This window comes from Bacillus sp. RO1 (assembly GCF_012524115.1).
Taxonomy (GTDB): domain Bacteria; phylum Bacillota; class Bacilli; order Bacillales; family Bacillaceae_I; genus Sutcliffiella_A.
Genome location: NZ_JAAZWB010000045.1, coordinates 1 through 45,409, shown reverse-complemented (window position 1 = coordinate 45,409; position 45,409 = coordinate 1). Strand labels below are relative to the sequence as shown.

Here is a 45,409-nt window from a genome sequence, read left to right as displayed (position 1 = left end):
ATCGCCCACTAGAGGCTGGGACAAAAGTGTTTTAGTCTAAATAAAACTCGAACTAATTTAAAATCTTAAAGTAGTTCGGGACTTTTTTCGTTTAAAAGAGACATTAATTTTTTGGGTTACACCAGCTGTTGATTGGAACAAAAGGCGAAGACACAGAGGTGAGACAGCGGTAGCTTGAGACCCCGTAGCGGAGCGAGGAGGCTCAAGTACCGCCCCTAGGAAAGCGAAGTCATTTGTGGAGATCAACAGCGGTATTTAGAGCCAATACCTATGACACCTAAATTGTTCGTCTTTTATTAGGTTTTTTTAGTTTTGTCCCAGCCTCATTTTTGTTTGTTTAGGAAATTATAAAATAATGGAATGCTGAATTTGTTGGGATGAAGACCTCAGTGACGGGAAAAAAGGAGGAGAGTTGTCCTCATCGTCGTGATGAAGACCTCAGTGGCAAGAAAAAAGGAGGAGAGAGGTCCTGATCGCCGTTATGAAGACCTCAGTGACGATAAAAAAGGAGGAGAGTTGTCCTCATCGTCGTGATGAAGACCTCAGTGACAAGAAAAAAGGAGAAGAGGTGTCCTCATCGCCTATATCAAGACCTTGGTGAAATAAGTTTATAAGATTTCATTGAAATGTCATAGATGAAGCGGAAAGGTAAGGTCCGGCCAAGGCCACTATTTCAAAGCTATGCGAAAAGCGAGAAACTTCCCAAAAGATTAAGATCTCATCTGGGACGTGGTTTTAGGTCGGGTTAAGCTAACCAATTACATCATATGTATTTCTTCATATAGTCGGTATCAATCTTATTCTTTAGCTTCCAAGAAAGCTTGTTGTGAGCGGTAAAGTGTCCGTATTGTAGTAAAGCTTCTTTATTACCTGTTGATAGTAACGAAAGAAAATGACGTTGAGGAGTGAATGTAGAACACTCTTCTCCATTTAAATAGCTTGTGATGTTATTCCAAAGTAACTCTGCTTGTCTCACTGCATATACTCCGTTTTTAGGAAGGTCAGGAAAAGCTTCTAGTGTTATACAATCACCTGCGCCAAAAATAAACGGCAGCCCTTTAGCTTGAAGTGTTTTTTCAATCAAGAGAAAGCCATTTCCATCACAAGGAAGCGAACTTCTCTTAAAGATGTCTGGTGAACTTGGTCCTGTCAACCACAGAACTCGGGAGTGAGGGAGGCTTCTACCGTTTTTGGTGATAACATGACTCCCATCCATATTCGCTACACTATCATTCTCGATTACAGTAAGTTCTTTTTGCAGAGTAATTTTTCTTATTAATTTGGAGGCTTTCCCCGAGGAAGAGGGCAACAGCTTCGAGGAAGTAATCAGCGCGACATTACTAGGATAGCGATTCTTTTTCCTCCAAGCAGTAATTGCCAAGGCGATTTCCACCCCTGAAGATCCGCCCCCAACCACTACTGGAAATTCAACTTCCCGGTATTCCTTCATTTTGTTTGCAAAAAGATAATTGGGTTTAATTTGGACCAGATAATCCTTAAAAGAGGATGGTCCCTCTACGAATGAGCCAGTATCAAATGAAACAACACTGAAAGGAATACTGGCCCCAGTCTTTGTTAAAATTGTTTTATCAGAAACAGAAACCTCGGTGACTTTATCTTCTATGAATGTTACGCCTGCTTTTTCAGACATGGCTTTTATATCGATTCTTATTTCATCTATGGAGTACAATCCCTCGGTATAGCCTGAGAACATTCCTGAGTAGTATTGATACCGGTCAGGGGAGATTAAATAAATATTCTGATCGGGAAGAGGCTTCTTCCTTTTATCCAATAAACACTTTAAATGGGCGTGACCTCCACCAACTAATACGATACTCAAAAACTATTCACACCTTCATTTACATATTTAGATACATTTTAACTTAGGATAGTTATAATAGCCAAAAATAAGCAAGGCACCCCGATGATGAGGTGCCTCTAGCCATACATATAAAATTATGTTGCTACATAAAAACGAAAACTTATCTTCCGCCTAGGGACTGCTCAGCCATTTGAACTAGACGCTTAGTGATTTCTCCACCAACAGATCCGTTAGCGCGAGCAGTTGTGTCTGCACCAAGATTTACACCAAATTCAGTTGCGATTTCGTACTTCATTTGGTCGATAGCTGCTTGAGCTCCAGGTGCTACTAATTGATTTGACGAATTGTTTCTGCTTGCCATGATGTGATTCATCTCCTCGTAATATAGTTTTGGCTGGACCAACTGGGGTTGCACCAGTAAGTGCAGAGGTCTCTGCTGCCGTCTAGGCTTGGTCCATTGGTTGATAAGTTGTTACTTGTATTATAGGAATTTCATAATATCTTTATCCATTTATTTTTAGGTAATTTATGGATTTTTTCTATTTCAGTATTAAGGCATATTTGAAGGTAAGATGTAAAAATTAATGAAAAGCAGAAGATGCAAGGAACTGGAGGAGCTTTTATGGAGATATGTCCGCTATGTAATGGGTTGGAAGATTATCAAGGGAACTGCGCGTCGTGCGGCAGCATGGTTGTTGATATGGGGAAGGTGACGGACTATTTGGATGATTATAGTGCGTATATGGAAATAAATCTGTTGAAGATGGTTGATGGAGATATAAATAGTTTGGAAAATCATGTTTGCTTACATTTGTTCCATTGTCCTGTGTGTCAAAAAGAGCAAGTTAATTCTATACAAGAATAAAAAAACAGGTCGGTTAAGACCTGTTTTTCGAAAAAGTATTATTTAGAACGTACACGAGATTCTGTTTCAATGTCGAAGAAGTGGCATTTGTTCATGTCTAATGCAAGTTGAAGCTTTTGTTGAGGCTTCACGTCTGTACGGGAATCAACACGTGCTACGAAATCTTGGCCATTAATTTGAGAATAAAGCATAGATTCGGCACCAAGAAGCTCAGATACTTCAATTACAGCATTGATTGTCGTTCCAACAGATGATTCGATGAATACCGGCTCATCGTGAATATCTTCTGGACGAATTCCAAGGATGATTTCTTTTCCTACATACCCTTGGTCGCGTAGTACTTTCATTTTTCCTTCTGGAACAGCAATTTTCTGTTCGCCGATTAGGAATGCTCCATCTTCAAGTTTACCATTGAAGAAGTTCATGGCAGGAGATCCAATGAATCCGCCTACGAATACGTTTTCTGGGTTCTCGTAAACTTCTTTAGGTGAACCAACTTGTTGAATGATTCCATCTTTCATTACAACAAGGCGTGTTGCCATTGTCATCGCTTCTGTTTGGTCATGTGTTACATAGATTGTTGTCGTTTGAAGGCGTTGGTGAAGCTTAGAGATTTCTGCGCGCATCGCTACACGTAGTTTTGCATCAAGGTTGGATAATGGCTCATCCATTAAGAATACTTTTGCATCACGGACGATTGCACGACCTAATGCTACACGCTGACGCTGACCACCTGATAGTGCTTTTGGTTTACGGTCAAGGTATTGTTCCAAGCCAAGGATTGCTGCTGCTTCTTTTACGCGGCGGTCAATCTCTTCTTTAGGGAACTTACGTAATTTTAATCCGAATGCCATGTTGTCATATACATTCATGTGTGGATATAGGGCATAGTTTTGGAATACCATTGCGATGTCGCGGTCTTTTGGTGCAACGTCGTTCATTCTTTTACCGTCGATTACGAAGTCACCTTTTGAGATTTCCTCAAGACCAGCGATCATACGTAGAGTTGTGGATTTACCGCAACCTGATGGACCTACGAATACGATAAATTCTTTGTCTTTGATGTGAAGGTTGAAGTCTTTAACTGCTGTTACGTCACCTTCATATACTTTGTATATATGATCTAATTGTAATTCTGCCATGTTTGTTTCCTCCTATGAAATCGTTTTCTTAATCTGTTATTAGTTTACCGAAAACGCATACATTTCGTAAATGTACAAGGTGCACAAAAAAAAGCAACGTCTTTGTGCAACGTTACTTAGGTCTTCTAAAAACGGTTGATTTACGTTCCAGGCGCTTCGCTTGCCTGCAGGTGGTCCGTGAGCTTCCTCACTTAGTAGGAAGCCACTGAAAAAGTCTCTGATTTATGGTGTTGTTTAGACAACGCTGTTGATTTCCGCAAATGGCTTCGCTTTCCTAGGGGCGGTGCTTGAGCCTCCTCGGCTTCGCCTGTGGGGTCTCAAGCTACCGCTATCTCCCTAAGGAGTCTTCGCCTTTTGCTCCAATCCACAGCTAGAAATCACTAATTACTTGATATTTCAGTTTTTCAGTGGCCGCAGGAGTCTTCGCGCTTTCGACTTCAATCAACTAGGGTTTTCATCACATCACGTTACTTTCCATGATTATGATTGCTAGGTAGGCGGCCATGGCTCCCTGGAAGTTTTTGATGTCTATGCCAGTCCGTTCTATGAATTTATCGATTCGGTATTGAAGGCTGTTACGGTGCATGAACAGTTTCTTGGCTGTTAGTGATACATTCATATTATTTTCTATATAGACTTTTACGCTTTGTAAAAGTTCCTTTTCATCATCTAGCATCGTGCCAAACATCTTTTTAATATAAGAGATTTGTTGGGCATCTATGTTTTCTGTCAGCATAAAAGGGAGGGAGTGTTGAAATGTATGTATGTTTGCCTGCTTCCTTGCTTTTACGGATCGTTTAAAGCAGTTTTGCTCCCAGTGATATAAGTCTGCCAAATTATCCTCTAAATCGGTGTATGTACCTATATACAACTTTACATTTGTATAGAAGTCAGAAGCAGTGATATCAATAATGTCATGGAGAGGAACGGTTTCCTCTTCCTTTACTTCAGGCAGAAAATCCACAATCACGCCGGAAGTGAAGTTCTTCCATACAATCTCCATGTCGCTATAAAAAAATGCAACTAGAGCTTCTCTCCATTCTACCTTGTTCACTAGTGGTTCGGAAAATTCAAAATGGATGAAGCGGAAAGATCTAGGGTAAGTATATGGTGTCTTTTGGGGAGCACGGCCAAATAATAATTCATGCCACCACTGTTCCTTTTCACTCATGGATAGTTGATGTTCTTCTACCTTTTGCAAAAATGTTTCTAACAACAAAATATCTTTTGTAGTCAATGCTTCTTTTTCTATACCGTAATAATCATTTGCAGACGAAGTGAACCAAAGATAATGTGAAAAGCTGTGTGGAGAGGATGTCTGGATAATAGCATCCTTAAATATTTTTTTTAATTGGTTGTACATATTTAATCCCTTTCCTTCTAAGCTATTCCTTCTATTATATCGAAGAGAACACGGTATACAAAGGATAAAAAACTCCTCCGGAAAGGGAAGAGTTTTGTCGTTATTCTTTAGGTGGTTCTTCTTTTTCTAGCTCACGTGCTTCTTCTATGTTTGTGTATTGGTCCCGTTCAAAGACAGTTCCACCAGCTAACCCTTCATTGATATACCTGTCAATATCCATGAAATATTCATCTCTGCCTTCATATTGTGGGCCTTTATCGGACTTTTTCTTATCTGTCATAAAAAATCCCTCCTTTTTAGTTAGTTTATCTAAAGGAGGGAAAATGATTCTTCAATCATAAACGTGAAATAGCATCAGTTCATGAATCTGAGCTTCCACGGCTTGTTTTTCTTCTTCGGAAAAGGTTTGTGATTCTGGCCATTCTATGGAACCGTTTTTGTGATAGACGGCTTTTACGGAGTGACCTTTATAAAAAAAGGAAAGATGCCAGCCTGGTAGTTGATTGTTTTGATAGAAAGGTTTTAACTGAAAGTGTGAAATCATGCCTTTTCCTCCTCATGGTGTAATGGCGACTTGTAACACTATTCGACATTATGTGAAGGATTCCTGCATGGAAAAGCCAGATCGGTCATAGAATACCTTGGTAATATTTTCTGTGGCCCGTTGTTTTATCGGAGGCTCATCAAAATCCATCGGCTTGGCATTCAATTCAAAGATGAAATGATCTCCTTCAGGTGTAATTCCAATGTCTGCCGAGAATTCCCCAATATCGTCATAAAAAGAAGAGAGCTGTTTTCCACATTGATAAATAAGTTGTTCGATTGTTTCATGGTCTGTTTTAATTGGTAGCTCTTCCGTTGCCACAATTACTCCACCTGAAGGGACGTGGGTGGTTACCTGCTGTTTTTTCGCCATTCGAACTCCTACCCCAGTAATTGCAAAACGGTTGCCACTTGAGTGGGCCAATACGCGGTAATCGAATTTCTTGCCTTTCATCGGCAAAGTAGTGATTGCTTCCTGAATAATGTAAGAATTTAAAGGTTCTTCTTTTTCAAAATAACGAGCAAGTTTATTTATAGATGGAAAAAGGACGGTAGTGGTGGATGTTGACTTCATCAAGTATGTGTTTCCATTTCTGCTTATAAGAAAAACTCCTTTTCCTCTCTTGCTTTTTCTTTTTTTTATATATACCTCTGGGTAGGTCGAGAGATACTCTGTTAATGTTTCTTCAGATAGGAGGTCCGTTTTGGGTAAGTGATGTGTCAACATTTCGTTATCTCTCAACTGTAAATATAACTCCCATTTATCAAAAAACTGAGGATTGAAAACGGGAATATGATAAAGAGAGGTAAGCTTCTCTGTTTGCTCTAAGAAAAGTTTTTCGTCCTCATATCGTGACAAGCGATTATACAAAAGATCAGGAAGTGGAGTTTGGATTTTTACCCATTGGTCCTGAGTTGGCAGATAACAAAAACCATCAATTCCATCTTCTGTAAGTTGTTGTGGGGTAACGACTACAGATAATCCACCGGATTGTTGAAGGGTTCGTTGTATTCTTTTGAAAAGACCGATATTCCCTATAAAACCGTCCTGTTTTGGACTTGCCAAAATACCGATAAGCGGACCGGCTTTCATGTCCTTCAGGAGGAATGGGAAGCTAATATACTTGGAGGTATGATCCATTTTATAAGGGATTGAAAAGTACTTTCCCATTGTCACTTTATTCTTTGCGTCAAAGCGCTGGTACCAAGTCTGGGAGGTAATCTCATAAAATAATTCAATCATGAAAAAACACCTTCCGGATTTTTTATTGTATGTTCAGTCAAATACACCGCATATTCAATGGACAGCTTGCGAGTTAAAATATCTTCGTTTCTCATCTTTGGATGATAGAAAATGGAACGACCGGGTTTAGAGTTTGCCTCAAACATCCAAAGCTTGTGATCTTTATCAAGACCGAAATCAAAACCAATTTCCCCGATAAATCCAGGCATATGTGTATCAATAGCATTGCTTATTAAAAGGGAGGCTTGAGACAATTTATCGATTACTGTTGCTTGTTCATCTTTATCTGTGAATATTTCAGATAACGTTTTAATCACTCCGCCGCTGTTGGCGTGGGTGGTAATGCTCCCTTTGCCGCTTAGCTTGGCAGCCATGGCACTTACAACCCAATTTCCCTGCTCATCCTTATTGGTATGAACACGAAAATCAACGAAGGAATCTTCCACTTTTAATAGTGGTATGCCTTGTTGAATGAGATAACAGGACAAGTCCTTGTTTTTTAAGCAATGGGCCAATAAGGCTTCAAGGGAAGAGGAACGCTGCAGCTTATTAACAAAATCCTCATTTTTATAGCGAGCATAATAGGTTTCTTCTTCACGGTTATAAATAATTTTGTAAACGCCAAGGCCAAGACTGCCATTTGTGGGTTTCAGATAAATGAAAGGATATTTAGATAGTAATTTTTCCATTTTCGCAATGGACACGTTATTATGTGTTTCTGGTAGATAAGGAACAATATTTTCTTCAATCATAAGCTTTTGATGAATATCCCATTTGTTGAAAAAACCGGGGTTAAACCATGGAATTGCATAATCCCTTTGCATCTTTTCTCTTGTATGTGCAAGAAGCCTATGTTTCTCTGTCCGCCTGTTAGGAAGACGATCGTAAACTACGTGAGGAAAAGGGAGTGTCCTTTTTCTCCAACCCTGCTCTGTAAACATAAAGCCTTCCATGGTACCTTCTTCCCAATCAATATGATTAGCACCGAATAGAAACATATAAGCACCAACTTTTCTCTCCGTTGACAGCAGTTTGGAGAAAAATAATGACCGTTCACCTATTGGCCTAATCATGGAGCTAGTAAACCCTGCTGTGAAAATTCCAATTAGAGGGCCAAGATGCAGGGTGCCTTCATGAACAAATACATGGATGTTCCCTTCATAAGGGACAAGCAACTTTTTAAACATTGCTTCAGAAAGATAGAGAGAATGCCCGCCATGTGAACTCGCATCACAGGCATACTGATGTGTGCCAAAAGCGATGGATTCTACTTGGACATTGCTTATCTCTTCCGGAACAAGAATTTGGTGTTCTTTTAAGTCGACTCTGCATTTAACAGGTATGAGTGCTTTCATCATCATCAACTCCCGTATGCTCACCTTTTAATAGACGATAAGTACAAACAGTACTTGCTCGGGGCTTCATAGATTTCTGTCTGTACAGAAGGAGAAGCCATTGTTACTATCTTATGACCGGGCTTCGAATTAATATCTAAAATCCATAAATTATAGTCAGGATCGATCCCAATGTCTATCCCCAATTCGAAAAGTGGGGAGATTATCTGGTCAATCGCAAAAGGAAGATGTTCTACAATGACCTGTAGCTTCTTTTCTAATTCTTCTCTTATCGAACGTCGCAAGCCCTGAGTAATGACAGTGAATGGAAGCATTTCCCCGCCACCAGCAAGATTGGATGTAATATGATTCTTTGGGCCTGTCCGGATACAACGCACTCTTTCCGTCCAGTTACCTTCTTCATTTTTTTGTAGAAATATCCTTAAATCAAATGGAACATCCTTTTTATTTTGCAAAGGTAGAAATGGTTGAAAGATATACTCTGTATCCTTCATGCGACTATGCAGCCACTTTTTTAGATGATGATCAGTCCTAAATATATAGAGTGATTCTCCTGGCTGAACCACTTCTTTTACAAAATAATGACCTTCTATTTGTTCCACCTTAATTAATCCTCTTCCTTGGGAACCGTTGATGGGTTTAATCAACCAATTGCTATTTTTGCGAAAATGAGATAAGAAAAATGTGACGCTTGTGAGTTTCTTTGTTAGAGGAAAGAAGGCTTGAATTTCCTTTATGGTTGATAACTTGTTATAGACTTCCCATTTATTGGGGAGTCCGTATCCTAAGAAATGTACATTATCCTGCATCTTCAATGAGTCTGTTCCTGGCTTAAAGAGTTGCGCTTTCTTGGTTCCGTAATAACAGCGGTCATAAATAAAGGAAGGAATGGGAATTGTGGAGTCCTTCCATTCCTTCGTGTTTGAAGTGTATATAAGGCCTGATACGTGAGAGGTGCTTTCTGTTAATTGAGTTGGTGAAATGATGCATATCTTGACACCATTTTTCGCAGCATGTTCTGCTATTTTTGTAAGGTAAAAAGTCGGTTGTGAAAATGAGAGGACACCTAGAGTAATCATGTTATCTCTCCTTTAAGTGTTCGTGTATAAGATATAAACAGTAGATAATAGCAGCTTTAGCAGAAGGGCGGATGCTCCTTGGGTTAACAGGTTGATCTAAATTCTTAGATGGTTTTGTATTTACTTCAATGATCCAAGGGTGCCCAGAAGTATCAATAGCAAGGTCAATACCCAATTCTCCAAAAATTCCATCTGAGCCAGCTCCAATTTCGTTTGCCACTTCAAGTGCCAATTCCTTTAGGAGTTTTCGAATTTGCGGAAGTTCTTTCGTGTCAAATTTCGTTCGAAGTACATGTTGAACAGAAAGCATTTCTCCTCCCTGGGCAAGATTCGAAACAAAAGAGCCGCTCTTTGAAGCTCTTGCAGTGGATGAGGTTACTTGCCAGCGGTTCTCCCCACTACGATGGCACAGATAGCGGAAATCAACGGGCCTCCCATCTAAATGAAGAAGGTCTACCCCTTGCTGAAGGATGTATTGTCTTTTCTTGATCTCAGGAGAAAGTCGCTTGTACAAATCAGTTATACTGCCATAATTTTGGGATACTTGTTGTTGAAGGGAAGAGTAATCCAGTGTGTACCCATCTTGAGTTTTGCACACTTTAAATATCTGTTTTCCTTGACTGCCATTGATTGGTTTCAAAAAAAGTGTAGAATGAATGTCTAACCAAGACTCCAGTCGTTTGGCAGAAAATAGTGCTGTCTCTGGCAAATAAGGAGTCAAATGGTCTGCATGGACAAGCTGTTCATGTACTGTCCACTTATTTAGGAAGTGATCATTAAAGTAAGGTATCTCCCATTCTTGCAATTGATTAGTAAATTCACGAAACATTTCACTCTTCTCGTTCGTACGTTTATGGAGACGGTTGTGCACGACTTGAGGATATGGAAGCAGAGCTTTGTTCCAGCTGTTGTTTTCCAAGTAGTATCCTTCGATATGTCTTTCTTTGTATTGATTGTGAAGCGTGAATACATAGAAGATAACACCGATATCCTCCGAATAGTTGGCAAGCTCCATGCAATACTCTTCAATAGACTTAAGGTCGATACATTCTTCGTCCTTCATTCCGATTTCAGTGAGGAGAGCGATAACAGGGCCGATATGAAGTGTGTTCGATTCAATGTTATATGTGATGAGGTAAGAGCGTTCATCATCAAAAAGTAACAAAGATTTCTGAATGCTTCGGTCCATTCTCAACACGTTTTCTTCTATATTGATAGTTACGATATTACATGTAGTTGTATTCCGGCTACATTGAACCGTACATAAAGATATATGTTCAGGAAGCTTTAATTTTTTTGCTAAAGCTTCACTTACTTGTATAATTGGTACAGGTGCATTATTTTCAATAGGTATTACCCTTGCTGCTAAAAAATTCATGTTTTTCCCTCATTTTTTGTCTAAGGTTAGGCTGTTTAGGAGAAACAGGGGTATTTGCCCCACAATCTATAATATTGAAACGTAGATAAATCGGTGATTAGAAAGAGGTTGACGATAGATGGATATCTTGTTTGTTATTGTAATGATGATGGTGATTGGGGCCTTGATAGGAGGGGTTACCAATTCCCTTGCGATTCGAATGCTGTTCAGACCCTATAACCCAATCTATATATTTAAAAAACGGGTCCCATTTACACCTGGATTGATACCCAAAAGAAGATCAGAGCTTGCAGACCAACTAGGAAAATTGGTAATGGAACATCTTTTGACTGCAGAAAGCATGAAGAGAAGATTAATGAACAGTTCTTTCCAGGAAAAATCTGAGCAATGGATAAAAGAAGAATTGGACCGATACCTCGATAAAGGGGTAAGCGTCCAAGAAGTATTAAGGAAGTTTGGGATAGAGGACGCAGAAACCCTTTTTCAAGAAAATTTACAACAAATAGTGGAAAGTAAATATGAAGAAGTAATGACCCCATTGCGTTCAAAACCTATTCAACAGGTGTTGCCTGTAAACTTGTTGCACTCTGTTGAGAGTAATATCCCCGCAGTTTCAGAATTCATCTTGAACAAAGCAATCTACCATTTTGAAAGTGTAGAAGGGAAAAGGCAGTTGTCGAAAATGATCAACGACTTTATCGCAACAAGAGGAAAATTGGGAAGTGTCGTGCAAATGTTTATGGGCAATTATCCTTTGGTAGATAAAGTGCAACCGGAAATCATTAAATTCCTCAAACATGACGGTACGAAAGATGTACTCATAAATGTCTTGTACCGTGAATGGAATAAACTCAAGGAGATGGAAGTGCAGGATTTGGAAAATAAAATTTCCAGAGAAGCAATTCTTTCCTCTCTTCATACAGTAGTAGAACGCACAGTGAACGTCCCAAAATGGATGAACAAAACAGTGAAGGAAGCGATAGAACCTATTTATCCATGGATGATGGATAAATTAATACCTTCCGCTTTCTCTACAGGCAGCGAACTTTTACTGGAGAAATTAGAAGAACTGCTTATAAGATTGAAACTCGAGGAAGTCGTACGAGATCAAGTCGAATCCTTCTCCCTTCAAGAAGTAGAAGAAATGGTTCTCTCCGTATCCCGACGAGAATTAAAACTAATCACCTACCTCGGAGCTCTATTGGGAGGCCTTATCGGACTACTACAAGGTCTACTTGTGCTGATTCTTTAAGAGAGAGTTTCCCCTGTAGATTGACGTGTAAGGTATGAGAATCCGCAACGAAGTGGGACCACTGAAAAACTGATAACCTAAAGTGCTTAATAATTCCTAGCTGGTTATGGAGCAAAAGGCGAAGACTCCTGAGGGAGATAGCTCTAGGTTGAGACCACGCAGCCGTAGCCGAGGAGGCTCACGTCAGCCCTAGGAAAGCGAAGCCATTTGCGGAAATTAACAGCGGTGTATAAAAGACATATTAAATGAAAAACTTTTTCCGTTTTCCGTGGCCTTCAACGAAGTAACACCTTCCCGCGGAAAGCGAATATCTGAAACGGAAATCTACAGGAGTTTAAAAAACTCTTCCGCCTTTTGGTTTGAATGACTCTGGCATGTTTGTTATACTGGTCACTAGCATGCCTGAAAGATGGGCAAAAAAGGAAGGAATGACGTACAAATGGCAAACAACGTATACGATGTAGCGTACAACCTAGAAACAGCAGTAAAAGAAAGTGACGAGTTCAAAAACCTTCAAACTTTATATAAAGAGGTATTCGCAGACGAAACAACGAAAAGAATGTTTGAGAACTTCCGCAACATTCAACTCGAACTTCAACAAAAACAAATGAGCGGCCAAGAAATTACACAAGAAGAAGTAGAGCAAGCACAAAAAACAGTTGCAGTAGTGCAACAAAACGAAGCAATCGCGAAACTTATGGAAGCGGAGCAACGCATGAGCATGATGGTAAGCGAATTAAATAAAATCATCATGAAGCCGCTAGAAGAATTATATAGCAACGTAGATTCTGCTAACTAATTGTTGAAAAATAGCTAGGATTAAAACGCACTGAAACTAGTGCGTTTTTTTCTTGCCCGCAAACTCCTAAAGTTCTATTTCTCCTAATTTCCTCATACTCATATCAATAAGTACAAACATCTTAGATAAGGAGGTCTCTCCATGATATACCGCCTGCTCGCCATCAATATAGATGGAACGCTATTGAAATCAAATGGAAGATTGGCTAAGGAAACGAAAGAAGCGATAGAGTATGTGAAAAACAAGGGAGTATACGTAACACTTGTGACCGGCCGAAACTTCGCTTTTGCCAAGAAAGTGGCTAAATCTCTGAAACTTGATACATTTTTAGTGACACATGGAGGCTCATTTATTGCCTCTAAACTGGAGCAACCTCTTCATGTAAAGCGACTGTCTGAGGATAAGACATTCAATCTTGTTCAAGTACTGGAAAATTATGATTGTACAGTTAGGATTTTGCATGAAAGATATTCAATTGGAAACAGGTTGCGTGGTGCTAATAACTTGATGGCTAGAGCAGTACTTGGTTCTAGTGATCCATTAATCTACCCAATGCAATTTGTAGAATCCTTAGGGGATACATTGATTGATAATCCAATTGCACCACCGAAAATAGAGGTTTATTTTACAGAACCAGAAGAAAGAGAAAGAGTGTTAACAACTTTGAAGTCTGCGTTTGAGGAAATTGAAATTCTTGTTCATGCTGACGGGAAAGTGGATATTTTACCTGACGGTGGAACGAAGATGGATGGATTGTTAACTCTTGGTGAAGTATTGAAAATTCCTCCGCAGGAAATGGTGGTCATTGGGGATACGATGGAAGACCTTCCTATCATTGAAGTCGCAGGACTGGGTGTAGCAATGGGGAATGCCCCAAAAGAAGTGAAGCTTGCTGCTGACTGGATTACTCGGACCAATGATGAAAACGGTGTAGCCTATATGATTAAAGAACATTTCCGTAAACAGCAACGCATCGCGTTTTTAAATAAAATGAAAATATAGTTGGAGAAGGGCAGACTCTAAAAGTAGGGTTTGTCTTTTTTGTTGTTTAGGAGATTATAAAATAATCGAATTGTGGAATAGTCTTCATGCTAATCCTTCATCGCCGTGATGATGAAGACCTCGGTGACGAGGAAAAGGAGGAGAGAAGTCCTCATCGCCGTGATGAAGACCTCGGTGGCGAGGAAAAAGGAGGAGAGAAGTCTTCATCGCCGTGATGAAGACCACGGTGGCGAGGAAAAAGGAGGAGAGAAGTCTTCATCGCCGTGATGAAGACCTCGGTGACGAGGAAAAAGGAGGAGAGAAGTCCTCATCGCCGTGATGAAGACCTCAGTGGCAAGGAAAAAGGAGGGGAGGAGTCTTCATGGTCATGATGAAGACCTCTGTGACGAGAGAAGTCTTCATCGCCGCGATGAAGACCTCCGTGGCGAGGAAAAAGGAGGAGAGAAGTCTTCATCGCCGTGATGAAGACCTCGGTGACGAGGAAAAAGGAGGAGAGAAGTCTTCATGGTCGTAATGAAGACCACTGTGACAAGAAAAAAGGAGGAGAGAAGTCCTCATCGCCGTGATGAAGACCTCCGTGGCGAGGAAAAAGGAGGAGGGAAGTCCTCATCGCCGTGATGAAGACCTCGGTGAGGAGGAAAAAGGAGGAGAGAAGTCTTCATCGCCGTGATGAAGACCTCGGTGACGAGGAAAAAGGAGGAGAGAAGTCTTCATCGCGGTGATGAAGACCTCGGTGACGAGGAAAAAGGAGGAGAGAAGAGCTCATCGCCGTGATGAAGACCTCGGTGACGAGGAAAAAGGAGGAGAGAAGTCTTCATCGCGGTGATGAAGACCTCGGTGACAAGGAAAAAGGAGGAGAGAAGAGCTCATCGCCGTGATGAAGACCTCCGTGGCGAGAAAGGAGGAGAGAAGTCTTCAGCGCCGGTATAAAGAACTTGATGACAGGGGAAGCATCTCGGACAATGATTTAATTTTTGCAGTTATCAGAGGGTGAGTGCTTTATTGTTTTATCATCTCTTCTTCTTTTCCAATGGTATTATCTTGATATGCATCCGCTTCATCCGTTACACTAAGGGAAGTGAAAAATCTTGCTGTAAACAAAGCAAGTGTGAAAGGTGATTAACTTGAAGATTGCTATAAAAGGATTACATGATGATAGATATCAGCGTCCGTTATCATTGATTGCGGATTTATTTTTTGAAGAAACAGAAGTGGTGCTTGGGGAAGATGCCTTCTCTGATCTAAAGGTAACATTCCAGGTTGAAGAAAAAAACACCACGTTTATTGTCAGTGGACAACTCGGCGAACTTACTTGCTCTCATGAGAAAGAATTGGGCGAATCAGACGAAAAAGAAAGCTTTCGCCGTAAAAAACAAGCAGTGTCCTATGTTTATTTGACTCTCTTACAAGAGCATACGGGTATCATTCAGAAGTGGGGGATTTTAACGGGAATTCGACCAACGAAACTTCTACACTCGAAGCTTCAAAAGGGAGAACCAAAAGAAAAAGTACATCAACAGCTGCGAGAAGATTATTTAATTACAGACGAAAAGATTGAATTAATGCAGCAGATTGTTGATCGCCAGCTAGATGTTGTACCAGATTTACATGATTTGGGCAATGAGGTCAGCATTTACATCGGAATTCCGTTCTGCCCTACTAAATGTGCGTACTGTACATTCCCTGCTTATGCAATCAATGGAAAACAGGGAAAAGTGGACTCCTTCCTTGGCGGTCTCCACCATGAAATCGATGCTATAGGTACCTGGTTGAAGGAAAAAGGAATTAGTATCACCACAGTTTATTATGGTGGGGGTACACCGACAAGTATCACGGCAGAAGAGATGGACATGCTTTATGAGCAGATGTATGCTTCGTTCCCTGACATGGAAAAAGTTCGTGAAGTAACAGTGGAGGCCGGACGTCCAGATACGATTACGCCGGAGAAGCTTGAAGTATTGAAAAAGTGGAATATCGATCGCATTAGTATCAATCCTCAGTCTTATACTCAGGAAACATTGAAAGCAATCGGCCGTCATCATACCGTGGAGGAAACCATTGATAAATTTCACCTTGCACGTGAGATGGGTATGAATAATATTAATATGGACCTAATCATCGGCCTGCCTGGAGAAGGAGTGGGAGAGTTCGCACATACTCTAGAAGAAACGGAAAAGCTGATGCCTGAATCATTGACGGTCCATACATTGTCTTTCAAACGAGCTTCAGAAATGACACAAAATAAGAACCGCTACAAAGTGGCAGATCGTTATGAAATCGGGAAGATGATGGATATGGCTACAGATTGGACGACAACACACAACTATGTGCCTTATTACCTGTATCGCCAGAAAAATATTTTGGGGAATTTGGAGAATGTAGGATATGCATTGCCAGGACAAGATAGCATTTATAACATCATGATTATGGAAGAGAAACAGACGATTATCGGATTAGGGTGTGGGGCATCTAGTAAGTTTGTTCACCCTGAAACAGGGAAAATAACGCGCTTTGCCAATCCGAAAGATCCTAAGTCTTATAATGATGGATTTGAACATTATACAGATGAAAAAATTAGGATTTTGGAAGAGCTCTTTTCATCTAGAAGCTAATAACAAAGCGGGGATTAAGATCCTCGCTTTTTATATTTTTGGGTTTATGAGTGAATAATCATTCATTTTTAAGCGCTTTCATATTATACTAGTTATATAACTTATAGGAGGGAACAGATGATGAAGGTTGAAACTGGTGAAGTTCTGACTTATTCCAGAACATTCACTGTCGAGGAAATACTTCAATTTGGAGAAGTTTCAGGAGACCAAGGAAGACATCATGTGGAAAAGGATGAGCATGGTCGCTTAATGGTACATGGCCTATTGACTGCAAGTATCGGTACCAAAATCGGGGGAGACATGAATTATATCGCAAGAGAAATGAACATGGAATTCCTCCGTCCCGTCTTTACAGGCGACACTATCACCTGTGAAGCGTCCCTCACCAATGTCCAACAACAAGAAGGCTACAAACAAGTCAACGTAACATCCATCTACACCAACCAAAATGGCAAACAAGTCCTCATAGGCAACAGTAAAGGGATTATTCGAGATTGAGAGAGAAATTCCTGCGGGGGTATGACCCCCGCACAGAACTTTAATTTTTCAGAAAATTCATACTAAATAAAAAAGGGTGTGCTTTTATGAGTACGGTTAATGTATTGGATCAAGGTTCGGTTGTGGTTTTAGAGCTTAATAGACCAGAAGCGTTAAATGCAATGAATGTGGAGATGCTAGGGGAATTAGAACGAGTTTTGGAGGAGGTATCGAAAAATGAGAAGGTCAAAGTCCTGATTGTTAGAGGAAGTGGGAATGCGTTCAGTGCAGGTGGAGATATAAAAATGATGCTCCAGGACAATGTTGGAGGTGACTTTAATCAGGTGATGGATACGATTGGCTCCATTGTCACCAAGCTTTACACGATGCCGAAAGTGACCATCAGTGCTATTCATGGTGCAGCTGCAGGGCTTGGTCTGAGTTTTGCCCTTGCCAGCGACTTTGTGGTTGCTCACACGTCCACAAAACTTGCTATGAATTTCATCAAGATTGGCTTAATCCCGGATGGTGGTGGTCACTTCTTCATGGAAAAGCGTCTTGGAGAAGCGAAAGCTAAACAGATGATTTGGGAAGGTAGAACCATTTCCGCTGAAGAAGCTCATGGATTAGGTCTGGTAGATAGCTTGGGAGGTGATCAGATGGAAGAGGAAATTTCCAAAAGGGTTGCAGCCCTTCTTCAGGCACCATTACAAGCGATGCTAGAAACGAAGATGATTTACGCGAAGCAATCCTTACCACGTCTAGAACAAATTCTAGAATTGGAAAAGAATGCACAGCGTAGAATGAGACAATCAGAAGACCATAAGGAAGGAATCAAAGCTTTTGTGGAAAAGAGAAAACCACAATTCTCCGGAAAGTGAACCGGAATAGCTGCTCCAATAATGGGGTAGCTTTTTTTCTTTTGTCTCACTTGTCCCTTTCTCTGAACTAAGCCTACAGTCGTATTGTCAAATAATACTCCGGTGCATTACCAACAAAAAGCACACCACTTATACTAAGTTCATAAAAGAAAAACGGAGTGGTTTGCGTGCAAATAATGGAAGCAGGAAAAGTACCAAGAACAGGGCTAGGAATCATGATTATTATTTTGCTAGTCTATTATATAGGTGAGTTCATGGTAATTGTAGAAAATAAGGGATTGGAGAGCTTACTATTAGAGTATGGTTCCATGGCTCAAATTCTTTTTTTCTTCCTGTGCTTAGCTCAACCAATTATTTTGCCGCTCCCCGAAGCATTGACCATTCCTGCCGGTAGTATGGCATTTGGAGCATCTGCTTCGTTCTATCTTGGTTTTTCTGGAACATTGACAGGAATAATTATTATGTTCTTTATTGCAAGATCTGGCGGAATGAAAGTGGCTTCAAAACTGGTAAAAGAAAAACATCTAAAAAGCTATCAAGAATATGTAAGCGAAAATGAGACGGTAATTTTGGTACTTCTATTCATTATTCCTGTTCTTCCTGATGAAATCATTTGCGTGGGGGCGGGAATAGGAGCTGTCTCGTTTAAAAAGTTTCTCGTAATAGCGTCCTTGTCCAAATTTTTGACTACTTTTGTGCTGGCGTACTCTGTTTCCTTGGCAAAATATCTGGACTTAACTTCTACACAGCTTATATTCTCGTGCTCGGCTATTATGGGGATTGTTTTTTTTACTACTGTTGCTTTTAATCGATATTGGAACAAAAAACGCATGGAGATGTGATGCTTATGTCTCCATGCGTTTATCCGTTATCGGTGAAACAAGACTAGTTTGCCGCTTGCGTTCGTGCAACGGTGTGTCGTGTCGAGAAAGTTCAATTCTTCTAATCTCTTCTCTCCTAATGTTTTTGCTTCTTTTTCTGTTGCTGCTTCAAAACTCTCATCCAGTAATGTTTCCCCGCTTTTACTAAAAACTGTTAACGTATATTTCCCCATGTTTGTCCCCTCCGTGTCTATAAAATGAATATCCATTCATTGTTTTTATTTTACTAAAAGTTTCTTGAAATGTAAAAGTTCTATGAAACTATTTCCTTTATCAACCGTATAGGTTAGTGTAAAACTTAGGAGGGATAACGTCATGGCATTACAGATAGATGGTGTAACCAAAAGGTTTGGCAAGCATGTGGCAGTCAATAATTTGACCCTGGAAATACCGGAAAGTGAAATGTTTGGGTTCTTAGGTGCCAATGGAGCAGGGAAAACAACCACTTTTCGAATGGTGCTTGGATTATTGGAGCCTACTGAAGGTAAGGTTTCTTGGGCGGGAAAACCCATTACTTATAGAGAAAGTCACCTTGTAGGGTATTTGCCCGAAGAAAGAGGGCTTTATCCGAAATTAACCGTAAAGGATCAGATGATTTATTTGGGCAGATTGCGAGGAATGGAGAAAGCGGAAATTTTGAAGCAGTTGGACTATTGGTTGGAGCGCTTCAAGGTACCCCAGTATCTTAATAAAAAAGTTGAAGAGCTATCCAAAGGAAATCAACAAAAAATCCAGTTTATTGCGTCCACGATTCATAACCCGAAATTGCTCATCCTAGATGAACCTTTCAGTGGCTTGGATCCCCTAAATGTGGAACTATTAAAAGAAGCGGTAGTCGACCTGAAAAAGCAAGGGACATCTATCGTCTTTTCTAGCCACCGGATGGAGCATGTCGAAGAGCTTTGTGAGCATTTATGTATTATGCATCACGGGCAACCAGTTGTGCATGGGTCACTAAGGGACATTAAACGGTCATTTGGGAAAAAGAATGTAGTCATTCATGCTGATTTTGATTTGGGGTATCTATCCAAAATAGCTGGAGTTACCAAAACAAAGCAGACAGCAGAAGGCATGATTCTTCAAGTGGAAGATGAAGATGTATCCCAGACTTTACTGCAACAAATTACAGGTAAAGGCTATATCCGTAAGTTTATCTTGGAAGAGCCGTCCTTGAATGATATTTTCATAGAAAAGGTAGGTGCTTCTTACCATGAATAAGTTTTTGATTATCTTAATGCACACCTATATAAGCAAATTAAAATCTAAATCCTTTATTATCTCCACTTTGGTGACAACACTACTTATTATCGGTGTTACTAACATTCAGTCCATTATTGATATTTTTGATAAAGAGGAAGATAAAGTTGTAGCTGTAATTGATGAAGAAGGCGCTATCGCACCATTGTTAGAGCAGCAACTTGCAACGAATCCCGAGAGCACCTTGAGCCTTGAAATGGTATCAGATGAGGCTGGTGCTGAAAGTAAAGTGACTGAAGGGGAGTATGACGGGCTCCTTGTTCTTTCAACGGACCAAAACGGCCTACCATCAGGGGTGTACAAAGCAGCTTCTATCACTGATTCTGAGACGATGGCACAAGTGGAGGCATTGCTTCAGCAAGTGAAAAATGAGCTGGCAACAAGTCAACTTGGATTATCACAAGAACAAATTGCTCAACTTTACACGCCCATTAATTTTGATGTTGTAGCTCTAGAAGAATCCGCCAAATCTGCAGAAGAGTTAAATCAGGCACGTGGCTTAGTATATGTTTTACTGTTTGTGATCTATTTTTCAGTTATTCTATATGCTAGCATGATTGCAACTGAAGTCGCAGTAGAGAAATCCTCCCGCGTTATGGAAATACTAATTTCTTCCGCCTCCCCAATTATGCATATGTTCGGTAAAATTCTTGGAATTGCGCTATTAAGTTTAACGCAACTGGCATTCTGGATCATTGTTGGGTATTCTTCTTTAAGTAGAAACCTTGAAGGGATGACAGAAGCAGGGGGAGTATTTGAATTTTTCGGTGTAGGCGATCTGCCAGTAGCAACGTTTGTGTACGCCATCGTCTTCTTCTTGCTAGGCTACTTCCTATATGCAACATTTGCAGCATTCTTGGGGTCGCTTGTTAGCAGAATTGAAGAAATCCAGCAAATGATTATGCCCATGACATTATTGATAGTGGCAGGCTTTATGATTTCCATGTTCGGTCTAGGAGATCCGGATAATTCTTTCATCCAAGTAACTTCATTTATCCCATTCTTTACACCTATGATTATGTTTTTACGAGTAGGGATGTTAAATGTTCCTATTTGGGAAATCAGTCTTGCCATTGGCCTTTTAGTAACTACGATTGTACTACTGGCTGTGTTTGGAGCAAAAGTGTACCGTGGAGGAGTTTTAATGTACGGTAAATCCTCTTCATTGAAAGATATTAAGAAAGCATTGCAACTTACAAAAGAAAAATAACCTTTTAACATGTGGGACCTTACATCAAAGTCCCGCATGTTTTTTTATTTGTATACATCAACCGAACGTGCATTCGTATTTCATTCATGATAAAATAAGGAAAAGACGTTTAGAGAAGAGGTTAAATCTAGAATGAAAAAAATTCGTTTCCTGCATGCTGCAGATTTACACTTGGACAGTCCATTCAAGGGACTTAGCCATCTTCCCCAACAAATATTCGATCAGATTAGAAAAAGCACCTTCCAATCATTAACAACGCTCATAAACGCTGCTATCCATCACCATGTGGATTTTGTTTTATTAGCCGGAGATCTCTTTGATCTGGAACAAAGAAGCTTAATCGCCCAGGCGACACTTAGAAAAGAATTCTTGCGGTTAAAAGAAGTTGGAATTCAAGTTTATATTATTCATGGGAATCATGACTACCTTTCAGAAGAACACGCACTTTTTAAATACCCGGATAATGTACATATTTTTTCTGGAGAAGTAGAACGAAAGACATATATAAAAGACGATGAAGAGTTAGCGTGCATATACGGATTCAGTTATAAACAAAGGCATTTGACGGAGAATATGACAAGTTACTACGAGAAAGAAGACCAAACGATACCTTTTCACATCGGAATGCTGCATGGGAATCTTTCTGGAAGGGAAGAGCATGATCCTTATGCCCCGTACACATTACCTGATCTTCTTGATAAAGAGTTTCATTACTGGGCGCTTGGTCATATACATAAACGTGAAATACTGCATCATCATCCACCAATCGTCTATCCGGGAAATATCCAAGGTCGCCATAAAAAGGAACAGGGCGACAAAGGCTGCTATCTGGTTGACCTCTTGGACGACGGTATTCCTGAGCTAACATATATAGAAACATCCGCTATACAATGGGAGGATCTCGAGATTCCCATCAACGAACTACATACGGTGGACCAACTAATGGAGAAAACAAAACAAGCTATGGATGCCATTAGGGTGGAAGGGAAGGGGAAATTACTCCGACTAACATATACAGGGAATGGTACCCTACATGATTTTCTCCAACAAGAAAGTCATCAGGAAGAACTTCAACTTCTTTTAAATGAGGGAGAAGGAAATAATTTTTCATTTGTATACATCTATACATTGCGTGTGCGAACAGCTTTATCTTATTCAAAAGAGGACTTGCAGGATAAACCATTCTACAAGGATTTTTACACTATTGTAGACCAAGTCGACATGAAAGAAGCCTTAGCTCCTTTGTTACGTCATTCTGAAGCAAGTCGCTATTTAGAAACTTGGGATGAAGATGAAGTGCAAGCGATAGTGAAAGAAGCGGAACAATGGCTAATCAGTAAATTCTTAGAAAGTGAGAAGAGGTGATCAGGTTGAAAATTACGGGCCTACATATCTACGGATTTGGAAAACTGGAGAACGTGGTAATGGAAAATCTATCACCAAACATTCAAGTAATATACGGAGAAAATGAAGCAGGAAAATCTACCGTGATGGCCTTTATACAAGCCATTCTTTTTGGTTTCCCTGCAAAAAATCAACAAGACTTGCGCTATGTTCCTAAAAAAGGCTTTAAATATGGTGGGAAGTTGGTTATTGAAACGAATGACAAGAGAAAAATAACTATTGAACGAGTTGCTGGGAGATCCTCTGGTGATGTCACGGTTCAAGATGAGCAGGGCAACCCCTGTAATCTGAATGATGTGCTTGGCGACCTTGATAAAACGATGTACAAGGGCATCTTCTCCTTTAATATTATGGACATTCAAAATTTACAGCTGATAGATTCTGAGCAACTTGGCGGTTATTTGTTTTCTTCAGGTCTAATGGGAAGTGAACAGCTGCATAAATTATCTCGAGAGTTAGCAAAAGATCAAGAAGAGCGCTTCAAACCAAACGGCAGAAAACCAGTAATCAATCAGTTGTTAACTTCCTTAAAAGAAGAAGAAGGAATTGTTCATCAATGGAAAGAAAAAATGGGCCAGTATGACCGGTTGCAAAAGGATATGAATCAATATGATATAGCCTTAAAGGAATCTCATATAAATAAGGCCGATATAGAGCAAAAGATAAAAGAAACAGAAGCAATGCTCACTATTCAACCTTTAGTAAATAGAATGGAGATCCTTGAATTACAATTAGCGGAAGTAGGAAACGTAGAGTCATTTCCTCGTGACGGTTTGGCAAGATTGGAAAAATGGCAGACAGAAGTAGTTTTCTACCAATCAAAACTTGAAAAAATGAAAAAAGAATTAGAAGAGAAAGAGAGAGAAATAGAACAGATATGGGTAAATGAAGAAGTTCTTGAGAAAGAGGAAACGGTAAAAAGTCTAGTAACTTTAGTGCCGACCTATCAACAGGCGAAAGATCAATTGTCTCTGCTAGAAACAGAAATAGCGCAGTTAGAAAAGCGAGTGGAAGGATGGAAACAGGATCTTGAATGGACTGAGAAAACAGATTATGAATTAGAAGCAATACCTACAAGCTTAGCATCTAAGGGGTCTTTGCGGGAACTTTTAAAGACTCATCATGAGATTCACATTCAAAAGCAACGGTTGGATGAACAGTTTCAATTAGCAAAAGAGGAACTTGAGGCGCAAGAAGAACGGGTGAAAGACCTCGAACAAGAACAACTTCCAAACCACGAAGTCTTAAAAATGAAGGAAATGGTTGAACTAGAAGACAAGGACACTTTGCATAAAGAAATCCACCTCACAGAGCAACTCCTAAACCAATTAAAAAAGCAGCTTGATGTTCAAAAAAGGAATGATTATAACGAAGATAGAAAAGGTAAGCAAATCGCATTTGTAAGTATAATTTTAGGTATTGTCGGTGCCATTTACTTCTTTATGCAAGACCAGCTTATCCCTTCACTGTTTTGCTTGGTCCTCTTCTCCTTGCTTTCTATTACATTAAGGAGTAATACAAAAAATAAAGCTAATCAAAATGAGCTGATTAGAGAAAAGGATGAGCTGCATAATAAGCTGGATTTGTTAAGAGGAAAGCTTTTATCCAATGATACACAAGGAAAATTGGAAGTGTATCAGAAAGCCTTGGCAAAGAACGAACAAGTAATGCAGCTTCTGCAAAAGGAGAGGCTTCTCCTTTCCCAGTGCGAACGGACATATAATAGAATCATTCATCAATTTGAAGAGTGGGAAGGAAAGAATTATTCCTTGCAGGAACAATGGCATAAATGGACCTCTTCCCTTTCACTTGTACAAATTTCACCTACCTTTATGGAGGAGGCCTACGACAAAGTAGTACAATTGAAAGGTGCGATTTCAGATAAAAAAGAGCTAGTGGAAAAGCAACGCCACTATCAACTAGTAGTGGATAAGTTTCAGAAGGAGTTAAATACCCTGTTGGATGAAAACAATGAAACTAATTCAAGATTAACGACTGAAGAAGTGTTCACACAATTACGTGTTAATTTGGAAGAAAACGTTGAAAAACAGAAAACGAAACAACAGATTCAGGAGCAAATTGACGTCTTAACAGAAGAAATAGAAGGATTATCCCAACATATATATGAGGCTAGTAAGCAGATTCAACATCTTTACGAACAAGCAAAAGTTAAGGATGAGGAAGCATTCCGCCATAAAAACCAACAGAATGTCGAAAAAATAGAGCTTGAGAAAGAATTAGCACTCCTTAAGAGTCAGTTGGTACAAATGGAGAATTCCTTTCAACTGCGCCTTACGGATAGTAAACCAATGGATATATGGAAAGCAGAGAAGGCTGAGCTAGAAGAAACCTTAAAGACTATTAAAGAAAAACAGAGTCAGCTTGTTGAGAATAGAACGGCAACAAAGGAAACTATCCGCCTTTTAGAAGAATCTGGTACTTACTCTGAAGCTGTACAACAATTTGAATTATCTAAAAGTAAGTTGCAGGAGCATGCGAGAAAGTGGGCAATCCATGCTACTGCATCCCATCTTTTAGGGAAAACGATGGATTTTTACCGTACAGTCAAGCTACCAAAAGTACTTCAATATGCTTCTGATAACTTCCGCTTCCTCACAAAAGGGAACTATCTAAGCATACTTGATGCGCAAAATGAACGAACGCTTAAGGTGCAACATGCAGACGGGACGAAATTTGAACCAAAAGAATTAAGTCAGGCAACGGTGGAGCAGCTATATATATCCTTACGTGTCGCTGTTGCCCAGGTATGGAGTGAAGAACAAAAACTTCCATTCTTAATGGATGACAGTTTTGTCAATTTTGATGAACAAAGAACAAATCTAGCAATTAAGTTGATAAATAGACTTGCACTCCAAGGTTATCAATTCTTTTTCTTCACTTGTCATCACCATATTAAAGAAAAATTGGCGGATGATCAAAATAACCGGATATTTACTTTTGATTCTATGGAGGTAGGAGAAGCAATCCTCAAACGATGAATGTGGTTCATCCATTGCCGAAAGGAATAGACAAGTGCTATGCTTAGAGAGGTAAAGAGAAGCAAGTTGAAAGGATAACGAAAATGAGTGAAAGTGTATTGAAAAATAATAGAACACCATTGATACTATTGAGCTTTAATCTATTTATCGTGATGGTAGGGATTGGTTTAGTCATCCCAATTCTTCCATTTTATATCGATAAGTTTGGAGCGGACGCAAGAACATTAGGTTTGCTTGTTGCCGTGTTTGCGTTTATGCAATTTCTTTTTGCCCCTGTATGGGGAAGGCTGTCTGATAAAATTGGAAGAAAGCCTTTGATAACAATTGGTCTTTTCGGGTTTGCTATCGCTGAGTTCATTTTTGCATATGCAAGCGGTTTATGGATGCTTTTTCTTTCCCGAATCCTAGCGGGAACCTTTGGTTCAGCACTTATGCCAACTGCTATGGCCTATGTTTCGGATGTCACTTCTTCTGAAAAAAGAGGCCAAGGCATGGGAATAATGGGTGCGGCGATGGGGCTTGGGATCGTTGTTGGACCTGGGCTTGGTGGATGGCTTGCTGAATACGACCTATCACTACCATTTTTAGTGGCAGGTGTAGCAGCAACCATAGCGGGGATTCTTTCCGTCATTATTTTACCGGAATCGTATCCGAAGCATAAAAGAGAAATGGATGCTCAAGCTTCTGAAGGTGAAAAAAGAGACAATCAATTCGTAACAATGTATAAAGCTCTTAAAAGCCCTGTAGGATTCCTACTAACTCTTGTTTTCATCATGAGTTTTGGCTTGGCTAATTTTCAATCCATTTTTGGCTACTATACGATGGAACGATATGCCTATGACCCAAGTGAAGTGGGCTTAATCATCTTGATAGTCGGTTTGGTTGGAACTATAGTCCAAGGCGTACTTGTCGGGAGAATGACAAAGAAATACGGGGAAGAAAGAGTAGTTACAATGGCTCTATTAATCAGTTCTTTAGGGTTTGTGCTAATGACCCTAGCAACGAGCTTTACAACTGTACTTTTAACTACCTGCTTATTCTTCTTAGGGAATTCTCTGTTGAGACCATCGTTGAATTCATTCATTTCTAAACTTGCAGGGAATAGACAGGGACTCGTCATGGGGCTCAATAACTCATTCTTAAGTTTGGGAAATGTGGCAGGTCCAATATTGGCAGGTATTTTCTTTGAGATAAATATCCACATTCCATATTTATTCGGAGCATGTATCATGCTATTTGGATTAATCGTCACCAAACTGTGGCTAGCCAAAAGAGCCCATAAAATAGAAGTATCTTCATAAGGAAGATTGTGGTTCATAGCAGTTGATTGGAGCAAAAGGCAAAGACTCCTGAGGGAGATAGCGCTAGGTGGAGACCCCGCAGGCTCGCCGAGGAGGCTCTCGTCAGCCCCGCGGAAAGCGAAGCCTTTTGCGGAAATCAACAGCGCAGTTAAAGAGTATCTAAAAGACAGGGGGAAGAAATAGATGAAAAAAGGTATCCTCCACTTTGAAGTGGGAGAACAAGTAGACGTTCACTTATTAATAAAAACAGCAACAAAAGGAATTGCAAGTAATGGAAAACCTTTCTTAACACTAATATTTCAAGACAAAAGCGGCGAAATAGAAGCAAAGCTTTGGGATGCTTCAACAGACGATGAAGAGCTCTACACGCCACAAAGCATTGTAAGAGTACTAGGGGATATCCACCATTATCGTGGCAGAAATCAATTGAAAATACGCAAAATCAAGCCAAAGGAAGAGCATGAGAATGTCAATGTCTCTGATCTGATTGAAACAGCACCACTAAGCCAAGAACAGATGATGGATAAAATAACACAGGCGATCTTTGAAATGAAGAATCCGAATATCCAAAGGATTACAAGACACCTGTTGAAAAAGCATCAAAATGAATTTTTGCAATACCCAGCAGCTACTAAAAATCACCACGAGTTTGTATCTGGTTTGGCCTATCATGTTGTTTCTATGCTAGATCTTGCAAAAGCTATAGCTAGCTTATATCCTTCATTAGACAAAGATCTTTTATATGCAGGAGTTATTCTTCACGACTTAGGAAAGGTAACGGAGCTATCCGGCCCAGTGTCGACTAGTTATACAATTGAAGGGAACTTAATTGGCCATATTTCAATTATGGTAAATGAAATTGGAAAAGCTGCAGAAGAGCTAGGTATTGAAGGGGAAGAAATCATGGTTCTGCAACACTTAGTGTTAAGTCATCATGGAAAACTGGAGTGGGGAAGTCCGAAACTGCCACTTATCAAGGAAGCAGAAATTCTCCATTATATTGATAATATCGATGCAAAAATGAATATGCTAGATCGTGCTCTGGAACGTGTTAAACCAGGAGAGTACACGGAAAGAATTTTTGCAATGGACAACAGAAACTTCTATAAACCTACTTTTCATAATTAAGTACTAGCCTCCCATACTCTATCATATGTATAAATTAGTAGCACATATGAAAGAGAAGGGGGGCTTTTCTATGCCATGGTGGATGCTGTTAATTGTTATAGGTATTGTTTTTAGTGCATATATGACATTAAGGTCCGCAAAGGAAGAAAAAGAAGTAGAGGAAGCGATTATTGAAAAAGAAGGACAAGTATATATGGATAGGATTCAAGAGGAAAGAGAGAAGAAGCAGGTTGTAAACGTATAGAAAAAGGAAGCGGCTGTCCGCTTCCTTTTTAGCTTTGTTCTTCAGTTTCGTTTTCTTTTTCGAATGTATTTTTAAGATTGGAGTCTTTCACTTTGATATTAGCATTGTCGAGTTCTTTTTGAACAGCTGTATCTACTGCTTCTTGTTGCACCTTAGATAAGAGAACTTCTTCTTTTAACTCCGCTTTGATGTCTTCGAAAGGTTCTTTTTCCTTTTTATCTGTTACTTTGATAATGTGGAAACCGTACATGCTTTCCACAGGCTCACTGATCTCGTTTACTTCGAGGCTGTAAGCTGCCTCTTCAAATTCAGGGAGCATTGCTCCAGCACCAAACCAGTCGAGGTCACCGCCATTTTGAGCAGAACCAGGGTCTGTTGAATATTCTGTTGCTAGTTCGGCAAAGTCAGCACCCTCATCAAGCTTTTTCTTGACTTCTTTTGCAGTTTCTTCATCTGCTACGAGAATGTGACTTGCACGTATCTCGGGTTTCATCTGGTCATAATATTCTTGAATTTCTTCATCCGTCACTTCTGCATTTTCCATTGCTGCTTTTTCCTGAAGCATGGAGATGCGCAAAGTTTGGCTTAATTGCTCTTCATTTTTAAAACCGCTCTGAGCCATTGCTGAATCAAATTGAGGTCCAAGTTGCTGTTTCAGCTCGTCTAAGCGTTCTTGCAGTTCTTCATCGGTAACCTCATATTTCTCACTTAACACTTTTTCATATACCAATTCCCGAAGAACCTCTTCACCAAAACGATCCTTCATGGCTTCATAAAGCTCGGCCTGTGTAATGTTACCGGCAGAGGTTTCAGCAACCACTTCCGTATTATCGGCTTTATCGTTGTTACAGGCAGACAGTGCAACGATTGAAGCAGTTGCACCTAAGGCAATTATCCATTTTTTCATTTAAGTCACTCCCATATGTAGTAAAACGTTCCAATCAATACTATAGCATATTCTTCATATTTAATGAAATTATTTGACAACACTTTAAAGGCATCAATTTTACTTATAAAAGATAAGAATGTATATATCTCGGTTGATTTCCGTTCCAGGCGCTTCGCTTGCCTGCGGGCGGTCCGTGAGCCTCCTCGGCATGCGACTGCGGTGTCTCACTTGTCCCTTCCTCCTGCGGGCGTCTACGCGCCTTCCAATCCAATCAACAAAGTGACTTCATTCATTAGAAGGGTTTATGAAAAAAGCTATATAACTGAGCTAGCTGAATAAGCATTAACTTATATTTAATGTAATATATAGCTGTGGATTGGAGCAAATGGCGTAGACTCCAGCGGGGGAGAAACGGTAGATTGAGACCCCGCAACGAAGTGAGGAGGCTCAAGCGCCGTCCCGCGGAAAGCGAAGCCATTAGCGGAAAGGAACAGCGGGGCATAACCAATTAACTTATAAAGTTCGGTTTTCTTTAACTTAAGGTAAGAGCATTTTCAAAAAAAAATGGGTTATCGTCCATTCCAATTTCTCCACTTTTACATATGATAAATGGAATCATGAAAACATCAACGCACTTTGTTGTCCCAGGATTTCATGTAAAAAACCTTAGAGGCAGGATAAACGCCTATGCCTCCTAAGAAATTGTTGCATAAGATATCGTAACAACTCATAAAGGAGGTGTTACTAAGATGGGTAATGCGTATGCAGGTGGCTTCGCGTTAATCGTAGTATTGTTTATCTTGTTGGTAATCGTAGGTGCAGCTTGGTTGTACTAAATACATTTTCAATAAAAAAGGAGGAACTAAAATGTCAGGTGGACATTCCGGCGGATTTGCGTTAATCGTAGTATTATTTATCCTGTTAGTAATCGTAGGTGCAGCTTGGTTATACTAAGCTAGACCTTGGAGATTAGGCATTGCCTCAAGCTCCACAAAAACACCTTCCATGTTTACATGGAAGGTGTTTTTTGTGCGATTTATTATTTGGAGCTTAGCAGGATATCTACATAAGAGGAAATTAATAGAATGGTAATAAGTACATTTATGGTTCGGAAAACTTTCGGCTGACGATCCTCCGGTATTTCCTTTTGAACGCATAAAGCATTCGTTAATTTGTTTATGTAGAAGAGTATAAATACAGCCACCCAAACAAATAGAAATGCGATAGCCATAAGATCCCTCCTTTGTGGCTTGCTTTAAACTAAATACAGAATATATACTTATGCCTTCTACCTTACCAAAGTTTATGAGAAAAAGATACTGTGATAGTCCGAAACTTTTACAAAAAAATGAAAAAGCATCCTATTTTTTTAGGACGCTATTTCTTTCTCATTAACTATTAAGATATCATAACCGTTTTCCAATTCTTCAATTTGGCATTTGCTAGGAGCACGTTGGATAAGTTTAATGTAAAGGAAATCTGGAATACTTAGACCAAGGTTTACTGCCGCAAGCATGGAAAAATAATGATAATAGCTTGGGAAGATATGTGCAAGTATGATGCATGCTGAAGTAATGATGGCAAAAGGAGCCAGTAACACAGCATAGGATTGGATTTTTGTAAAAGGCTTTTTGGTTTTTATTTTCATAAATGGCATATAGCACTTAAATTTCCATTTGAGTTTTACTTGGTTTTTTGTCGCGATTAGCGGTAGAACATGACATAACTTGTGCATCGTGAACATACCCAGAAGGGCAAGGATGAACCATCCAAAGTTGGCAGATGATACAGTAGTGTCATGGTAAATAAGGCTAAAAGACAGAAAGAATACAATAAACGAAAGTAAAGTAATGATAAACGAAATGAGTGTTATGCGATGGAGTCCATATTGTCTAGTAATATCAATGGATTTCCAGCAGTTCATAGTTGAGTCACCTACCGTAATTGCTAGTCGTAATCAAAATTACTAAATTAATGTAAGCTTTTTTATTGGAAAAATCAATAGGTGAATGTAATTTATTTTTTGATCTATCCATCTAAATATTGGTAAGTGAAAGGAATTGATGTAAAATAAATAGAAAAGTACAGCAATCTTTTGAGACTTGTTATTAGAATTTGCAACAGTAAGGACTGAATAAAGTGGAAGAAAGACTAGAAACCCTGGAGTTTTACGTGGAACTTCTAATAAAACAAATGGATCGGACAAGATATCCTTGGGATTATCTGATCATGCTAGGAAGATTGAGCAAGAAGGACGTGCAGAATCTGTACAAAGCATGTGAAGACTTGAGCAAAGAAATGGAGAAACAAAAAGCGGAAGGGTTTGTAACGTTTTCTCCGCTTCTTATACAATTCAGGCAAGCCTTGCCTGAAGACCTGCCATTGGAGGACACAATTTCTGCTTTACGTACACAAGGCTATTATGTCCCGCTGATGGACGCTTTTCAAAGAGATATCAAGAGGAAGTAACGCTTTCATTTTTCTCTTCAAGCACTTCTTCTTTTTTGGAAAGCCTCCCATCGACCTCAACAAAATCCTCTTCAATATTATTAAAGGAACGTTCAAAGATTTGCATAAAGTCTTCCCCGTAAACATTGCGAATCACGCACATGATGTCAAGGAGCTCCGGGAATTTTCCATATAAATCATGCATGGGCAAAGCACCGCTAAATACCGAATTTTTACTAGGATCATAGGTTTCCATCAGTTCTAAAAGGATTTTTTCTCCTTTGTCAGTTAATTCAATATATGTGTTTCGCTTGTCATTTTCCTTTTTAGAAAAGCGAAGCAATTCTCTTTCTTCCAATTTCTTGGAAAAGTTAAAAGCAGTGGAAACATGCATTACTCCGAATTTAGCAATCTCTGAAATACTTGCTCCCTTTAAGTGATAGGCAATCCAAAGAATATGGTGTTCGTTGATATTCAAATCATATGGTTTAATCCACTGTTGCCAATCTTTCTCGATGGTCTTCCAAAGTGCTTTACTCAGCTGGGCAACACGTTGGCTGAAGAGCATAGCTTCTTTTAATGAATACTGTCCGTTCTGTGTATTCACAAACTCACCTACTTTTTTCTAATATATTACTATCTATTATGACAATAAAATAAAAATTAATAAAGGTCTAAATTTACAAAAAATTAAAATTTTTTATTCAGCTGTGTTTTTCGCTAATTTTTTTTCTAGATTTTCTAATTCTTCCTGTAGGTTTGCAATGTTTTGTTGAATGGATTCTTGATGAGGCTTAATTGAATTTTGCCAAAGGTCTACTGAAACCTTGATCTCTTCTGCAATATTTCCAACAGTTGCTTTTCCCTCTTCCATCGCTTGTGTTACTTGATCCTTGATATGAATAGCCTCTTGTTTCAACTCTTCCATCGTCAATTGAACAGAATGAGCCGTAGACTTTATTTTTGCTCTTCTAGATGCTCCAGATTCAGAGGTTGTAAGCAATGCAGAAATTCCAGCTATTGTTCCACCTATAAAAACTCCGTAAATGAATGATTTCCCATTCATAGTAATCACTCCTATATAAAGTTATGTAAATATAGTTCAATACCCTAAGATTATTATATAATTCAACATTTATAAAAAAAATCCTCTTTTTGTTGATACTTTTATGAATGAATCAATGCGCGAAAGGTTATCCACCTTTACTATCAATATTATTTCCAAAATAACAGGTATATATTTGTTAAACCATAGATAACATTACTTGTTTCATAAGAAAAGAGAGAACGGCATATTTATGATAAAAAGGGGGCGGGCTTTGTGGCAGGTATAACATCTTTGTTATTTATCATAAGTATTGTGATGCTGTTTGGTGGCGGAAATTATTTTTTGGCTTCACAAAGGGCAGGGGTATATCCGCCAAGGAGAGTGCTGCAGCAAAGGGCTGTAGCTATTGGAGGTGCTGGAGGGGTCATGTTATTGCTTGCGGTATTGGTGACATGGGTAGCTTAATCCCATTTTGCAAAATAAGAAGAGGGCAAATCCTTTTATAGGAATTTGCCCTCTGCATTATGTTGTAGATATTAGATTTGAACGTTTGGCAATGCTCGTAACAATCGGATAGATAATAATCATGACTATTGCATTCAGTGCAACAGCAGGTAGTACGGCTGTAACGAAGAAGAATGCAAAAGATTCTTCGCCTGGCAATCCTACCAATGTTAATGCGGTAAAAAGAAAAATCACGCCTGAAATAATGGTACCAATGGCGGTTAATACACTTGCTTTAACAAGTGGCTTGTCCAATTTCTTTAATGCTAGGAGCAAAAAGAAAAATATGAATGCTGTAATTGGCTTATCAATGATGTTTGGGATCTGGCCAGCTGGAAAAGTGGTCGTCATGGCGGAAATTAATCCTGTCGTGACTCCTAATAATAATACATTTTTCTTTTCTGGAAACAACATGATACCTATAAACATCATCGTTAAAGCTAGGTCTGGTTTCATACCGAGAATGACCCCCGGTACCACAGTGTGCAGAACTGCACCGATTCCTACCAATAAAGCTAGTGACACTAAAGTCTTTGTATTCATTTCTCATCTCTCCTCAACTGATCTTGTCTTTTTTAACTCCATTAGTACACTCGTTGTCTAATGCGAATTAATAGATACTAGTATATAAAAGATTCCCCTTTTTGAAAAGGAGAAAGCTGCCCTTTACCTATATTTGGCTTGAAAACTTTTCATGAATGCCGCTAATGCCTGACATGATTCCAATGGTACGGCATTGTAAATAGAAGCCCTGCAGCCTCCGACCAATCTGTGACCTCCAAGGCCGACAAAGCCTTCCTCTTTCGCTTGAGTCAGAAAAATAGATGTTATTTCTTCAGATGGGAGGTTGAAGGTGACATTCATATGAGATCTGGCTCCTTTTTCTGCATGGCCGATATAAAATCCTTCACTCTGATCAATGGTTTCATAAAGGAGCTCTGCTTTCTCCTGGTTAATCCTTTCCATAGCTTCAACGCCGCCCTGTTCAGTTACCCATTCCAATACAAGAGAAAGCATATAAATGGAAAAGGTAGGAGGTGTATTGTAAAGGGATCTATTCTTCGCGTGTGTTTGGTAATTCAGCATTGTCGGGATATGACTAGGACATTGCTCCAGCAGGTCCTTTTTTATTATTACAACTGTTACACCAGAAGGACCAAGGTTTTTCTGGGCGCCAGCATAGATAAGAGAGAAATCTTCCACATTAATTGATCTGCTTAAGATATCACTCGACATATCTGCAATTAATGGTATAAACGAAGGAGTGGATGGGAATTCCCTCCATTGCGTTCCAAAAATAGTGTTGTTGCTCGTAATATGCAAATAAGCTGCGTCTGTAGATAGTTCTAATTGTGAAGGGATGTTAGTGTAACCAGATTCCTTGGTGGTGGAAGCAATATGAGTCGAGCCGATTTTTTGTGCCTCTTTTAATGCTTTTTCGGACCAAGAACCGGACAAGCTATAGTTAGCTGTCTTACCTTTAGGGAGAAAGTTCATCGGGACGGCCGAGAATTGCAGACTAGCACCACCTTGCATGAACAGAATGTCATATTCGTCTGGGATCTGCAAAAGTTCTTGTAAAAGGGTTGCTGCTTTCTGATGAACCTTATCGTATTCTTTGCTTCGATGACTTAATTCCATAACAGACATACCTGTCTCTTGAAAATTCAACAATTCCTCTTGGGCACGTTGTAGCACTTGTTTTGGAAGTGCTGCAGGCCCAGCGTTAAAATTATATACATGCTTCATCCTATTAACCCCCTAAAGTAATCTGAAAATATTAATATATATCCTATCATGAATTGTGTTAGAATACATGAAAGATTTCGAAAAAAGTTAGGAGTAAACGATCCATGTATCATGAACAAAAGCCTTTTGATATTAGTCCATATGATCATCCAGATATATATCCTGGTCCAAGGCCAGCAGCTTCTTTTTTATTTTGGCAAGGTAAAGCTCATAGAATAGAGGCTGATAAAGGAGTGCCGGTAGAGCAGCATTCTATTCACTTTACCAATGTCGACCATGTGCTGGGCAGCTTGGCATTTCAAAGTACGCATGTAAAAAGAGTGGAGGAGTTTTTGGGGGAGGGAGGGTTCCATTCCAAGGTTCCCGTCGTCGCTTATGGATCGAACGTGTGTTTAGCTCAATTGCAATACAAATTTCGATTGCGCCCGGAAGAAGAGGATTTTATGCTTTGCTTAAAAGGCACAGTGACGGATTCAGACATTGTTTATGCCCCATTTTTAGCACCTTATGGGTCTTTGCCTGCTGTCATTGCACCAGTGGAAGGTGCGGTATGTGAGGTTTGGTTGACGTTTATAGACAAAAAGCAGTTGGAATTGATTAATTCAACTGAAAAAGGATATGAACTTAGAGTACATACTGGGAAAAAAGTTCGTTTGGATACTGGAGAAGTCTTTGAGAATGTCTATGCTTACTATGAGCCCCGTGCCTTATTATGGGGAGGGGAGTTGCGCAGATTCAAGGACATTTCTGGTCACAGCCCGCTTCAGTCCGTCTGGCAAAGTGAGATGCTTAACGAATTAAAGCTGGCAGTTAACCATAAAGGAACCCGTGAAGAATTTATTCACTTGTTAAGATGGGACAGGAGTTATCGAGATCATGTAGAAGGATTTTTAAAGGACAAATGCACCTATGCTTTTGATCATCCTGAATGGAAAGCTGCAGAAACTATCCTTTCCATAGGAGAGATGAAAAGATCATTTTGAAAATAAAATGACGTGGATCCTTAAAGGGGCCACGTCATATATTTTACTTTATACCTTGATTAATTTTACTTGCGATCTCTTGCAATTGTTGAGTTGTGTAATCGCTTTGGTTCGACTTCCACACTGCTCCAAATCCGTCACCTTTGCCGTAGCGAGGGATGATGTGAAGATGATAATGAAATACCGATTGACCAGCAGCTTCTCCATTATTATTTAAGAGGTTAAGACCAATTGGTTCAAACTGCTCTTTAATGGAATTAGCGATTTTAGGCACCACTTTAAAAAGCTTCTCTGCTATTTCAGGTGTAAGCTCGTAAATGTTTTCTTTATGTACTTTCGGAATAACCAATGTATGTCCTTTTGTTACCTGGCTAATATCAAGAAATGCCAAAACGTGCTCGTCTTCGTAAACCTTTGAAGCAGGGATGTCTCCGTCGATAATCTTACAGAAAATGCAATCACTCACCCGTATCACCTCTGATTTTATTTTTATCTATTTTACCATGTTTTGGACAAGTATCCTAATTTGATCAAGCAGGCAAATTAAACAAGCAAGAGCAAAAGCTCCTGCTTGTGAAGAAAGGGACGAGAGGCAACAAGCTTCTCTATCTGAGTAAGGAGAAGCCTACAAACAACATTTTACCTTTCAAATAACTGTGCTTGATAAACACCTCATTTGATATTAAAAATGTGTCTAATGGTCAGCTTTCCTGTTCAAAACAACCATCCCCTTGTTACTGAGTTTTACAACATTAGTAACGCGGCTATCGACGTAAAGTCTCTTTAACGAACACCTCATTTTCAGAATGAATCAATCACAGGTTACGACTTTAGAGTAAAGTGTCGCCCGTAAGCACCTCATTTCTTCATCAATCGGAGTTACGTTCAGATGATCGTGTTGTTGCAGTCGGTTAAGTCCCGCAACGACGATAGAAATAGTTTAACCTTATCTAGAACAAAGCATCACTGTCTTTGACAGTCACCTCATCTACAAAGAAGTAAACCAAAGGCTTGTCTAAGTGCCCCTCTGTCCCCTTCCCTACATATGATGCGCACTTTCGTTTAAATTATGTTATGGTAAAATTTAATTAAGAAATTTTTTTATTGCATAAATGTTACAGGGGGATTAAATTTCGTAAAGGGGTCAGACCCTCAAAGGATTTTACCCCTCCATGTAGTAGCTATATTCTATACATAATATCGTTGGCAGAAAGGGTAGGTTGATGTGAGTTTATTGGAGATTAATGGGTTAACTGGCGGTTATACAAATCAGGCTGTGCTAAAGGATGTTTCGTTTGGTGTGAAGGCTGGTGAGTTGGTTGGGCTGATCGGTCTTAATGGTGCCGGTAAGAGTACAACGATTAAGCATGTTATCGGGACAATGGAGCCGAAGAAAGGGTCCATTAAGATTAATGGTATTTCCATTCAAGAGGATACGACGAAGTATCGCTCGACGTTTACATTTATTCCAGAGACTCCGATTTTATATGATGAATTGACATTGTATGAACATCTTGAACTAACTGCGATGGCATATGGGTTATCAAAAGAAACATTTGAAGAACGATTACATCCGTTACTAAAAGAATTCCGGATGGAAAAACGGCTTAAATGGTTTCCTGCCCATTTTTCAAAAGGTATGAAGCAGAAGGTTATGATCTTAGCTGCTTTTTTAATTGAACCGAAGCTCTATATTGTGGATGAACCTTTTGTCGGTTTGGATCCCCTTGCCATTCATTCATTGCTTGAAATGATGGATAAGGTGAAAAAGAGTGGTGCCGGCATTCTGATGTCCACACACATCTTGGCCACTGCCGAAAGGTATTGTGATTCATTTGTCATTTTGCATGAAGGAGAAGTGCGTGCAAAAGGAACGTTAGAAGAGCTGAGGGTGCAGTTTAATATGCCATTGGCTTCACTTGATGATCTCTACATCCAACTGACAAAGGAAGAGAGCAATGTTTAATGTCGATCAGCTCTGGCAAGCCAGATTCAGTCAATATATAAAAGATACCAGAAGATATTTACGTTATATGTTCAATGACCATCTCGTAATCGTAATGATCTTTTTACTTAGCGGTCTCGCCCTTGCTTATCAAAGCTGGTTAGAGGTAGTACCTCCTGATTTTCCTTATGCGTTGCTTATGGGGGCAATTTTGGCCCTTTTAATGACAAGAGGAAGCATACATACATTTCTTAAGGACCCTGACCTTGTCTTTTTGCTTCCGCTTGAAGAGAAGTTGAAACCATATATCAAAAAATCATTCATTTATTCCATTGTATTGGAGAGTTATTTTCTTTTACTTGTGTTTGGAGTATCTGTTCCGCTTTTTTTCACACTGACAGATGCAACGTTCCAAACGTTGATCTTCATGCTTCTCTTATTACTGGGAATGAAATCCTGGAACCTATGGATGACATGGCTCATCAACTTCTATACAGATAAAAAGGTTAGACTTGTGGATTGGTGGGTAAGACTTGCTTTAAATTTTGTTCTGCTTTATCTTGTATTTTCCGAAGCGAATCTGCTGTTTATCGGTGTAGTAATGGTCATTATGCTGCTTTTGCTTGCCTATTTTCAAAACGCGACCAAGAAAATGAATTGGAAATGGGACTTGTTGATAGTAAACGAAACCAAACGGATGCAGCTATTTTATCGGGTAGCCAATCTTTTCGTTGATGTACCGGGGCTTAAAGAAAAAGTGTCAAGAAGAAAATGGTTGGATGTTGTCCTTTCCTGGACACCTTATAGGAAAGACAAAGCATTTGATTATCTATACCTGCGCACATTTTTGCGTTCGGGAGATTATTTTGGACTTTATCTGAGGTTATTGATTATTGGAGCTGTTTTGCTTTTGACACTTCCTGTTGGGTACGCGACATATCTAGTGCCTGTGCTAGTGCTATATTTGACGGGCTTTCAGCTTATCCCAATGTGGCGCCATCACTACAATAAACTCTGGTTGTCGATTTATCCAGTTCAAGAAAAGCACCGTATCCTTGCTTTTACTAAAATGATTATGGTTATCCTAATTTCCCAAACCGTTATCCTTGCTGCTATATTAATTTTTGTTGCGACTTGGATGGAAGTTGTAATCGTGTTGGTTGGCGGAATCATGTTTGCCTTCTTATATGTACAGGGTGTAGTAAAACGCAAGATTGCTTCACTCTAATTACTAGAAAACACCCAAGTCTGCTTGGGTGTTTTTATTTAAATATAAGTTGCATTTTGGTACTGTTGATTTCCGTTCCAGGCGCTTCGCTTGCCGGCGGGCAGTCCGTGAGCCTTCTCGGTTACGCCGAGGCCACTGAAAAAGTCTTGGATTTTAGATGTTGTTTAGACACCGCTGTTGATTTCCGCAAACGGCTTCGCTTTCCTAGGGGCGCTGCTGGAGCCTCCTCGGCAAGCCTGCGGGGTCTCCACCTAGCGCTACCTCCCTCAGGAGTCTTCGCCTTTTGCTCAAATCAACAGCTAAGAATCATCATAAACTTTACGTTACCAGTTTTTCAGTGGCCTCAATGCGCCTGCGGGGTCTCACCAGTCCCTTCCTCCCGCTGGCTTCTACGCGCCTTCCACTTCAATCAACAAGATGACTTCATTCAACAAATGTTATTGAAGAACCATCAAAATGAGTTGCCAAATAAACCATCAAAGTAGCTTTAATGTAATTTTTAGCTGTGGATTGGAGCAAATAGTGGAGACTCCAGCGGGGGAGAAACGGTTGGTTGAGACCCCGCAACGAAGTGAGGAGGCTCAAGCACCGTCCCGCGGAAAGCGATGCCATTTGCGGAAAGGAACAGCGTCGGTAACACAGTAATCAAAATTGTTTTTTCTTATTCTGAAACATATTTACCCTAATTCTCGTATATGAAGTAAGGATAGATAAAGGTGAGGAGTGTTTCCTTTGTATGAAGACAAGGTAATAGATGAAACTAGAAGATGGAAAATGCAGGTGGCAAAGAAATCTACCATGTTTCAACGATTTTCCAAGGGTGCGCAAAATAAGGTAAATGCCATCATTCCTGAGAAAGTTCATACCATCATGACAGAGAGCATTAAAAGAATGGTTCAAGGGACACTAGTTGGGAGCAATATGACAACCAAGATGAAGGAAGGCCATGTGGTCATGACCTTAGAGGAGAAGGAAAAATGGATTCATGAAAAATTGAATGTATATAAAAGGACAGCCGCAGTGGAAGGAGCAGGTACAGGAGCTGGAGGAATTCTCCTTGGCCTTGCGGATTTTCCCTTGCTTCTGTCGATTAAAATGAAATTTCTATTCGAAGTAGCTGCCATCTATGGTTTTAATACCAAAAATTATGAAGAAAGAGTGTTTATTTTATATATTTTTCAGTTGGCATTCTCAAGTGATTCCAGGAGAAAAGAAGTGTTAAGGTATGTGGAAAATTGGGAAGAGCACAAAGAGGAAGCAAAAGAGCTTGATTGGAAGGCATTTCAACAGGAATACAGAGATCACATCGATTTGATTAAAATGCTGCAGATGATACCGGGGTTTGGAGCGGTTGTGGGGGCATATGCAAACTATCATTTCCTTGACCAGTTGGGGACGACAGCGAAAAACTGCTATCGATTAAGAATGTTCAAGGAAAAGGGGATATCAATATAAAAATGCCAGGCGCCATTAAAGGAAGCCTGGCATTTATTTATCCATTTATTGATGAGAAGGGATGAGTTTTTCTTTTTCGTGTTGGTGATAAAGTACAGTTGCAGCACCAAGCGTTTTTGCGGCGATTAATAGTGATTTTTCATTTATGTCAAACTTGGGATGGTGGTGAGGATAGGCCACTTCCACGCCTTCCGGTTTTGCTCCTGTAAAAAAGAAAGTCCCTTTTACATGTCTCAAATAGTAGGAAAAGTCTTCTCCGCCCATATGTGGTGGTGTTTCTTCCAAAGCTTCCACCTCTTTAATGCCAGAAGCAACGCTTACTAGGTAGTCTGTCTCCTCTTTATGGTTGACCACAGCTGGGTACCCCCGGTGGAATTTGTATTCATAGGTTGAGCCGTTAAGGGCACATGTAGAAGATGCAACGATGTCTATTTCTGCTTCAATCATGTCGCGTACATCATCATTGAATGTTCGAACAGTTCCTTCTAAATAAGCGGAGTCTGCAATGATGTTAAAAGCATTTTCTGCGACAAACGTGCCAACCGAAATTACTGCAGGGTCGACAGGGTTCACTCGTCTGCTTACTATCTGTTGAAGGTTAAGGACCAATTGAGAAGCAGTGACTACGGCATCTTTTGTCTTATGCGGTTGTGCACCATGGCCACCAGAACCTTGGACTTTGATGGAAAAGCGATCAGCAGCAGCCATTACAGGACCTACTCGGTACAGAATTTTTCCAGCTTCATTACCAGACCATAAGTGGGTACCAAATATGACATCAACCCCTTCTAAGCAGCCGTCGCTTATCATGGCGACTGCCCCACCTGGTGCGTATTCCTCTGCATGTTGATGAATCAAAACTACATTTCCTTCAAGATCCTCTTTTAGTTCATTTAAACACTTTGCCAGTACTAGTAATGTTGCGGTGTGGCCGTCATGTCCACAAGCATGCATCACCCCTGGCACTTTTGATTTGTATGCCACTTCTTTTTCATCCTGTATTGGGAGTGCGTCAAAATCCGCACGTAAGGCAACTGTTTTTCCAGGTCGCGCACCGGCTATCTTGGCAACCACACCATTGCCGCCAACATTTGTTTGGTGAGCTATTCCTAGATTTTTATAGTACTCAGCTATGTAAGCAGCCGTGTGGAATTCTTTAAAAGATAATTCAGGGAATTGGTGCAAATAGCGTCTGATTTCAACCATCTCATCGTAACGACTTTCTAAAAGTTCATTCAGTTTATCTAACAAGTGGCTCTCCCCATTTCTAAATTATTATCAATGCTTTTATTTAATATAGTATTCTATATGACTATTCGAAAAAATAATAGTCATAACTTTCATAAATTTAGTAAAATAATAAATGGATGTAGGTATAAGAGGAGATGTCGGATATGGAAATAGAATTAGGAAAAAAACAGGTTGAAGAAAAGCAAAGTAGTAAATGGAGAAGGTTAATCTTATTTCTGTTATGTGGTGCCTTTTTCATTTGGTCCTTTCAACAAATTATGAATGAACAAACATTTGTTTTTGATGAATCAATTCGCAACTTCGTAAATGGATTGGAAGCTGATATCCTAATTAGCTTTTTTCATTTGTTTACGATGCTTGGAGATAAAACGGGAGTCATTATTATTATGTTGCTATCCATTCTGGTGATTTGGTGGAAAAAAAGGGATTACCCAGCAATGGCTGTAATTGTTGGAGGGGTTATTCTCGTCAATGAACTTAACAAATGGCTCAAAAACTTCACGGGCCGTGAAAGACCGATGACAGGTCCAGGCGCGGAAAGTCTCAGTTTTCCAAGTGGACATGCCATGGTTGGCTTATTCTTTTATGGATTATTATTATATTTTGCATTAGCTTACACAAAAAAAAGTGGAATTCGTTTGCTTATCGCAATATTTGGAACTGTGTTCATCGCCCTACTTGGTACTAGCAGAGTGTTCTTAAATTATCATTACCCATCAGATGTTTTTGCTGGTTATGCAGCAGGCTACATATGTCTGGTCCTTGGTGTACTATTGTATGAATGGTTACAAGCGTTACGTAAAAGTAAGAAAGCAATGTAGCTATGGCTCATTGCTTTTTTAGTTTCATTTCAGTCTCAAGACGGACAAAGAAACTGGCTGCGGATAGGGGCTTTTTAGAAAGAGAATACGTAAAATAGAATTATATTAAAGGTTTTAAACGAAACAGTGTCAAATATAGAAGAAGGGGGGCTTATAGAAATCGAATGAAAACATTTAATCAAAAAATTATGGCTATTATCTTTGTTTTAATTGGAATCATGTTGTTACTTGTCAACATTGGTGTCATTTCCTTGGAAATAAAAGAGTATTTTGTCACCTACTATCCAGTGTTAATCGTGCTTTTGGGGTTGAAATTATTCATTGAAACTTTATTTTTTCAAAAACGAGCGCATTTCATTAGTTTGTTTCTTTTAGCTTTTGGTGGATTGTTGTTGCTTGACCGTGTTGGATATATCGAGTTTCAGTTCCATATGTTTTGGAAATTATGGCCGCTCTTGATTGTTTATATTGGAATGAAATTGTTTGTGAACAAGCGTCCGGTCACAATTAGATTCACTAAGGAAAATGATGAATACAATGAAGTATTCGAAACCTATGATAAGTCCGATGAAGAGGTAAATTGGAATGGGAATAGTTCGAAGCGTGTCATAACGATCGGCGATATGAAAATGAATAAGCAAAATTGGGCAGTGGAGCCATTGTCTGTCTGGAATGTAGTTGGTGATTATTATTTTGACTTTAGTAAGGCTTATATACCAGATAAAGAAACAAGTATTCAAATAAAGGGCGTTGTCGCTGATTTAAAGATGCTTGTTCCGGAAGATCTTCCAATTAAAGTATCGGCTAAAGTAAAGATTGGGCACTTGAATATATTGGGGAATTCTTCAGAAGGAAAAGGAAATAAACTTTACTATGAGTCTGAAAATTACAATGAGGCGACTAGAAAGCTTAACATTGTGCTGGATATGAAAATAGGGGATGTTCGTATTGATAGGGTCTAATAAGGGGAGGAAAATTGAGAGTTTAAGATTTTGGTATATCCGTTCTTTCATGGTTGTATCGGTTGTATCAGCGTTCCTTTTTTTCCTGTTTCTCCAGGTTGTTCTGCTTTTTTATCAGGATGGTTTAATCGTCGATGTTCGATGGAGTATGTTGCTGACGGTGGTGGCGTTCATAATTTTAGCCATTACAAGTTTATATTTTGGCTATAAGCAAAGCGGAAACATGAAAAAGAGAGTCGAGGATATTTCCACATTTATTGCAACGTTGGGAAGAGGGAAGTTCTCTGAAAGAATTGCAGTTGGACAAACTGATGAACTTGGTAGATTAGCAGAAGATATCAATCAGCTTGCTATTAAAATTCAAAATCAAGTGAAATCATTACAAAAGCTAGCTGAAGAAAAGAATGAATTGGCAATCAAAGCACATAACGCTGCAACAATTGAAGAAAGACAGCGTCTGGCAAGGGAGCTTCACGATTCCGTCAGTCAGCAGCTGTTCGCTTTAAGCATTATGTCTTCCGCTTCTATCCGTATGTTTGACTCCCATCCACAAGAGGCAAAAAAGCAGCTGACTGATATTGCTGCCATAGCGGCTCAAGCTCAAGGAGAAATGAGAGCCTTGCTCCTTCACTTGAGACCTGTCTCGTTGACTAATGATTCGTTGTGCGTTGGGATTAACAAATTATTGACAGAGTTAGAAGACCGCACTCCCATCACTTTTCAAAAAGATATTCAAGAAATTTCCATGTTATCCAGTGCCACAGAAGATCACCTGTTTAGAATTATCCAAGAGGCGATATCCAATATATTGAGACATGCTGATGCCACAATCGTTAAGTTGGACATGCATCAAAAGGGAAATCAGTATGTATACATATTTATTAGTGACAACGGTAAAGGATTCGAAATAAATCAACATAAACAAGCTTCCTTTGGGCTTCATACGATGCGAGAACGCTGTGAAGAAATAGGGGGGCAGTTCCACATACGTTCCAAAAAAGGAGAAGGAACTCATATTGAAATTAACATTCCAATAAGAGAAGGGGAAAACTAGATGGATAGGATTAAAGTGGTGGTAGTTGATGATCATGATATGGTGCGTAAAGGATTATTAGCTTACTTAATAACGGAACCCGGAATAGAAATTGTCGGAGAAGGTTCTAGCGGACAGGCAGCCATTGAACTTGCTAAAAAAGAAAAACCTGATGTCATCTTGATGGACTTACTGATGGAAAATGGTACAGGAATAGAAGCTACCAGGGAAATTATTAAATTTCACCCCACCTGTAAAATCATTATCATCACTAGCTATTTCGATGATGAACAGGTTTTTCCAGCCATTGAAGCGGGAGCGTATAGTTATCTGTTGAAAACGGCAAGGGCGGAAGATATCATAAAAGCGATTGAAAAAGCGGTACAAAATGAACCTGTCATAGAACCAAAGGTGGCAAGTAAGATGATGAATCGATTTCGTTCACCTTCCAAATTACCTCATGATGATCTAACAGAACGGGAATTAGAAGTTCTAATGTGCCTTGGGGATGGATTGACGAATCAGGAAATCAGTGAGGAATTATACATTGGAATTAAGACAGTAAAAACACATGTGAGCAATATTTTAGGTAAGCTGCAGGTTGCTGACAGAACGCAAGCGGCGATTTATGCCAATAGGCATGGAGTGCTGCGTGAGAAAAAATGAAGCAAATGAAAGAGGCTGGGACAAAACTAAAAAAGCCTAATAAAAGAAGAACAATTTAGGTGTCATAGGTATTGGCTCTAAATACCGCTGTTGATCTCCACAAATGGCTTCGCTTTCCTAGGGGCGGTGCTTGAGCCTCCTCGCTCCGCTGCGGGGTCTCAAGCTACCGCTATCTCCCTCAGGAGTCTTC

49 protein-coding genes are annotated in these 45,409 nt (G+C 39.6%); 29 read left to right on the top strand and 20 right to left on the bottom strand.

Annotated features, from left to right (window positions below; all coding sequences use genetic code 11):
* Positions 1-763 precede the first annotated feature (763 nt).
* Together HC179_RS04615 and HC179_RS04610 are read right to left on the bottom strand one after the other, a co-directional pair.
* Positions 764-1,840: an FAD-dependent oxidoreductase gene (locus HC179_RS04615; RefSeq protein ID WP_168863270.1), complete on the bottom strand. Its 1,077-nt coding sequence runs from the start codon at positions 1,838-1,840 to the stop codon at positions 764-766.
* A 142-nt stretch (positions 1,841-1,982) separates the two neighbouring features.
* Positions 1,983-2,183, bottom strand: a complete 201-nt coding sequence (locus HC179_RS04610) for an alpha/beta-type small acid-soluble spore protein (protein ID WP_010198503.1) — start codon at positions 2,181-2,183, stop codon at positions 1,983-1,985.
* A gap of 261 nt (positions 2,184-2,444) precedes the next feature.
* Between HC179_RS04610 and HC179_RS04605 the strand changes: the two genes are divergently transcribed.
* Entirely contained in the window at positions 2,445-2,687 is a 243-nt protein-coding gene (locus HC179_RS04605; RefSeq protein ID WP_168863269.1) for a hypothetical protein, read from the top strand.
* A 38-nt stretch (positions 2,688-2,725) separates the two neighbouring features.
* Here the strand turns inward: HC179_RS04605 and HC179_RS04600 are convergent, their stop codons facing one another.
* The 8 genes from HC179_RS04600 to HC179_RS04565 form a co-directional block, all read right to left on the bottom strand.
* Complete coding sequence (locus tag HC179_RS04600) at positions 2,726-3,829, bottom strand: ABC transporter ATP-binding protein (protein WP_168863268.1); 1,104 nt, start codon at positions 3,827-3,829, stop codon at positions 2,726-2,728.
* A gap of 457 nt (positions 3,830-4,286) precedes the next feature.
* Positions 4,287-5,192 (bottom strand): PucR family transcriptional regulator, encoded by a 906-nt coding sequence (locus HC179_RS04595; protein WP_168863267.1) that lies wholly within the window; start codon positions 5,190-5,192, stop codon positions 4,287-4,289.
* Positions 5,193-5,292: 100 nt separating this feature from the next.
* The gene (locus HC179_RS04590; protein ID WP_168863266.1) at positions 5,293-5,472 is read right to left on the bottom strand and encodes a hypothetical protein; all 180 of its coding nucleotides are present in this window, start codon (positions 5,470-5,472) and stop codon (positions 5,293-5,295) included.
* A gap of 51 nt (positions 5,473-5,523) precedes the next feature.
* Complete coding sequence (locus HC179_RS04585) at positions 5,524-5,736, bottom strand: YheE family protein (RefSeq protein WP_148989719.1); 213 nt, start codon at positions 5,734-5,736, stop codon at positions 5,524-5,526.
* Positions 5,737-5,784: 48 nt separating this feature from the next.
* The gene (locus HC179_RS04580) at positions 5,785-6,978 is read right to left on the bottom strand and encodes a YheC/YheD family protein (RefSeq protein ID WP_168863265.1); all 1,194 of its coding nucleotides are present in this window, start codon (positions 6,976-6,978) and stop codon (positions 5,785-5,787) included.
* Positions 6,975-8,339, bottom strand: coding sequence for a YheC/YheD family endospore coat-associated protein (locus HC179_RS04575; RefSeq protein ID WP_240948467.1), 1,365 nt, complete (start codon positions 8,337-8,339; stop codon positions 6,975-6,977). Before HC179_RS04575 ends, HC179_RS04580 begins: the two co-directional genes overlap by 4 nt.
* Positions 8,340-8,353: 14 nt before the next feature.
* A complete protein-coding gene (locus HC179_RS04570) occupies positions 8,354-9,412 on the bottom strand; it encodes a YheC/YheD family endospore coat-associated protein (RefSeq protein WP_168863264.1) in 1,059 nt (352 codons plus the stop codon).
* A 1-nt stretch (position 9,413) separates the two neighbouring features.
* The gene (locus tag HC179_RS04565; RefSeq protein WP_168863263.1) at positions 9,414-10,790 is read right to left on the bottom strand and encodes a YheC/YheD family endospore coat-associated protein; all 1,377 of its coding nucleotides are present in this window, start codon (positions 10,788-10,790) and stop codon (positions 9,414-9,416) included.
* Positions 10,791-10,908: 118 nt separating this feature from the next.
* Here HC179_RS04565 and HC179_RS04560 point away from each other — a divergent pair, with 118 nt between their 5' ends.
* The 9 genes from HC179_RS04560 (at position 10,909) to HC179_RS04525 (ending at position 18,655) form a co-directional block, all read left to right on the top strand.
* A complete protein-coding gene (locus tag HC179_RS04560; protein ID WP_168863262.1) occupies positions 10,909-12,042 on the top strand; it encodes a DUF445 domain-containing protein in 1,134 nt (377 codons plus the stop codon).
* 439 nt (positions 12,043-12,481) lie between these two features.
* Positions 12,482-12,841, top strand: a complete 360-nt coding sequence (locus HC179_RS04555) for a YlbF/YmcA family competence regulator (protein ID WP_168863261.1) — start codon at positions 12,482-12,484, stop codon at positions 12,839-12,841.
* A 141-nt stretch (positions 12,842-12,982) separates the two neighbouring features.
* Positions 12,983-13,843 (top strand): Cof-type HAD-IIB family hydrolase, encoded by an 861-nt coding sequence (locus tag HC179_RS04550; RefSeq protein WP_168863260.1) that lies wholly within the window; start codon positions 12,983-12,985, stop codon positions 13,841-13,843.
* 86 nt (positions 13,844-13,929) lie between these two features.
* Positions 13,930-14,058 carry a hypothetical protein gene (locus HC179_RS21145; protein ID WP_277351300.1) on the top strand — a complete coding sequence of 43 codons (129 nt, stop codon included), beginning with the start codon at positions 13,930-13,932 and terminating at the stop codon, positions 14,056-14,058.
* A gap of 146 nt (positions 14,059-14,204) precedes the next feature.
* A complete protein-coding gene (locus HC179_RS04545; protein WP_168863233.1) occupies positions 14,205-14,357 on the top strand; it encodes a hypothetical protein in 153 nt (50 codons plus the stop codon).
* A 610-nt stretch (positions 14,358-14,967) separates the two neighbouring features.
* Positions 14,968-16,455: a coproporphyrinogen III oxidase gene (locus HC179_RS04540; protein WP_168863259.1), complete on the top strand. Its 1,488-nt coding sequence runs from the start codon at positions 14,968-14,970 to the stop codon at positions 16,453-16,455.
* Positions 16,456-16,575: 120 nt separating this feature from the next.
* Entirely contained in the window at positions 16,576-16,953 is a 378-nt protein-coding gene (locus HC179_RS04535; RefSeq protein WP_168863271.1) for a MaoC/PaaZ C-terminal domain-containing protein, read from the top strand.
* An 86-nt stretch (positions 16,954-17,039) separates the two neighbouring features.
* Positions 17,040-17,813, top strand: a complete 774-nt coding sequence (locus HC179_RS04530; protein ID WP_168863258.1) for an enoyl-CoA hydratase — start codon at positions 17,040-17,042, stop codon at positions 17,811-17,813.
* Between the two features lie 176 nt (positions 17,814-17,989).
* Complete coding sequence (locus HC179_RS04525; RefSeq protein ID WP_205825224.1) at positions 17,990-18,655, top strand: TVP38/TMEM64 family protein; 666 nt, start codon at positions 17,990-17,992, stop codon at positions 18,653-18,655.
* A gap of 26 nt (positions 18,656-18,681) precedes the next feature.
* Here HC179_RS04525 and HC179_RS04520 read toward each other — a convergent pair whose 3' ends face one another.
* Entirely contained in the window at positions 18,682-18,867 is a 186-nt protein-coding gene (locus HC179_RS04520) for a YhzD family protein (RefSeq protein WP_148989357.1), read from the bottom strand.
* A gap of 142 nt (positions 18,868-19,009) precedes the next feature.
* On the opposite strand from HC179_RS04520, the gene HC179_RS04515 reads away from it, so the two are divergent.
* The 7 genes from HC179_RS04515 (at position 19,010) to HC179_RS04485 (ending at position 28,237) form a co-directional block, all read left to right on the top strand.
* On the top strand, positions 19,010-19,912 hold the full coding sequence (locus HC179_RS04515) for an ABC transporter ATP-binding protein (RefSeq protein ID WP_168863256.1): 903 nt from the start codon (positions 19,010-19,012) through the stop codon (positions 19,910-19,912).
* On the top strand, positions 19,905-21,161 hold the full coding sequence (locus tag HC179_RS04510; RefSeq protein WP_168863255.1) for an ABC transporter permease: 1,257 nt from the start codon (positions 19,905-19,907) through the stop codon (positions 21,159-21,161). The genes HC179_RS04515 and HC179_RS04510 overlap by 8 nt, the downstream gene beginning before the upstream one ends.
* 132 nt (positions 21,162-21,293) lie before the next feature.
* On the top strand, positions 21,294-22,526 hold the full coding sequence (locus HC179_RS04505; RefSeq protein ID WP_168863254.1) for a metallophosphoesterase family protein: 1,233 nt from the start codon (positions 21,294-21,296) through the stop codon (positions 22,524-22,526).
* 5 nt (positions 22,527-22,531) lie between these two features.
* Positions 22,532-25,564, top strand: coding sequence for an ATP-binding protein (locus tag HC179_RS04500; RefSeq protein ID WP_168863253.1), 3,033 nt, complete (start codon positions 22,532-22,534; stop codon positions 25,562-25,564).
* 83 nt (positions 25,565-25,647) lie between these two features.
* Positions 25,648-26,865, top strand: coding sequence for an MFS transporter (locus HC179_RS04495; RefSeq protein WP_168863252.1), 1,218 nt, complete (start codon positions 25,648-25,650; stop codon positions 26,863-26,865).
* Positions 26,866-27,048: 183 nt separating this feature from the next.
* Entirely contained in the window at positions 27,049-27,993 is a 945-nt protein-coding gene (gene yhaM / locus HC179_RS04490) for a 3'-5' exoribonuclease YhaM (protein ID WP_168863251.1), read from the top strand.
* A gap of 70 nt (positions 27,994-28,063) precedes the next feature.
* A complete protein-coding gene (locus HC179_RS04485; protein WP_010198295.1) occupies positions 28,064-28,237 on the top strand; it encodes a sporulation YhaL family protein in 174 nt (57 codons plus the stop codon).
* 28 nt (positions 28,238-28,265) lie between these two features.
* Here the strand turns inward: HC179_RS04485 and HC179_RS04480 are convergent, their stop codons facing one another.
* Positions 28,266-29,144, bottom strand: a complete 879-nt coding sequence (locus tag HC179_RS04480) for a peptidylprolyl isomerase (RefSeq protein ID WP_168863250.1) — start codon at positions 29,142-29,144, stop codon at positions 28,266-28,268.
* A 731-nt stretch (positions 29,145-29,875) separates the two neighbouring features.
* Between HC179_RS04480 and HC179_RS04475 the strand changes: the two genes are divergently transcribed.
* Both HC179_RS04475 and HC179_RS04470 read left to right on the top strand, forming a co-directional pair.
* Entirely contained in the window at positions 29,876-29,962 is an 87-nt protein-coding gene (locus HC179_RS04475; protein ID WP_063561705.1) for a YjcZ family sporulation protein, read from the top strand.
* A 31-nt stretch (positions 29,963-29,993) separates the two neighbouring features.
* On the top strand, positions 29,994-30,080 hold the full coding sequence (locus HC179_RS04470) for a YjcZ family sporulation protein (protein WP_082153634.1): 87 nt from the start codon (positions 29,994-29,996) through the stop codon (positions 30,078-30,080).
* An 85-nt stretch (positions 30,081-30,165) separates the two neighbouring features.
* Here HC179_RS04470 and HC179_RS04465 read toward each other — a convergent pair whose 3' ends face one another.
* Together HC179_RS04465 and HC179_RS04460 are read right to left on the bottom strand one after the other, a co-directional pair.
* Positions 30,166-30,357, bottom strand: coding sequence for a hypothetical protein (locus HC179_RS04465; protein WP_010192281.1), 192 nt, complete (start codon positions 30,355-30,357; stop codon positions 30,166-30,168).
* 138 nt (positions 30,358-30,495) lie between these two features.
* A complete protein-coding gene (locus HC179_RS04460; RefSeq protein ID WP_168863249.1) occupies positions 30,496-31,050 on the bottom strand; it encodes a DUF3267 domain-containing protein in 555 nt (184 codons plus the stop codon).
* 215 nt (positions 31,051-31,265) lie between these two features.
* Here HC179_RS04460 and HC179_RS04455 point away from each other — a divergent pair, with 215 nt between their 5' ends.
* On the top strand, positions 31,266-31,595 hold the full coding sequence (locus HC179_RS04455; RefSeq protein WP_168863248.1) for a DUF1878 family protein: 330 nt from the start codon (positions 31,266-31,268) through the stop codon (positions 31,593-31,595).
* Here the strand turns inward: HC179_RS04455 and HC179_RS04450 are convergent.
* Both HC179_RS04450 and HC179_RS04445 read right to left on the bottom strand, forming a co-directional pair.
* A complete protein-coding gene (locus HC179_RS04450; RefSeq protein ID WP_148989367.1) occupies positions 31,582-32,181 on the bottom strand; it encodes an HTH-type transcriptional regulator Hpr in 600 nt (199 codons plus the stop codon). The genes HC179_RS04455 and HC179_RS04450 overlap by 14 nt on opposite strands.
* 93 nt (positions 32,182-32,274) lie before the next feature.
* Positions 32,275-32,640 (bottom strand): YtxH domain-containing protein, encoded by a 366-nt coding sequence (locus HC179_RS04445; protein WP_168863247.1) that lies wholly within the window; start codon positions 32,638-32,640, stop codon positions 32,275-32,277.
* A 255-nt stretch (positions 32,641-32,895) separates the two neighbouring features.
* On the opposite strand from HC179_RS04445, the gene yhzF reads away from it, so the two are divergent.
* Positions 32,896-33,087, top strand: a complete 192-nt coding sequence (gene yhzF, locus HC179_RS04440; protein ID WP_168863246.1) for a membrane protein YhzF — start codon at positions 32,896-32,898, stop codon at positions 33,085-33,087.
* 57 nt (positions 33,088-33,144) lie between these two features.
* Here yhzF and HC179_RS04435 read toward each other — a convergent pair whose 3' ends face one another.
* Positions 33,145-33,669 (bottom strand): tryptophan transporter, encoded by a 525-nt coding sequence (locus HC179_RS04435; RefSeq protein WP_168863245.1) that lies wholly within the window; start codon positions 33,667-33,669, stop codon positions 33,145-33,147.
* A gap of 123 nt (positions 33,670-33,792) precedes the next feature.
* A complete protein-coding gene (gene serC / locus HC179_RS04430) occupies positions 33,793-34,875 on the bottom strand; it encodes a 3-phosphoserine/phosphohydroxythreonine transaminase (RefSeq protein ID WP_168863244.1) in 1,083 nt (360 codons plus the stop codon).
* Between the two features lie 104 nt (positions 34,876-34,979).
* On the opposite strand from serC, the gene HC179_RS04425 reads away from it, so the two are divergent.
* Positions 34,980-35,858, top strand: coding sequence for a hypothetical protein (locus tag HC179_RS04425; protein ID WP_168863243.1), 879 nt, complete (start codon positions 34,980-34,982; stop codon positions 35,856-35,858).
* 43 nt (positions 35,859-35,901) lie between these two features.
* Here HC179_RS04425 and HC179_RS04420 read toward each other — a convergent pair whose 3' ends face one another.
* Positions 35,902-36,324: an HIT domain-containing protein gene (locus tag HC179_RS04420; protein ID WP_168863242.1), complete on the bottom strand. Its 423-nt coding sequence runs from the start codon at positions 36,322-36,324 to the stop codon at positions 35,902-35,904.
* 759 nt (positions 36,325-37,083) lie between these two features.
* Between HC179_RS04420 and HC179_RS04415 the strand changes: the two genes are divergently transcribed.
* The 3 genes from HC179_RS04415 (at position 37,084) to HC179_RS04405 (ending at position 40,486) form a co-directional block, all read left to right on the top strand.
* Positions 37,084-37,824 carry an ABC transporter ATP-binding protein gene (locus tag HC179_RS04415; RefSeq protein ID WP_168863241.1) on the top strand — a complete coding sequence of 247 codons (741 nt, stop codon included), beginning with the start codon at positions 37,084-37,086 and terminating at the stop codon, positions 37,822-37,824.
* Complete coding sequence (locus HC179_RS04410; RefSeq protein ID WP_168863240.1) at positions 37,817-39,031, top strand: ABC transporter permease; 1,215 nt, start codon at positions 37,817-37,819, stop codon at positions 39,029-39,031. Before HC179_RS04415 ends, HC179_RS04410 begins: the two co-directional genes overlap by 8 nt.
* Before the next feature lie 732 nt (positions 39,032-39,763).
* Complete coding sequence (locus tag HC179_RS04405) at positions 39,764-40,486, top strand: EcsC family protein (RefSeq protein WP_168863239.1); 723 nt, start codon at positions 39,764-39,766, stop codon at positions 40,484-40,486.
* Positions 40,487-40,531: 45 nt separating this feature from the next.
* Here HC179_RS04405 and HC179_RS04400 read toward each other — a convergent pair whose 3' ends face one another.
* Positions 40,532-41,737, bottom strand: a complete 1,206-nt coding sequence (locus HC179_RS04400) for a M20 family metallopeptidase (protein WP_168863238.1) — start codon at positions 41,735-41,737, stop codon at positions 40,532-40,534.
* Positions 41,738-41,880: 143 nt separating this feature from the next.
* Here HC179_RS04400 and HC179_RS04395 point away from each other — a divergent pair, with 143 nt between their 5' ends.
* The 4 genes from HC179_RS04395 to HC179_RS04380 all read left to right on the top strand — a co-directional run bounded on the left by HC179_RS04395 (position 41,881) and on the right by HC179_RS04380 (position 45,219).
* Complete coding sequence (locus tag HC179_RS04395; RefSeq protein WP_168863237.1) at positions 41,881-42,558, top strand: phosphatase PAP2 family protein; 678 nt, start codon at positions 41,881-41,883, stop codon at positions 42,556-42,558.
* A gap of 164 nt (positions 42,559-42,722) precedes the next feature.
* Complete coding sequence (liaF, locus tag HC179_RS04390) at positions 42,723-43,520, top strand: cell wall-active antibiotics response protein LiaF (RefSeq protein ID WP_168863236.1); 798 nt, start codon at positions 42,723-42,725, stop codon at positions 43,518-43,520.
* Complete coding sequence (locus HC179_RS04385) at positions 43,507-44,574, top strand: sensor histidine kinase (RefSeq protein WP_168863235.1); 1,068 nt, start codon at positions 43,507-43,509, stop codon at positions 44,572-44,574. The genes liaF and HC179_RS04385 overlap by 14 nt, the downstream gene beginning before the upstream one ends.
* Complete coding sequence (locus HC179_RS04380; RefSeq protein WP_168863234.1) at positions 44,575-45,219, top strand: response regulator; 645 nt, start codon at positions 44,575-44,577, stop codon at positions 45,217-45,219. It begins immediately after the preceding gene.
* Positions 45,220-45,409: the final 190 nt, after the last annotated feature.

Bases quoted from the DNA above. Each gene is read 5' to 3' on its own strand.
- HC179_RS04610 (WP_010198503.1), bottom strand. From the start codon at position 2,183: ATGGCAAGCAGAAACAATTCGTCAAATCAATTAGTAGCACCTGGAGCT.
- HC179_RS04605 (WP_168863269.1), top strand. From the start codon at position 2,445: ATGGAGATATGTCCGCTATGTAATGGGTTGGAAGATTATCAAGGGAAC.
- HC179_RS04600 (WP_168863268.1), bottom strand. From the start codon at position 3,829: ATGGCAGAATTACAATTAGATCATATATACAAAGTATATGAAGGTGAC.
- HC179_RS04595 (WP_168863267.1), bottom strand. From the start codon at position 5,192: ATGTACAACCAATTAAAAAAAATATTTAAGGATGCTATTATCCAGACA.
- HC179_RS04590 (WP_168863266.1), bottom strand. From the start codon at position 5,472: ATGACAGATAAGAAAAAGTCCGATAAAGGCCCACAATATGAAGGCAGA.
- HC179_RS04585 (WP_148989719.1), bottom strand. From the start codon at position 5,736: ATGATTTCACACTTTCAGTTAAAACCTTTCTATCAAAACAATCAACTA.
- HC179_RS04580 (WP_168863265.1), bottom strand. From the start codon at position 6,978: ATGATTGAATTATTTTATGAGATTACCTCCCAGACTTGGTACCAGCGC.
- HC179_RS04575 (WP_240948467.1), bottom strand. From the start codon at position 8,339: ATGATGATGAAAGCACTCATACCTGTTAAATGCAGAGTCGACTTAAAA.
- HC179_RS04570 (WP_168863264.1), bottom strand. From the start codon at position 9,412: ATGATTACTCTAGGTGTCCTCTCATTTTCACAACCGACTTTTTACCTT.
- HC179_RS04565 (WP_168863263.1), bottom strand. From the start codon at position 10,790: ATGAATTTTTTAGCAGCAAGGGTAATACCTATTGAAAATAATGCACCT.
- HC179_RS04560 (WP_168863262.1), top strand. From the start codon at position 10,909: ATGGATATCTTGTTTGTTATTGTAATGATGATGGTGATTGGGGCCTTG.
- HC179_RS04555 (WP_168863261.1), top strand. From the start codon at position 12,482: ATGGCAAACAACGTATACGATGTAGCGTACAACCTAGAAACAGCAGTA.
- HC179_RS04550 (WP_168863260.1), top strand. From the start codon at position 12,983: ATGATATACCGCCTGCTCGCCATCAATATAGATGGAACGCTATTGAAA.
- HC179_RS21145 (WP_277351300.1), top strand. From the start codon at position 13,930: ATGCTAATCCTTCATCGCCGTGATGATGAAGACCTCGGTGACGAGGAA.
- HC179_RS04545 (WP_168863233.1), top strand. From the start codon at position 14,205: ATGGTCATGATGAAGACCTCTGTGACGAGAGAAGTCTTCATCGCCGCG.
- HC179_RS04535 (WP_168863271.1), top strand. From the start codon at position 16,576: ATGAAGGTTGAAACTGGTGAAGTTCTGACTTATTCCAGAACATTCACT.
- HC179_RS04530 (WP_168863258.1), top strand. From the start codon at position 17,040: ATGAGTACGGTTAATGTATTGGATCAAGGTTCGGTTGTGGTTTTAGAG.
- HC179_RS04525 (WP_205825224.1), top strand. From the start codon at position 17,990: ATGGAAGCAGGAAAAGTACCAAGAACAGGGCTAGGAATCATGATTATT.
- HC179_RS04520 (WP_148989357.1), bottom strand. From the start codon at position 18,867: ATGGGGAAATATACGTTAACAGTTTTTAGTAAAAGCGGGGAAACATTA.
- HC179_RS04515 (WP_168863256.1), top strand. From the start codon at position 19,010: ATGGCATTACAGATAGATGGTGTAACCAAAAGGTTTGGCAAGCATGTG.
- HC179_RS04510 (WP_168863255.1), top strand. From the start codon at position 19,905: ATGAATAAGTTTTTGATTATCTTAATGCACACCTATATAAGCAAATTA.
- HC179_RS04505 (WP_168863254.1), top strand. From the start codon at position 21,294: ATGAAAAAAATTCGTTTCCTGCATGCTGCAGATTTACACTTGGACAGT.
- HC179_RS04495 (WP_168863252.1), top strand. From the start codon at position 25,648: ATGAGTGAAAGTGTATTGAAAAATAATAGAACACCATTGATACTATTG.
- yhaM (WP_168863251.1), top strand. From the start codon at position 27,049: ATGAAAAAAGGTATCCTCCACTTTGAAGTGGGAGAACAAGTAGACGTT.
- HC179_RS04485 (WP_010198295.1), top strand. From the start codon at position 28,064: ATGCCATGGTGGATGCTGTTAATTGTTATAGGTATTGTTTTTAGTGCA.
- HC179_RS04480 (WP_168863250.1), bottom strand. From the start codon at position 29,144: ATGAAAAAATGGATAATTGCCTTAGGTGCAACTGCTTCAATCGTTGCA.
- HC179_RS04475 (WP_063561705.1), top strand. From the start codon at position 29,876: ATGGGTAATGCGTATGCAGGTGGCTTCGCGTTAATCGTAGTATTGTTT.
- HC179_RS04470 (WP_082153634.1), top strand. From the start codon at position 29,994: ATGTCAGGTGGACATTCCGGCGGATTTGCGTTAATCGTAGTATTATTT.
- HC179_RS04465 (WP_010192281.1), bottom strand. From the start codon at position 30,357: ATGGCTATCGCATTTCTATTTGTTTGGGTGGCTGTATTTATACTCTTC.
- HC179_RS04460 (WP_168863249.1), bottom strand. From the start codon at position 31,050: ATGAACTGCTGGAAATCCATTGATATTACTAGACAATATGGACTCCAT.
- HC179_RS04445 (WP_168863247.1), bottom strand. From the start codon at position 32,640: ATGAATGGGAAATCATTCATTTACGGAGTTTTTATAGGTGGAACAATA.
- HC179_RS04435 (WP_168863245.1), bottom strand. From the start codon at position 33,669: ATGAATACAAAGACTTTAGTGTCACTAGCTTTATTGGTAGGAATCGGT.
- serC (WP_168863244.1), bottom strand. From the start codon at position 34,875: ATGAAGCATGTATATAATTTTAACGCTGGGCCTGCAGCACTTCCAAAA.
- HC179_RS04425 (WP_168863243.1), top strand. From the start codon at position 34,980: ATGTATCATGAACAAAAGCCTTTTGATATTAGTCCATATGATCATCCA.
- HC179_RS04410 (WP_168863240.1), top strand. From the start codon at position 37,817: ATGTTTAATGTCGATCAGCTCTGGCAAGCCAGATTCAGTCAATATATA.
- HC179_RS04395 (WP_168863237.1), top strand. From the start codon at position 41,881: ATGGAAATAGAATTAGGAAAAAAACAGGTTGAAGAAAAGCAAAGTAGT.
- liaF (WP_168863236.1), top strand. From the start codon at position 42,723: ATGAAAACATTTAATCAAAAAATTATGGCTATTATCTTTGTTTTAATT.
- HC179_RS04380 (WP_168863234.1), top strand. From the start codon at position 44,575: ATGGATAGGATTAAAGTGGTGGTAGTTGATGATCATGATATGGTGCGT.